This is a genomic window from Zoogloea ramigera (assembly GCF_006539865.1).
Taxonomy (GTDB): Bacteria; Pseudomonadota; Gammaproteobacteria; order Burkholderiales; family Rhodocyclaceae; genus Zoogloea; species Zoogloea ramigera.
Genome location: NZ_BJNV01000002.1, coordinates 113,236 through 160,468 on the forward strand (window position 1 = coordinate 113,236; position 47,233 = coordinate 160,468).

At 67.8% G+C, this 47,233-nt stretch carries 37 protein-coding genes (1 of these 37 cut by a window edge); 20 read left to right on the forward strand and 17 right to left on the reverse strand.

The window, feature by feature from the left end:
* The 8 genes from ZRA01_RS00640 to htpG form a co-directional block, all read left to right on the forward strand.
* On the forward strand, window positions 1–480 hold the 3' portion of the coding sequence (locus ZRA01_RS00640; RefSeq protein ID WP_170182861.1) for a glycosyltransferase. It extends 936 nt beyond the left edge of the window; 480 of the gene's 1,416 nt are visible here — the last part of the coding sequence; the start codon falls outside the window, past its left edge; its stop codon occupies window positions 478–480.
* The gene (locus tag ZRA01_RS00645) at window positions 477–1,325 is read left to right on the forward strand and encodes an AAC(3) family N-acetyltransferase (RefSeq protein ID WP_141348810.1); all 849 of its coding nucleotides are present in this window, start codon (window positions 477–479) and stop codon (window positions 1,323–1,325) included. The genes ZRA01_RS00640 and ZRA01_RS00645 overlap by 4 nt, the downstream gene beginning before the upstream one ends.
* A gap of 37 nt (window positions 1,326–1,362) precedes the next feature.
* On the forward strand, window positions 1,363–2,520 hold the full coding sequence (locus ZRA01_RS00650) for an ulvan lysase-like protein (RefSeq protein WP_141348811.1): 1,158 nt from the start codon (window positions 1,363–1,365) through the stop codon (window positions 2,518–2,520).
* Complete coding sequence (locus ZRA01_RS00655) at window positions 2,517–3,497, forward strand: glycosyltransferase family 2 protein (protein ID WP_141348812.1); 981 nt, start codon at window positions 2,517–2,519, stop codon at window positions 3,495–3,497. The genes ZRA01_RS00650 and ZRA01_RS00655 overlap by 4 nt, the downstream gene beginning before the upstream one ends.
* A 64-nt stretch (window positions 3,498–3,561) precedes the next feature.
* A complete protein-coding gene (locus tag ZRA01_RS00660; RefSeq protein WP_141348813.1) occupies window positions 3,562–4,647 on the forward strand; it encodes a glycosyltransferase family protein in 1,086 nt (361 codons plus the stop codon).
* 88 nt (window positions 4,648–4,735) lie between these two features.
* Entirely contained in the window at window positions 4,736–6,160 is a 1,425-nt protein-coding gene (locus ZRA01_RS00665) for an oligosaccharide flippase family protein (RefSeq protein WP_141348814.1), read from the forward strand.
* Window positions 6,161–6,229: 69 nt separating this feature from the next.
* The gene (gene greB / locus ZRA01_RS00670) at window positions 6,230–6,781 is read left to right on the forward strand and encodes a transcription elongation factor GreB (RefSeq protein ID WP_141348815.1); all 552 of its coding nucleotides are present in this window, start codon (window positions 6,230–6,232) and stop codon (window positions 6,779–6,781) included.
* 81 nt (window positions 6,782–6,862) lie between these two features.
* Window positions 6,863–8,782 (forward strand): molecular chaperone HtpG, encoded by a 1,920-nt coding sequence (gene htpG / locus ZRA01_RS00675; RefSeq protein WP_141348816.1) that lies wholly within the window; start codon window positions 6,863–6,865, stop codon window positions 8,780–8,782.
* Window positions 8,783–8,860: 78 nt separating this feature from the next.
* Here htpG and ZRA01_RS00680 read toward each other — a convergent pair whose 3' ends face one another.
* Window positions 8,861–9,415 (reverse strand): hypothetical protein, encoded by a 555-nt coding sequence (locus tag ZRA01_RS00680; RefSeq protein ID WP_141348817.1) that lies wholly within the window; start codon window positions 9,413–9,415, stop codon window positions 8,861–8,863.
* A gap of 166 nt (window positions 9,416–9,581) precedes the next feature.
* On the opposite strand from ZRA01_RS00680, the gene ZRA01_RS00685 reads away from it, so the two are divergent.
* Complete coding sequence (locus ZRA01_RS00685; protein ID WP_141348818.1) at window positions 9,582–10,352, forward strand: oxygen-binding di-iron domain-containing protein; 771 nt, start codon at window positions 9,582–9,584, stop codon at window positions 10,350–10,352.
* A 100-nt stretch (window positions 10,353–10,452) separates the two neighbouring features.
* On the opposite strand, the gene ZRA01_RS00690 is transcribed toward ZRA01_RS00685, so the two are convergent.
* The 3 genes from ZRA01_RS00690 to ZRA01_RS00700 are packed head-to-tail and all read right to left on the reverse strand — an operon-like array spanning window position 10,453 to window position 13,434.
* A complete protein-coding gene (locus tag ZRA01_RS00690) occupies window positions 10,453–11,631 on the reverse strand; it encodes a vWA domain-containing protein (protein WP_141348819.1) in 1,179 nt (392 codons plus the stop codon).
* Between the two features lie 9 nt (window positions 11,632–11,640).
* Window positions 11,641–12,483, reverse strand: a complete 843-nt coding sequence (locus ZRA01_RS00695) for an AAA family ATPase (protein WP_141348820.1) — start codon at window positions 12,481–12,483, stop codon at window positions 11,641–11,643.
* A 30-nt stretch (window positions 12,484–12,513) separates the two neighbouring features.
* Window positions 12,514–13,434, reverse strand: a complete 921-nt coding sequence (locus tag ZRA01_RS00700; protein WP_141348821.1) for a histone deacetylase family protein — start codon at window positions 13,432–13,434, stop codon at window positions 12,514–12,516.
* An 87-nt stretch (window positions 13,435–13,521) separates the two neighbouring features.
* Here ZRA01_RS00700 and ZRA01_RS00705 point away from each other — a divergent pair, with 87 nt between their 5' ends.
* The 3 genes from ZRA01_RS00705 to ZRA01_RS00720 all read left to right on the forward strand — a co-directional run bounded on the left by ZRA01_RS00705 (window position 13,522) and on the right by ZRA01_RS00720 (window position 18,860).
* Window positions 13,522–14,691 (forward strand): M20 aminoacylase family protein, encoded by a 1,170-nt coding sequence (locus tag ZRA01_RS00705; protein ID WP_141348822.1) that lies wholly within the window; start codon window positions 13,522–13,524, stop codon window positions 14,689–14,691.
* 265 nt (window positions 14,692–14,956) lie between these two features.
* Entirely contained in the window at window positions 14,957–17,434 is a 2,478-nt protein-coding gene (locus ZRA01_RS00715) for an ABC transporter permease (protein ID WP_141348824.1), read from the forward strand.
* A gap of 40 nt (window positions 17,435–17,474) precedes the next feature.
* Window positions 17,475–18,860, forward strand: a complete 1,386-nt coding sequence (locus ZRA01_RS00720; RefSeq protein ID WP_170182862.1) for a DNA recombination protein RmuC — start codon at window positions 17,475–17,477, stop codon at window positions 18,858–18,860.
* A gap of 882 nt (window positions 18,861–19,742) precedes the next feature.
* Here the strand turns inward: ZRA01_RS00720 and ZRA01_RS21215 are convergent.
* The 7 genes from ZRA01_RS21215 to ZRA01_RS00750 form a co-directional block, all read right to left on the reverse strand.
* Window positions 19,743–19,874 (reverse strand): hypothetical protein, encoded by a 132-nt coding sequence (locus tag ZRA01_RS21215; protein ID WP_281279815.1) that lies wholly within the window; start codon window positions 19,872–19,874, stop codon window positions 19,743–19,745.
* Between the two features lie 185 nt (window positions 19,875–20,059).
* Complete coding sequence (locus ZRA01_RS00725; protein WP_141348825.1) at window positions 20,060–21,511, reverse strand: ArnT family glycosyltransferase; 1,452 nt, start codon at window positions 21,509–21,511, stop codon at window positions 20,060–20,062.
* Entirely contained in the window at window positions 21,508–23,070 is a 1,563-nt protein-coding gene (locus tag ZRA01_RS00730; RefSeq protein WP_141348826.1) for an ArnT family glycosyltransferase, read from the reverse strand. Before ZRA01_RS00730 ends, ZRA01_RS00725 begins: the two co-directional genes overlap by 4 nt.
* Window positions 23,071–23,075: 5 nt before the next feature.
* On the reverse strand, window positions 23,076–24,131 hold the full coding sequence (locus ZRA01_RS00735; protein WP_141348827.1) for a glycosyltransferase family 2 protein: 1,056 nt from the start codon (window positions 24,129–24,131) through the stop codon (window positions 23,076–23,078).
* A 5-nt stretch (window positions 24,132–24,136) separates the two neighbouring features.
* Window positions 24,137–25,105, reverse strand: coding sequence for a lysylphosphatidylglycerol synthase transmembrane domain-containing protein (locus ZRA01_RS00740; RefSeq protein ID WP_246093238.1), 969 nt, complete (start codon window positions 25,103–25,105; stop codon window positions 24,137–24,139).
* On the reverse strand, window positions 25,102–25,941 hold the full coding sequence (locus ZRA01_RS00745; RefSeq protein ID WP_141348828.1) for a phosphatase PAP2 family protein: 840 nt from the start codon (window positions 25,939–25,941) through the stop codon (window positions 25,102–25,104). Before ZRA01_RS00745 ends, ZRA01_RS00740 begins: the two co-directional genes overlap by 4 nt.
* A 99-nt stretch (window positions 25,942–26,040) precedes the next feature.
* Window positions 26,041–27,450, reverse strand: a complete 1,410-nt coding sequence (locus tag ZRA01_RS00750) for a sensor domain-containing diguanylate cyclase (RefSeq protein ID WP_141348829.1) — start codon at window positions 27,448–27,450, stop codon at window positions 26,041–26,043.
* Between the two features lie 261 nt (window positions 27,451–27,711).
* On the opposite strand from ZRA01_RS00750, the gene purL reads away from it, so the two are divergent.
* Window positions 27,712–31,641, forward strand: a complete 3,930-nt coding sequence (gene purL, locus ZRA01_RS00755; RefSeq protein WP_141348830.1) for a phosphoribosylformylglycinamidine synthase — start codon at window positions 27,712–27,714, stop codon at window positions 31,639–31,641.
* Between the two features lie 96 nt (window positions 31,642–31,737).
* On the opposite strand, the gene ZRA01_RS00760 is transcribed toward purL, so the two are convergent.
* Window positions 31,738–33,381, reverse strand: coding sequence for an electron transfer flavoprotein-ubiquinone oxidoreductase (locus ZRA01_RS00760; protein ID WP_141348831.1), 1,644 nt, complete (start codon window positions 33,379–33,381; stop codon window positions 31,738–31,740).
* A gap of 201 nt (window positions 33,382–33,582) precedes the next feature.
* On the opposite strand from ZRA01_RS00760, the gene ZRA01_RS00765 reads away from it, so the two are divergent.
* From ZRA01_RS00765 to ftsB, 7 genes are all read left to right on the forward strand, one after another.
* A complete protein-coding gene (locus ZRA01_RS00765; RefSeq protein WP_141348832.1) occupies window positions 33,583–34,011 on the forward strand; it encodes an acyl-CoA thioesterase in 429 nt (142 codons plus the stop codon).
* Between the two features lie 60 nt (window positions 34,012–34,071).
* Window positions 34,072–36,051, forward strand: a complete 1,980-nt coding sequence (locus ZRA01_RS00770) for an acetoacetate--CoA ligase (RefSeq protein ID WP_141348833.1) — start codon at window positions 34,072–34,074, stop codon at window positions 36,049–36,051.
* 18 nt (window positions 36,052–36,069) lie between these two features.
* A complete protein-coding gene (locus ZRA01_RS00775) occupies window positions 36,070–36,618 on the forward strand; it encodes a hydrolase (protein WP_141348834.1) in 549 nt (182 codons plus the stop codon).
* A gap of 142 nt (window positions 36,619–36,760) precedes the next feature.
* Window positions 36,761–38,395 carry a CTP synthase gene (pyrG, locus tag ZRA01_RS00780; protein WP_141348835.1) on the forward strand — a complete coding sequence of 545 codons (1,635 nt, stop codon included), beginning with the start codon at window positions 36,761–36,763 and terminating at the stop codon, window positions 38,393–38,395.
* Between the two features lie 11 nt (window positions 38,396–38,406).
* Window positions 38,407–39,246 (forward strand): 3-deoxy-8-phosphooctulonate synthase, encoded by an 840-nt coding sequence (gene kdsA, locus ZRA01_RS00785; RefSeq protein WP_141348836.1) that lies wholly within the window; start codon window positions 38,407–38,409, stop codon window positions 39,244–39,246.
* A 77-nt stretch (window positions 39,247–39,323) separates the two neighbouring features.
* Entirely contained in the window at window positions 39,324–40,613 is a 1,290-nt protein-coding gene (gene eno, locus ZRA01_RS00790) for a phosphopyruvate hydratase (protein WP_141348837.1), read from the forward strand.
* 61 nt (window positions 40,614–40,674) lie between these two features.
* Window positions 40,675–40,950, forward strand: coding sequence for a cell division protein FtsB (gene ftsB, locus ZRA01_RS00795; protein WP_141348838.1), 276 nt, complete (start codon window positions 40,675–40,677; stop codon window positions 40,948–40,950).
* 196 nt (window positions 40,951–41,146) lie between these two features.
* Here the strand turns inward: ftsB and ZRA01_RS00800 are convergent, their stop codons facing one another.
* The 5 genes from ZRA01_RS00800 to ZRA01_RS00820 form a co-directional block, all read right to left on the reverse strand.
* On the reverse strand, window positions 41,147–42,787 hold the full coding sequence (locus ZRA01_RS00800) for an ArnT family glycosyltransferase (RefSeq protein WP_141348839.1): 1,641 nt from the start codon (window positions 42,785–42,787) through the stop codon (window positions 41,147–41,149).
* Between the two features lie 113 nt (window positions 42,788–42,900).
* Window positions 42,901–43,119: a 50S ribosomal protein L31 gene (rpmE, locus tag ZRA01_RS00805; RefSeq protein ID WP_141348840.1), complete on the reverse strand. Its 219-nt coding sequence runs from the start codon at window positions 43,117–43,119 to the stop codon at window positions 42,901–42,903.
* A gap of 115 nt (window positions 43,120–43,234) precedes the next feature.
* Window positions 43,235–44,497: a prephenate-dependent tRNA uridine(34) hydroxylase TrhP gene (gene trhP, locus ZRA01_RS00810; RefSeq protein WP_141348841.1), complete on the reverse strand. Its 1,263-nt coding sequence runs from the start codon at window positions 44,495–44,497 to the stop codon at window positions 43,235–43,237.
* Between the two features lie 50 nt (window positions 44,498–44,547).
* On the reverse strand, window positions 44,548–45,558 hold the full coding sequence (locus ZRA01_RS00815; RefSeq protein WP_141348842.1) for a DnaJ C-terminal domain-containing protein: 1,011 nt from the start codon (window positions 45,556–45,558) through the stop codon (window positions 44,548–44,550).
* Between the two features lie 9 nt (window positions 45,559–45,567).
* On the reverse strand, window positions 45,568–47,233 hold a 1,666-nt coding region (locus ZRA01_RS00820), incomplete at its 5' end, for a WD40 repeat domain-containing protein (RefSeq protein WP_141348843.1).

Sequence of the window (47,233 nt, forward strand, 5' to 3'; positions counted from 1 at the left end):
GTGCGCATCTTCGGTGGTGTCGAGCCGGCGATCCGCAAGCGTTACGACCAGATCATCGCCGAGTACGGCATCGCCCACCTCTACGATTTCGCCGGTGAGGTGTCCTACGCCGAAGCGATGGACGCCCAGGTCAATTGCGACTACCTGCTGCTCATCGTCGACACCGGCGAGACCTCCGACGGCGTGATCCCCGGCAAGCTCTTCGAATATGTCTCGGTGCGGCGCCCGATCTTCGCCCTGTGCGACCCGGGTGCCACCCAGCAGATCATCGAGCGGGCGCGCCTCGGCCGCGCGGTGCCGGCCGAATCGGCCGAGGCCTGCGAGGCGATGCTCCGCGAGTGGCTGGTCAGGCCGGTGCCCGAGAAGGTCGATTCCGACGACGCCTACCTCGCCCAGTTCGACCGCAAGGCGATCACCGCGCGGCTCGCCAAGCTGCTCGATGAGGTCGTCGGCGGCCGTAACGGAGCGCCCGTGCGATGAAACTCTCGACCCTCAAGGACTGGGCCAAGGCCCAGGCGGCGCGCACCATCTGGGCCTACGGGCCCGACGAGCTGGTCACCCGCCTGCGCAAGATCGGCGTCACACCCGGCTCGACGCTGATGTTTCATTCGTCCTGGCGGCCGCATAACGGTTTTCAGGGCAAGCCCGCCGATGTGGTGCGCGCCCTCAAGGCCGCGGTGGGGGAGGGTGGCCTGCTGGTGATGCCCTCCATGCCTTATCACAACATGAGTTCGGCCCAGTGGCTCGCCAAGGGCAAGCCGATGAACGTGCTGCGCAGCCCGTCGATGATGGGACTGGTGTCCGAGGTCTTCCGGCGCAGCGAGGGCGTCCAGCGCAGCCTCAGCCTCAGCCACCCCCTGCTGGCCTGGGGGCGTGATGCGGCGGCCTTCGTCGAGGGCCACGAGCGCGCGGAGCGCTCCTTCGGTGATGCCTCGCCGTTTGCCCGCCTGCTGGCCCGGGACGCGCTGATCCTCGGCTTCGATGCGCCGTTCGCCACCTTCACCTACACCCATTTCGTCGAGGATCAGCTGGCGGACACCTTGCCCTTCCCCCTCTACGAGCCGCAGCCGGTGGCTGGTGTGGTGATCGATCGCAACGGGCAGCCCTTAGACTGCGCCGTCCGCGTGCTGGCCGCCGAGGCCAACCGCCTGCGCCGTGAGGCCCGGCTCGTCGAGCACCTGGAGAAGCGCGGCGTGCTGCACGCCGAGCGCATCGGCCGTACCGTCCTCACCTGGATCCGCGCAGCCGACCACAGCAGCGAGTCGGCCCGCTTCGTGGCCAGCGGCAAGCATTTCTTCGACACCCCGCAGGCAGCCGTCGCCTGAAGATCAAGAACACCCTGAATCAATCCTGGAAATCATCATGAGCATCAGTGAAACCCTTCGCCAGAAGCGTCTCATCCTTAAGGACACCCTCGGGCTCGGCCTGACCGCCCCGGCCGACAACCGCATTCACCTGGACGCAGCCATCGCCTGGCTCAAGCGTGCCCAGGACGTTACCGGCAACGGCGGCGTGGCCCAGACCTGGCTGGTGCGTTCCCGCCGCTGGGCGCCCTCCTACCCGGAGACCACCGGCTACATCATCCCGACCCTCTACCGCTATGCGGCCATCACCGGTGACCAGGACTGCCGCGCCCGCGCCCGTCGCATGGCCGACTGGGAGATCGACATCCAGCTGCCCGGCGGTGGCGTGCTGGCCGGTGCCCTCGGCGACTCCGACAAGCCGACGGTGTTCAACACCGGGCAGGTGATCTTCGGCTGGGTCCGCGCCTTCGAGGAAGAGCAGGACGAGCGCTACCGCGACGCCGCCGTGCGTGCCTCGACCTGGCTGTGCGACATCATGGACGACGACGGCTGCTGGCGTAAGTTCGGCTCCCCGATGACCGGCAAGGACATCAACACCTACAACACCCGCTCGGCCTGGAGCCTGGCCCGCACCCACCAGATCACCGGCGACAAGCGCTTCCTCGACGCCGCCGTGCGCAACTGCGAATGGGCCCTCACCCAGGCGCGGGCCAACGGCTGGCTCGACACCAACTGCCTGCAGGACAGCTCCCAGCCCTTCACCCACACCATCGCCTATGCCATGCGCGGCCTCCTCGAGATCGGCGATTACGCCGGCCGCGAAGACTTCGTGCTGGCCGCCCGCAAGATCGGCGACGCGATGGTCGCGGCCCTGCCGGCCGATGGCTTCCTGCCGGGCCGCTTCGACGCCGACTGGAAACCCACCGTCAAGTGGTCCTGCCTCACCGGTGATTGCCAGCTTGGCATCAACTGGGGCCGCCTGTTCCAGATCACCGGCGATGCGCGCTATCGCGACGCCACCGCCCGGATCCTCGGTTTCGTCAAGAAAACCCAGCTGCTTGCGGACAAGGAGGAGGCCAGGATCGGCGGCATCAAGGGCTCCCACCCGATCAACGGCGGCTACCATCCGTGGCAGTACCCCAACTGGGCGACCAAGTTCTATGCCGACGCGCTGATGATGGACAGCGCCAACCGCCAGGGGGCGCTCTACAAATGACCGCGAGTACGCTCCCGGACCAGGGGCCGCTCGTCAGCGTGATCGTTGCCTGCTACAACAGCGCCCGCTTTCTGAGGCCAGCGATCGAGTCGGTGCTCCAGCAGACTTACCGCAACCTCGAACTGATCCTGGTGGACGATTGCTCCACCGACGATACGGTCGCGATCATCGAGGGCTACGCCAGGGACGACGCTCGCGTCCGGCTGATCCGCCGGGAAACCCGGGGCGGCCGGCCGGCGGTTACCAAGAACACCGGCCTTGAGCACGTGCGGGGCCGCTATCTGTGCTTCCTCGATCACGACGACTACTACCACCTGGACAAGCTCGCGACCCAGGTGAAGCTGCTCGAGGCCAATCCGGACTGCGTCGCCGCCTTCCATGAGGTGCAGTTGGTCGATGAGGGCGGCGCGCCCCTCAACTGCTACCTCGAGCGCTTCGTCAGCGAGGCGGCGGCGCATCAAACGCTGCTCGAGCCCGACGTCTATCGCTGCGACGAGAACTTCTTTGCCTTTCAGGTGGTGCATTACGCCGCGATCCACACGATCTCGGTGATGATCGCCGTCGACCGCGTGCCTCGGGACTGCCTGTATTTCGACACCCGTTACCAGGTCTGCGACGACAACGACCTGTGGGTGCGCCTCGGGCTGGAGGGCCGGATGATCTATGTCGACCGCATCCTGTCCTTTTATCGTCAGCACGGCACCAACATCACCCGCAACCAGGTCAAGGTGCAGGAAGACATGCTGATCTACATGACCCAGGCCTTCGAGCGGGTTCAGCCGCGCATGGGGCAGGCGGATCAGGACGCCCTCAAGGCGCGGATCGCCCACTATTACTCCGACCTCGGCTGGCTCTATCGCCGTCGCCGCGAGAGGGCGAAGTCGGTTGGCGCTTACCTGAAGGCCTGGCAATGGTCCTCCGCCGGAGCGCACCTCGTGCACGCGGCGAAGGCCTGCTTCGCTCCGCGGGCGTCATGACAACAGAGGCGGCCACCGACCGCGCCAACGACGGCCGCCCGGACTTTCGCGAAGCACGACCAGCATGAATAACGATCAAGCGAGACCGCTCAGCATCAGCTCCTTCCCGAACCCGTTCGATGGCAACCCCTACCTGGGCCTGCTGTACTCCCACCTGGAGGCGGCGGGGGTGCGCTACGTCCGCTCCGGTCACTTCGGGCAGGAGTGGCTGAGGGAGCAGCGCGGGAAAATCGATTTCCTGCATTTCCATTGGGTCGGCGGGCTCTACGAAAAGCCTGACGGCACGGTCTCCCTTGCGCGGCTGGCGGTTTTCGTGCTGAAGATCTGGTTGGCCCGCGCCCTCGGCTATCAGGTCATCTGGACGGCTCACAACCTTTACCCCCACAACCGGAAGCGCGACTGGAAGGCCCGGCTGGCCCGGCTGCTGTTCGTCAACTCGGTGAACATCGTGTTCGTGAACTTCCCGCGGGCGGTGGACGACATGCGGCGGGTGTTCCATCGCCAGAATGGCGTGTTCGTCGTGCCCCACGGCAACTACCGGCCGGTCTATCCGCAGATCCCCACCGCGGCGGCAGCCCGGGCTGCGCTGGGCCTGCCGCCCGATGCCTTCATCTACCTGCTGTTCGGCGGTATCTCGCCCTACAAGGGCGCCCACGACGCGATCGAGGCGGTCAGGAAGGTCGAGGGGCGGGACGCGCTGCTGGTGGTGCTCGGGCAATGCCCGTCGCAGGAATACGCCGAGCGCCTGCGATCCCTCGCCGGGGACGACCCGCGGGTGCAGCTGCGGATCGGCGCGCTGGACATCCCCGACGACGAGGTGCTGCTCTGGATGGCGGCAAGCAACGCCATCGTCACGCCTTACTCCGACATCTACACCTCGGGCACGCTGCACCTGACGGCCACCTTCGGGAAGCCCATGATCGTGCCGCGGCTCGGGGTGTTCCAGGACATGGCCGACCAGCCTTTCGTGTTCTCCTACGACCCGGCCGACGGTGCACGCCAGCTGCCGCAGCGCATGCGTGACGCCGCCGACGCCGACCCGGCGCGGGCCGCCGCCGCCGCCGCCCGCTTCGCCGACGCCCACGAGTGGTCCGATATCGCGCGCGAGGCGGCCGAGGTCCTGGCCCGCGGCCGCCGCGCGGCGCGATGAGCGCTCTGCGTCGGGCGTCCGCGTCCGCCATGCCCACCGTTGCCCGAGCGGGTGACGGTGGCGTCCGCCCAGCTCCAGGTGACCCATCGTGAGTGTAAGAAAATCCCTGTTCCTGTCCTTCGCCCAGCGCAACGGCACGCTGCTGATCCAGTTCATGTCCTCGCTGCTCATCGCGCGCCTGCTGACGCCCCATGAGATCGGGATCTTCTCGATCGGCAGCGTGATCGTCGCCTTCTCGCACGTGGTGCGCGACTTCGGCGTGGCCAACTACATCGTCCAGGAAAAAGACCTCACCCGCGATCGGCTGCGCAGCGCCCAGGCCATCGTCTGGATCGCCAGCCTGTCGATCGCCACCGTGCTGGCCGTGTTCGCCGACTGGGCCGGGCGGTTCTACGCCGAGCCCGGCGTGACCCTCACGATGCAGGTGCTGGCACTCAACTTCGTCATCATCCCCTTCGGCTCCGTGACAATGGCGCTGCTCGTGCGCAACATGGATTTTGCGAAGACGCTCCAGATCAACCTGGCGTGCTGCGTGGTCCAGAACGCCACGGCCATCGGGCTGGCGTGGGCCGGCTTCGGCTTCATCAGCCTGGCCTGGGGCGCGGTGGCCAGCACGCTGCTGTCGTCGGTCGTGCTGCTGTGGTTCCGTTTCCCCGGGCAGTCGTGGTTGCCGGGGCTGCGGGAATGGCGGCATGTCTTTTCGGCCGGCTTCAAGCTGAGCAGCAGCACTTTCCTGTACGACATTGGCCAGGGTGGGCCGGAGCTGATCTGCGGCCGCACCCTCGGGTTCGAGGCGGTGGCCTTCTTCAGCCGCGGCTTCGGCGCCGCCTCGATGCTGCTGCGGGCACTGGTGGATGGCATCGTGCCGGTCGCCAACGCCTACTACGCCAAGAAGGCGCGGGAGGATGCCTCGATCCGCGAGCCCTACCTGACGGCCATCTCCTACCTGGCGGTGGTGGCGCTGCCGGCCTTTGCGATGCTGGTGCTGCTGGCCAAGCCGCTGATCCTCGTGCTTTACGGTGTCCAGTGGGAGTCCGCGGCGCCGCCCATGCAGATCATGGCAGTCGGTTTCGGCTGCATCGCGCTGGCCAACATCTCCGGCGCGGTGCTGGTCGGGTCCGGGCAGATCGGCACCAACCTACGCATGAACGCCATCTTTCAACCGCTCAAGGTGGCCATGGTGTTTGCGGTCTCCTCGTGGGGCCTGTCGTGGGTCGCCTGGGCGGTGGCGCTGGCTGACGTGGGCCTCGCCACCTACAGCATCGCCAAGGCTAACGAAGTGGCCGGTGCGTCGTGGGGCGATCTCACCCTGGGGCTGCTGCCGGCCGTGTATGTCGCGGCAGGGACGGTGCTGGTCTCGTTCGGAGTGCTGAGCCTCATCGGGAGCGTGCAGCCGTCCGTCAATCTGCTGGTGGGCGGAGCGACCGCGATGGTGACCTGGGGCGCGCTGCTGTTCGCCCTCCGCCACCCGCTGGCGGGTGAGCTGCGCGCCCTCCGTCGATCGCGGGCCTGAGGCCTCGCTTGTCAAGGCGGCGGGGGGCTTCTAAGATGGCAACCCGCCCATGCCCCGGAGTTTTCGAAGGTGAACAAGGCTTTCGTCAAGGAAAGCGACCAGGACGACGACGACGCCCCACCCGGCGCGCCGAGCCTGCCGCCCGGCACACGTAACTACATGACCCGCCGGGGCTTCGAGATCCTCAAGGCCGAGCTCGACCAGCTGGTCCGCGACGAGCGCCCGCGCCTCGTCGAGACCATCCGCTGGGCCGCCTCCAACGGCGACCGTTCCGAGAACGGCGACTACATCTACGGCAAGAAGCGCCTGCGCGAGATCGACCGGCGCATCCGCTTCCTGATCAAGCGCCTCGAGACTGCCATCGTGGTGACGCCCTCCGAGCAGGAGAACACCGAGCAGGTGTTCTTTGGCGCGACCGTCACCGTCTGCGACGGCGACGGCGAGAACGAGCAGACCTACCAGATCGTCGGTGTCGACGAGGCCAATGCCTCCGAGGGGCGTATCAGCTGGATTGCGCCGCTGTCGCGGGCGCTGCTCAAGGCCCGCGAGGGCGACGTGATCCGCTTTGCCAGCCCGGCCGGGCTGCGCGAGATCGAAGTGGTGGAAATCCGCTACGAGTGAGTTGCGTGATGGCGGGCTCTTGAAACGGGGCGGGGCGTACCCATATGGGTGACTGTCTTTCGTTTCCTTGGAGTCCGTTTCATGACCGTCGAGCAAGCCGCCGCGCAAACCCTGAACTTCCAGGCCGAAGTGAAGCAACTGCTTCACCTGATGATCCATTCGCTGTACTCCAACCGCGAGATCTTCCTGCGCGAACTGGTTTCCAACGCCTCTGATGCCTGCGACAAGCTGCGCTTCGAGGCCCTCGAGAGCGGCGGCCTGTTCGAGGACGACGCCGAGCTCAAGATCCGCGTCGCCTACGACAAGGCCGCCCGCAGCCTGACCATCTCCGACAACGGCATCGGCATGAGCCGCGCCGAGGTCGTCACCAACCTGGGTACGATCGCCAAGTCGGGCACCAAGGAGTTCTTCGGCAAGCTCACCGGCGACCAGAAGAAGGACGCACACCTGATCGGCCAGTTCGGCGTGGGTTTCTACTCGGCCTTCATCGTCGCCGACAAGGTGACGGTGCGCACCCGCCGCGCCGGCCTGGCCGCCGCCGAGGGCGTGCAGTGGGAATGCTCGATGACCGGCGACACTGCCGGCGAGTACACCGTCGAGCCGATCGACAAGGCCGCCCGCGGCACCGAGATCACCCTGCACCTGCGTGACGACCAGGACGACCTGCTGTCGTCGTGGAAGCTGCGCTCGATCATCCAGAAATACTCCGACCACATCCTGCAGCCCATCGTGATGAAGAAGGAGCAGTGGGACGAGGACAAGAAGGAGCAGGTCGTCACCGACGAGGACGAGACCGTCAACAAGGCCAACGCCCTGTGGGCCCGGGCCAAGGCCGACATCACCGACGAGGAATACACCGAGTTCTACAAGCACGTCGGCCACGACTACGAAGAGCCGCTGGCCTGGACGCACTCCAAGGTGGAAGGCCGCCACGAATACACCCAGCTGCTCTACGTGCCCGGCCACGCGCCCTTCGACATGTGGGACCGCACTGCCCGCCACGGCGTCAAGCTGTACGTGCGCCGCGTCTTCATCATGGACGACGCCGAGAAGCTGATGCCGCTCTACCTGCGCTTCGTGCGCGGCATCGTCGATTCCAACGACCTGCCCCTCAACGTGTCCCGCGAGATCCTGCAGGAATCGAAAGACATCGACACCCTGCGCGCCGGCTGCACCAAGAAGGTCCTGGGCCTGCTCGAAGACCTCGCCGAGAACCAGAAGGACAAATACACCACCTTCTGGAAGGAGTTCGGCAAGGTGCTGAAGGAAGGCGTCGGCGAGGACCACACCAACAAGGAGAAGATCGCCGGCCTGCTGCGCTTCGCCTCCACGCTGGCCGACACCACCGACGAGACCGTGTCGCTGGCCGACTACATCGCCCGCATGAAGGAAGGCCAGGACAAGATCTACTACGTCACCGCCGACAGCTTCAACGCCGCCAAGAACAGCCCGCACCTGGAGATCTTCCGCAAGAAGGGCATCGAGGTGCTGCTGCTGTCCGACCGGGTGGATGAATGGGTGGTCGGCAACCTCACCGAGTTCGACGGCAAGCAGCTGGCCTCGGTGGCCAAGGGCGGCCTCGACCTGGGCTCGCTGGAAGACGAATCCGACAAGGCCGCCGTCGAGAAGGAGACCGGCGAGCTCAAGGATCTGCTCGACAAGATGAAGAGCAGCCTGGGCGACAAGGTGAAGGAAGTCCGCGTCACCCACCGCCTGACCGATTCGCCGGCCTGCCTGGTGGCCGACGAGCACGACATGGGGATGAACCTGGCGCGCCTGATGAAGGCCGCTGGCCAGAACATGCCGATCTCCAAGCCGATCCTCGAGATCAACCCCACCCACCCGGTGGTGCTGCGCCTTAAATACGAGGACAAGCAGTTCGAGGACTGGGCTGCGGTGCTGTTCGACCAGGCTCTGCTGGCCGAAGGCGGCACGCTGGATGATCCGGCGAGCTTCGTGAAGCGCATCAACCAGCTGATGCTGGCGATGAACACCAACTGAGCCGGCCTTCCGGGGGTGCAAAACCCCCGCTAGCAGACCGGACGGGGGCGGGCCGCAGGGCGCGCCCCCGTTGTGCGTTTACTGCTGGTAGATCTGGTAGTCGTTGAGCTTCTTGGGTGGGCGCAGCACACCGGTGGCCGGGTCGTACATCGACGGCGCCTTGCGCGGCATCATCGCGCTGGTGGCGGAGCGGTTGATGTAGCCGTCCCTGGCCGCCTTGAGGGTGTTGGTGCTGCGGTTGTAGGCCGTCGCCGGCTTGGCCGCCTTGCTGCCGGGGCGCATCGTGGGTCGGGGAGCATTGCAGTCGGCGTAGATGTTGCCGTTGCGGTTCGCGAGCCCGGCGGGGTCGTTGAATACATGAACCTTGCCGGCCGCGTCCTGGCGGGTGACCCGGCCCGCGCCGGCCTTTGCACGCGGGCCGCAGTTGCCTGCGCCCGGGCGCTGCAGGTCTTGGGGCCGCTTGCCGGCCTGGCTGGGCGCATACGCACCGCCGAAAGGTACGGCCTGGCGGCTGGTGGCCTGGCGCGCTGCGCCGGCACCCGCCGTCTTCCCCCGGTCGAGGGCCAGGGCTTCAGTGGTAGGGAGGACGGCAAGGCTGCCCAGAAGGGCCAGGATAAGGAGTGATCTGCTCAAGGACGCGCCTCTTTTTGTGCAAAGCAAAACGGCAAAAATACCCGAAAAGCAAAAAGGTGACGAGGAATTAGTTTGACCGGGGTCAATCTCGTCGGTGGTTACCTGGATTGGGCACTGGGAGTCGGCTAAAGTTGCGAACCATTACAACTCATAAATCCCCGCCCCCATGGCTGTCGAACTCTTCAACAACGGAACCCACGCCTGCCTGGCCTTCTACGATCTGGTGGACGAGGAGGCTGATCATGCAGTCCAGTGCAACCAGTTTCTGATCGTCGACGGGCAGCACGGGGCCCTGATCGATCCGGGCGGCAACATGACCTACTCCGGCTTGCTGATGGCGATGCAGCGCTTCTTCCCGTCGCGTGACCTGGACTATATCTTTGCCACCCACGCCGACCCGGACATCATCGCATCCCTCAACAAATGGATGGTGGCGACTCATTGCAAGGTGATGATCTCGCGGCTGTGGACGCGCTTCATTCCCCATTTCACCACCGGCAAGGACTACACCCACCGCATCGCCGGGATCCCCGACGAGGGCATGAACATCCCCCTGGGCCAGAGCAAGATCAAGGCGTTGCCGGCGCACTTCATGCACTCGGAGGGCAACTTCCAGTTCTACGACCCGGTCTCGAAGATCCTCTTTTCGGGCGACATGGGGGCCTCGCTGGTCGACCATAGCCAGGCCGCGCAGCCGGTGCGCGACTTCGACGACCACGTGCTGACGATGATCGGCTTTCACCGCCGCTACATGATCTCCAACAAGATCTGCCGCTTCTGGGTGAACATGGTGCGCCAGCTGGATGTCGAGATGATCGTGCCTCAGCACGGCTGCCGCTTCGAGGGCAAGGTGATGGTCAATCGCTTCCTCGACTGGATCGAGACCCTCCAGTGCGGCGTCGACCTGATGACCCAGAGCAACTACCGGGCGCCTTGAGCGCCCCCAGGGCCGGGCTCCGTGGGGGTCAAGGAAACTCGGGGCGGCCCCGCGTTTCCTTTAGAGCCCGGCGCGCGCCTTTGCCTGAAGGCGTGCCGTTTTACTGCTTGCGCGACAGGTGGGTGATGGCCCGGGTGAGTCCGTCTAGGCTGAGCGGAAACATCCGCTCGCCCAATATCTTGCGTATCAGCCCGATCGACTGGCGGTAGTCCCAGCTGCGCTCGGGCTCGGGGTTGAGCCAGGCCAGCGACGGGTAGGCGTCGCCGAGGCGGCGCAGCCACACCGCGCCGGCCTCGTTGTTGCTGTATTCGATGGACCCGTTCGGCTGCAGGATCTCGTAGGGGCTCATCGTGGCGTCGCCCACGAAGATCAGCTTGTAGTCGGGCCCGTACTTGTGGATCACGTCGAGGGTGGGGGTGCGCTCGGAGTGCCGGCGGTGGCTGTCCCGCCACACATGGTCGTAGACGCAGTTGTGGAAGTAGAAGTACTCGAGGTGCTTGAACTCGGCCCGGCAGGCCGAGAAGAGCTCTTCGCAGACCTTGATGTGGTCGTCCATCGAGCCGCCCACGTCGAAGAAGATCAGCACCTTTACCGCGTTGTGGCGCTCGGGGCGCATCATCAAGTCGAGCCAGCCGGCGTTGCGGGCGGTCGCGGCGATGGTGCCATCCAGATCGAGCTCGTCCGGCGCCCCCTGCCGCGCAAAGCGGCGCAGCCGGCGCAGGGCAACCTTGATGTTGCGGGTGCCGAGCTCGACGGAGTCGTCCAGGTTGCGGTATTCCCGCTGGTCCCACACCTTGACGGCCGTGCGGTTGCCCGCCGATTCGCCGCCCACGCGGATGCCCTCCGGGTGGTAGCCGTTGTTGCCGAAGGGCGAGCTGCCGCCGGTGCCAACCCACTTGCTGCCGCCCTCGTGGCGGCCTTTTTGTTCGGCGAGGCGCTTCTTGAACTCTTCCATCAGCGTGTCCCAGCCGAGCTTCTCGAGCCTGGCCCGCTCCTCGGGGCTGAGGTGCTTTTGCATCATTGCCTTTAGCCACTCGGCGGGAAGGTCCACATCGAGGCCGGGGATCTGCTCGACGCCCTTGAAGTACTCGCCGAAGGCCTGGTCGAAGCGGTCGAAGAGGGACTCGTCCTTGACCAGCGTGCTGCGGCTGAGGAAGTAGAAGTCTTCCATGCTGTGCCCGCCGAGGCCGGCCTGCAGGGCCTCGAGCAGGGTCAGGAACTCTTTGGTGGACACCGGCAGCTTGCGGGCCTTGAGGTGCAGGAAGAAGTCGATGAGCATGGCCGCGCGTCAGCGGTTGCGCTGGGCCATGAAAACCAGCCGCTCGAAGAGGTGCATGTCCTGCTCGTTCTTGAGCAGCGCGCCGTGCAGCGGCGGGATGCTGGCCTTCTGGTCGGGCGAGCGCAGCGCCTCGACCGGGATCTCCTCGGCCACCAGCAGCTTGAGCCAGTCGATGAGCTCGGAGGTGGATGGCTTCTTCTTGAGGCCGGGGACTTCCCGCAGCCCGAAGAAGACCTCCAGCGCCTCCTTGAGCAGCGCCTGCTTGATGCCCGGGAAGTGCACATCGACGATGCGCTGCATGGTGTCCCGATCGGGGAACTTGATGTAGTGGAAGAAGCAGCGCCGCAGAAAGGCGTCGGGCAGCTCTTTTTCGTTGTTGGAGGTGATGAAGACGATCGGCCGGTGGCGAGCCTTGATGGTCTCCCGCGTCTCGTAAACATGGAACTCCATGCGGTCGAGCTCGCGCAGCAGGTCGTTGGGGAACTCGATGTCGGCCTTGTCGATTTCGTCGATCAGCACCACCGTCGGCTGCTCGGCCTCGAAGGCCTGCCACAGGGTGCCCTTGACGATGTAGTTGCCGATGTCCTTGACCTTGTCGTCGCCGAGCTGGGAGTCGCGCAGGCGCGACACCGCGTCGTATTCATAAAGCCCCTGCTGGGCCTTGGTGGTGGACTTGATGTGCCACTGCATCAGCGGCATACCGAGGGCCGCGGCGACTTCCTCGGCGAGCATGGTCTTGCCGGTGCCCGGCTCGCCCTTGATGAGCAGCGGCCGTTGCAGGCGGATGGCGGCATTCACCGCCAGCATCAGGTCGGGGGTGGCGACGTAGTTGTCGGAGCCTTCGAAACGCATGGGTAATGTCCTTGGCGGGGTCTGGGTCGATTATAGCGAGGCTGCCGCCGGCTGGCGGAACAGGCGTGCGGCGGTGGAGATGGTGGCGGCGTGGATGTCCACCGTGTCGTCGATGTCGCGGGCGTAGCCGCCGGCCATGGCGATGGCCACCGGCAGGCCGCGGCGGCGGCATTCGGAAAGCACCAGCTCGTCGCGGGCGGCGAGGCCGGCCTTGCTGAGCTTGAGGCGGCCCAGCCGGTCGCCCGCGAAGGGGTCGGCGCCGGCCAGGTAGATCACCAGCTGCGGCGCGGCGCGGGCGAAGACGGTGGGGAGCGCGGCGTCGAGGGCATCGAGGTAACCCGTGTCGCCGGTGTCGTCGGGCAGCTCCACGTCGAGGTCGCTGGTTTCCTTCTCAAAGGGGAAGTTGCGGGCGCCGTGGAGGCTGAAGGTGAAGCACTCGGGCTGGCGGGCGAGGATGGCCGCGGTGCCGTTGCCCTGGTGCACGTCGCAGTCGATGATCGCGATGCGTGCCACGCGGCCCTCGGCGCGCATCGCCAGCGCGGCGATGGCGGCGTCGTTGAACACGCAAAAGCCTTCGCCCCGGTCGCGGAACGCATGGTGGGTGCCGCCGGCCAGGTTGGCGGCGCAGCCATCAGCCAGCGCCGCCCGGCAGGCGGCCAGGGTGGCGCCGGCGGAGCGGCGCGAGCGCTCCACCATTGCCTCCGACCACGGAAAGCCGATCCGGCGCACCTCGGCGGGCGCCAGGCTGCCGCGGATCACCCGCTGCAGGTAGCCAGCGTCGTGGGCGCGGAGGATCTCGGTGTCGCTGGCGGCATCCGGCACATGGAAGTCGCCCGGCGTGAAAACGCCGCCCGCCAACAGGCGTTCCCGCAGGCGGGCGTATTTTTCCATCGGGAAGCGGTGTCCGGTGGGCAGGGGCAGCACGAAGTGGTCGGCGTAGAAGAGCTTCATGGCGGAGTCGTTGCGGGTGGGGCGGCAGGCGCAGGCGCTGCTATCATTAATTCATTCGGGCCCATGGGCCGTTTCTCGGGACGCATCATGCACCTTCTGGATTCTCTCCGGGCCGATCACGCGGAGATCACCGCCATCCGCCGTGACATCCACGCCCACCCTGAACTCGCCTTCGAGGAGCACCGCACCGCCGCGCTGGTGGCCGAGCGCCTCGAAGCCCTCGGTATCGAAACCCATCGCGGCGTCGGCCAGACCGGCGTCGTCGGGGTGCTGCGGGCCGGCAGCAGCAAGCGGGCGATCGGCCTGCGCGCCGACATGGACGCGCTGCCGATCCAGGAAAAGAACGACTTCGCCCATCACTCCCGCCACGCCGGGCGCATGCACGCCTGCGGCCACGACGGGCACACCGCGATGCTGCTCGGCGCCGCGGCGCAGCTGGCCGCAAAGCCCGACTTCGACGGCACCGTTTATTTTTTGTTCCAGCCCGCCGAGGAAGGCGAGGGCGGCGCACCGGCGATGATCGCCGACGGGCTGTTCGAGCGCTTCCCGATGGATGCGGTGTTCGGCCTGCACAACTGGCCGGGCCTGCCCCTTGGGCAGATCGCCGTGCACCACGGCTCGGTGATGGCCTGCGCCGACCGCTTCGACATCGAAGTCCGCGGCCACGGCGCCCACGCCGCCATGCCCCACCAGGGCGTCGACCCGGTGCTGGCCGGCGCGGCGCTGGTGCAGGCCCTGCAGTCGGTGGTCAGCCGCAACGCCGACCCCCAGGACGCCGCGGTGCTGTCGGTCACCCAGTTCCATGCCGGCGACGCCTACAACGTGATCCCCGACGTGGCCCGCATCGGCGGCACCGTGCGGGCCTTCCGGCCGGAGCTGCGGGCCCAGGTCGAGGACGCCATGCAGCGCGTCTGTGCCGGCATCGGCGCGGCCTTCGGTGCCAACGTCAACTTCGAATACCGCCGCGGTTATCCGCCCACCATCAACAGCCACGCCGAGGCCGACTTCTGCGCCCAGGCGGCGGCCGAGGTGTGCGGCAAGGCCCACGTGCTGATCGACCCCAAGCCCAGCATGGGCGCCGAGGATTTTTCGTATTTCCTGCAGGAGAAACCCGGCTGCTACATCTGGCTGGGCAACGGCCCGGGGGAGGGCGGCTGCACGTTGCACAACCCCCACTACGACTTCAACGACGAAGCCATCCCCTACGGCGTCGCCTACTGGGTGCGCCTGGCGCAGCGCTGGCTGGCTTGTGGGTAGTGGGTAGTGGGTAGTGGGTAGTGGGTAGTGGGTAGTGGGTAGTGGGTAGCGGGTAGTGGGTAGTGGGTAGCGGGGGGCACGAGGCTGCTCGGCCTCCCGTGCCCCGCCTGCCCTTGAAATCCCAGCGCTGCCTCATCGCCAGCGCAACCCGGCCGACACCACGCCCCCATCACCTCCCCAAGCCCCGCCGCCAGCGCACACCGGCCATAACCGCGCCCCCACTCCCCACCCCCCACTTCCCATTTCCCATTTCCCACTCCCCAAAATGCTCCTCTCCCTGCGCATGCTCCGCCGTGACCTCAAGGCCGGTGAGCTCGGTCTGCTGCTGGTGGCGCTGATCATCGCGGTGACCAGCCTCACCAGCGTCGGCTTCTTCACCGACCGGGTGGCCCGGGCGCTCAAGCTGGAGGCCAACCAGCTCCTCGGCGGCGACATCGTGCTGGTGGCCGACCACGCCCTCAAGCCCGAGTGGCGCGCCGAGGCCACCCGGCGCGGCCTGCGGAGCGTGGAGAGCGCCAGCTTCACCAGCATGGCGACCGTAGGCGAGGGGGCACAACTGGCCGGCGTCAAGGTGGTCGAAGACGGCCACCCGCTGCGGGGTTCGATCCGCATCGCGCCGGGGCTCAACCAGCCGGACGCGCCGGCGCCGGGCATCCCGGCCCGCGGCGAGCTGTGGCTGGACGAGCGGCTGGCCAGCGCGCTGGGGGCGAAGGTGGGCGACACGGTGGGGCTCGGCGCCTCGCGCCTGCGCATGGCGGCGGTGCTCAGCTTCGAGTCGGACCGGGGTGCCAACTTCTTCAGTTTGCTGCCGCGGCTCATCATCAACGCCGCCGACCTGCCGGCCACCCAGCTGATCCAGCCCGGCAGCCGGGCCTTCTACCGCCTCCACGTGGCCGGCGATCCGGCCGAGGTGGCGCGCTTCGAAACCTGGGCCAAGGGCCGCCTGCAGCGCGGCGAGAGCCTCGAGACCGTCGACAACGCCCGCCCCGAGGTGCGTACCGTGCTCGACCGGGCCGAACGCTTCCTGCGTTTCGCGGCGATGCTGGCGGTGGTGCTGGCGGCGGTGGCGGTGGGGCTGGCGACCCGGCGCTTCGTCGAGCGTCACCTCGACGGCTGCGCGGTGATGCGCTGCCTGGGGGCACGCCAGGTGCAGCTGATGGGGCTCTTCATCGGAGAGTTCGTGCTGCTGGGCCTGGCGGCCGGCGTGGTCGGCTGCGCCCTCGGCTTCGGGGTGCAGTTCGTGCTGGCCGGGCTGCTCGGCGGGCTGGTCGGGGTGCCGCTGCCGGCGCCGGGCGGCTGGCCGGTGGCCCACGGGATGGCGGTGGCGTTGTTGCTCTTGCTGGGTTTTGCGCTGCCGCCGCTGATCCGCCTGGGGCGGGTGTCCACGCTGCGCGTGCTGCGCCGCGAGTGGAACGGCGTGGCGGCGCGGGAAGGCCTGGCCTGGGCGCTCGGGGCGCTGGTGCTGGCCGGCCTGCTGGTGGCGATCGCCCGCGACTGGCTGCTCGGGGCCTGGGTGGTGGGCGGCTTTGCGCTGGCCTTTGCCGTGTATGGGCTGGTGGCGTGGCTGGTGCTGGGCCTGCTGGGCCACCTGCGGGCGGTGGCCGGCAGCGGCTGGCGTTACGGCCTGGCTGCGCTGCGGCGGCGGCCGGTGGCGAGCCTGGTGCAGGTGCTGGCGCTGGGGATGGGCCTCACGGCGCTCCTGCTGCTCACGCTGGTGCGTAGCGACCTCCTCGACAACTGGCGCCAGTCGACGCCGGCCGATGCACCGAACCGCTTTGTCATCAACATCCAGCCCGACCAGCTGGAACCCCTGCGGCGCTTCTTTGCCGACGACGGGCGCCCGGCGCCGCTCTTGCAGCCGATGATCCGCGGCCGGCTGGTGCAGGTGAACAACCGCCCGGTGGGCCCCGACGACTTCGCCGACGACCGCGCCCGGCGCCTGGTGGACCGCGACTTCAACCTCTCCTTCGACACTCGCCTGCCGGACGGCAACAGCGTGGTGGCGGGGCGCTGGCACGGGGCCGATACCGCGCCCCAGTTTTCCGTCGAGCAGGGCCTCGCCCAGACCCTGGGGCTGGCGCTGGGCGACGTGCTCACCTTCGAGATCGCCGGCGTGCGCAGCGAGGCGCGCATCACCAGCCTGCGCAAGCTGGATTGGGACTCGATGCGGGTCAACTTCTTCGTGATCGCAGCCCCCGGCATGCTCGACAGCCAGCCGGCCAGCTACATCACCAGCTTCTACCTGCCCGCGGCGCAGATGGAGTTTGCCAACCGGCTGGTGGCAGCCTTCCCCAACCTTACGGTGATCGACGTAGCGGCGGTGATCGGGCAGATCCAGGGTATGGTCGGGCAGCTGATCGGCGCGGTGCAGTTTGTCTTCGGCTTTGCGGTGGTGGCCGGGGTGGTGGTGCTCCTCGGGGCACTCCAGGCGACCCACGACGAGCGCGAGAAGGAGCTCGCCATCCTGCGCACCCTGGGCGCCCGCAACCGCCAGTTGCGGGGGGCGCTGCTGGCCGAGTTTGCGGCCCTCGGGCTGGTGGCCGGGGCGCTGGCCGGGGTCGGGGCCACCGGCATCGGCTGGGCGCTGGGGCACTTCGTGTTCAAGCTGCCCTACGCGCCCAGCCTGCTGCCGGTGCTGGCAGGCTCTGTTGCCGGTTGCCTGGTGGTGATGCTGGCTGGCTGGCTGGGCACCCGCCACCTGCTGTCGCGGCCGCCCCTCGAGAGCCTGCGCGCGCTCACCTGAGGGCGCGGCGCGCGGCCGGGCCGCCGGTATACTCGGGCCCATGAACCCCGAATCCGCTTCCAGCCTGTTGCCCTGGCTCATCGCCGCCCTTGCCGTCACCCTCGTCGCCGTGGGCTGGCTGGTGCTTCAACTGGGCCGCCTCGGCCAGCGCATGGACGCGCAGTTTGCCCAGCAGCAGCTGGGCTTGCTGCGGGACATCCAGAGCGCCACCACCGCCGCCAGCGACCGCGTCATCGACCTCGTGGCCGGCGAGGTGGACAACCTGCGCGACCGCCTCGACGCCGAGCAGGCCGCCTCCCGCCAGGCCCTGCAGCAGCTGCATCTGGCCCTCGTCGGCCAGCTCGGCGCCAACAAGGAGGAGACCACGCTGCGCCTCGCCGACCTCGCCAACGCCTTCGCGTCCGGCCAGGAGAAGCTGCGCAGCGTGATGCTCGCCGAGACCCTCAAGACCCTCTCGGAGCACGCCCGCGCCGACCGGGAGCTCTTGCAGAGCGGCCTCAAGAGCGCCTCCGAGCAGCTCTCTGGCAGCTTCGAGGCCCTCAACCGCACCGTGGGCGAGCGCCTGGAGGCGATCAGCGGCCACGTTAATCAGCGCCTGGATGAAGGCTTCCGCAAGACCAACGAGACCTTCACCAGCGTGATGACCCGCCTCGCCACCATCGACGAGGCCCAGAAGAAGATCGGCGACCTCACCACCAACGTGGTCAGCCTGCAGGAGCTCCTGGGCGACAAGCGCGCCCGCGGCGCCTTCGGCGAGGTGCAGCTGGAGGCCCTGGTGCGCAACGCGCTGCCGCCCGAGGCCTTTGATTTCCAATACACCCTGCCCAACGGCACCCGCGCCGATTGCGTGCTGCGCCTGCCCGAGCCCACCGGCATGGTCATCGTCGACTCCAAGTTCCCCCTCGAGAACTACCACCGCATGTTTGCCGCCGACACTGGCGAGCTGGAGCGCCGCGCCGCCCAGGGCGCCTTCCGCGGCGACGTGAAGAAGCACGTCGATGCGATCGCCGGCAAGTACATCCTGCCCGACGTGACCTCCGACGGCGCGGTGATGTTCATCCCCGCCGAGGCGGTGTTCGCCGAGATCCACGCCTACCACCCGGAGGTGGTGGCCTACGCCATGAGCCGCCGGGTGTGGATCGTTTCGCCGACCACCCTGATGGCCGTGCTCAACACCGCCCGGGCGGTGCTGAAGGACGTCGAGACGCGCAAGCAGATCCACGTCATCAAGGACGCCCTGGGCAAGCTGGCCAAGGATTTCAACCGTTTCGACGAGCGCATGCAGAAGCTCGCCACCCACATCCGCCAGGCGGGGGAAGACGTGGCCGAGGTGCAGACCTCGTCGCGCAAGATCACCGCGCACTTTCAGAAGATCGAGGCGGCGCAGCTGGATGAGTTGCCGGTGGGGTTGCCGGGGGAGGGCTGACGATATTTTTCCGCGATGGCGGCTGTTCGTTGATGGAGACCAGTGGCTTTCCGTTGATTGACGTTCCGTCGGCCGGGATGATTGCGGTTCGCTGATGGGGAGCAACGGCTTTCCGTTGTTTGGCGTCACATTGGCCGGGTCCCGATCCACGGCCGGGTTTGCACACCCGGCCGGCTGCGGCGGCGCGAAGCGGTGCTTCGCGAAACCCCGCCTACGCCCCGGCGGGCGGGTTACTTCTTTGCGTCGCCAAAGAAGTAACCAAGAAAGGCGACCCCGCTTCACCGGTCCTTTGCTCAAGCCGTGCTTGATCAAAGGACTCCCCTGCGCTGCTCGCATCGGGCGGCCGGCGCAGAACTCGCCCGCTTTGCGGGCTCAGACAGCTGCGCCGGAAGGCCCCGCCCAATGCTCCGCTGCTCGGCGGCTCAGAAGGGGCTTTTCGGAATCACCGCGCGTTTCAGCACGGGCGTGTGTGATCGGCGGAAAGGCGAGAGGTCGAATACCGCGGCGTAGGTCGGGTTAGCCCGCAGGGCGTAACCCGACATCCCAAGGTCGGGTACGGCAACAGCCGCATCCATCTCCCACGGACCCGAACCAACTCGTCGATGACCCCCGCCGCTCCAGCAAAGGCTCGGTGTCTGCAGAAAGCCCCTTCCGAACCGCTGAGCAGCGGAGCAACAGGCGGGGAAGTCCGGCGCAGCTGTCTGAGTGGGCGCAGCCCGCGAGTTCTGCGCCGGCCGCCTGTTGTGAGCAGCGCAAGGCAGTCGGCTTATCAAGCGTAGCTTGAGCAGACGGCCGGTTCGGCGGAGTCGCCTTTCTTGCCTACTTCTTTGGCGACGCAAAGAAGTAGGGCGCCCGCCGGGGCGCGACCCGGCCAATGTGACGTCAAATAACGGAAAGCGGCTGGTCTCCATCAGCGACCAGACATCCCTTGATCCCCCCAACACCACGATTGCTGCTTTTTTGTGCATCGTTGGTGGTGTAAGGTAGCAACGCTGCTGCTTTTTTGTGCAGCATCGCAGCTCTGGACTGCGATGTTGGTGGTCCGAGGCACCACTGTTGCTGCTTTTTTGTGCAACGTTGGTGGTGTGAGGTAGCAACGTTGCTGCTTTTTCGTGCAACGTCGGAGGGTGCAGGTAGCTCCATTGCTCGCCGCCGGACCAATGCTGCTACCCGGAAGCGCAAATCAGCTTCCCCCGGCTTCAATACCCCTTGAACCCCTTCAGCAGAAACACATGCACCTCCCGCCGGAAATCCCGATGGATGGGCACGACCACCTTGCCCAGCGCTTCGCTGCTCTCGAAGCGGGCGGCGATGTCGGGGATGGCGGGCTTGCGGCTCACGTAGATCACGTCGCGGCCTTGCTTGTCGGCGAGGCTGGTGGTGAGCTCGTAGTGGTCGCGGGGCAGGCTGTCGGGGTTCCAGGCGGCGTACTGGGTGGGTTTGAGGCGGTACAGCAGCTGGGCGATGAGCTCGCGGTCTTCGGCTACCAGGATGGCCTCGGGGTGGGCGGCGGTGTAGTGGCCGACGCCGTCGGCGAGGTTAAGCCAGCCGCGGGCGCGCTTGTAGGGGTCGTTTTTGGCGGTGAGCTCGGTGCCGGTGGCGCGGGCGATGTCGGGCCAGTGGTAGGCGCCGAGGGCCGCGACCAGATTGACGGCCACGCCGGCCACCACCCAGCCCCGCTGGCGGGCCAGGAACACCGCCGGCACCAGCAGGCAGGCGGCCACGAAGATCGGCGCCGCCCAGTTGCCGTTGGCCCGCCCGGTGAGGGCCTGGGCGCTCACCAGCAGCAGCAGCGGCAGGATGAAGACGAGCAATGTGCGGTGGGCCGGGTTGCGCCACAGCCCGAAGCTGCGGGCCAGGGCCCAGGCCAGCAGGGCGCCGGCCAGGGGGCCGAAGGACAGCCACTGGGCGCCGATGAACTCGCCCAGCTGCCCAGGGTGCCAGCCGCGCTCGCCGTGGCCGACGCGGGTGATCTCGGCGGTGTGGCGGAAGGTGGGGAAGTCGTGGGCCCAGTTCCAGTAGAGGTTGGGGCTGAGTATGGCCAGCGCCAGCAGCACCGCCACCCAGGGCTGAGGGCGGGCCAGCCAGCGGCGGTGGCGGGCGTCGAGCACGACCAGCAAGAGCGCCGAGGGCAGAAAGGCCGCCATGGTGTACTTTGAAAGCAGCCCGATGCCGATCACAGCGCCGCAGGCCAGCCAGTCGGCCCAACCGTCGCGCTCGAGGGCCCGCAGCAGGAAGAGCAGGGCCAGCGACCAGCACAAGAGCAGCGGCGCGTCGGTGGATACGAACAGCCCGAGGGCTGCCACCAGCGGCATCGACATGAAGCCCAGCCCGGCCCAGAAGCCGACCCGCGCCGAGTACAGGCGCTTGCCCAGCGCGAAGAGCACCGCGGTGGTGGCCGGGTAGAGCAGCAGGGACGGCAGCTTGATGGCGATCAGGCCGTTGCCGAGCAGCGCGGTGCTGGCGGCAATCAGCGCGGCGATCACCGGCGGCTTGGAGAAGTAACCCCAGTCGAGGGCCTGGGACCAGGTCCAGTACTGGACCTCGTCCACATACAGGTCGATGCCCAGGTGCTGGATCACCCACAGCCGGTAGGCGGTGAGCGCGGCCGTGATGAGGGCCAGCGCCGGGGCGAGGCTGCGCTCGTTCACGGTTTGATTCTCACCAGCACCACGCCGCCCTGGCGGAAGACGGTGTCGACGCTGGCGTCGGTGGGCAGGCGGTCGGCGCGGGTGAGGGCCAGCTGGCCGGGCTGCGGGTCGCCCTTCTGGGTGACGGCCTGGCGGTAGACGCTGAAGCTCGGCGCGGTGGTGAAGCGCCAGAACACCACGCTTTCGCCCAGCTCGCGGGCTTTCAGGCCGGCGGCCTTGATGGGGCCCTGGGCCAGCTCGCCGGCGTAGGGCACGACCACCGCGGCCAGCAGGCCGGCCTGCAGCGCCGCCGTCAGCGTGAGCTTGACGAGGGGCGGGACGCGGGGAAACAGCACGACGAGGCCCCACACCACCAGGCCGCCCACCGTGAGCGCGATGTAGCGGGCATCGGCCACCTCGAGGGCGCGGCCCAGCTGGGCCCGGTAGAAGCCGTCGCCCAGGGTGCTGCGGGCGAGCGCATCGAAGATGTTGGGGAGCAGCGGGAACAGCACGAACAGCAGCATCGGCGCCAGCAGATGGGGCCAGGCCCGGCGCACCCACTGGGCCTGCAGCCCGGCCAGCACGAACAGCGGGGTGCAGCCATACAGCACGTAGTGGGGCAGCTTGGTGCCGGACAGCGAGAAGAAGACCAGCACGAAGGCGAACCACAGCCACAGGAAGCGCTGCAGCGGGTCTTTAAAAGCCTCGCGCAGCCGGCCCAGGGCCATGAAGAACAGCCCGCTCCACGGCAGCAGCAGCAGCGGCACCGCCAGCACGTAATAGAAGGCGCTGCCGCCGTGGCCCTCGAGCGAGCCGGAGAAGCGCTGCACGTTGTGGCGCAGGATGAAGCCGTCGATGAAGTCCTGCCCGTGGCGTGCGTAGGCGTGGAGGTACCAGGGGGCGACGATGGCGACGAGCAGCAGCCAGCCCAGCGGGTTGAACACCATCCGCGCCCAGCGCAGCCATTCGCCGCGGCTGGCGCAGTAGAGCAGGCTCACCGCGGCCGGCACGATCAAGGCCACCGGGCCCTTGGTGAGGGCGCCCAGGCCCATCCACAAAAAGGCCCGCAGCAGCGGGGCGCGGGCGCCGCTCTCGAGGTGGCGCCAGACGTCGAACAGGGTGAGGGCCAGCAGGCAGTTGAGCAGCGCGTCGGCGGTGGCCGCACGGCCGATGGCGAAGGGGCCGAGGGCGGTACTGGCAACGGCCAGGGCGACGAGGGCGGCGTCACGGCCGAAGCGCTCGCGGGCGAAGTGCCAGGTGGCGTAGCTCCACACCACGGCGGCCAGCGCCGAGGGCAGCCGGAAGGCCCACTCACTGGCCCCGAAGACCAGGTAGCCCAGTGCCTGCAGCCAGTAGATGAAGATCGGCTTGTCGAAGCGCGGGGCGCCGTTGAGGTAGGTGAACAGGAAGTCGCCCCGTTCGAACATCTCCCGGGTGGCTTCGGAGAAGGCGCCTTCGTCCACGTCGAACAGCGGCGCGCCGCCCAGGCAGAGCAGGAACGAGAACAGCGGCAGGGCGAAGACGAGGCGGCCGAGTAAGGTGCCGGCGAGCCGGCCGCCGGCAGACGGGGTTTCGTTCATGGGGCTCAGGCGGCCTTGCCGTGCCAGCCTTCGGCGTCGGCGAGGGGCGCCCTTTCACGGGCCACGTAGGCCTGGCTCTGGCCCGACTCGAAGTAGACGCGGGTGAGCAGCTCGGCCAGCACGCCGGTGGTGACCATCTGGATGCCGGCGATCACGAAGAAGAAGCCGCCGAAGAACATCGGCCGGGTGCCGATGGAGGCGCCGGTGAAGAGCTTGAGGCCGGTGAGGTAGGCCAGGATCAGGAGGCCCAGGGAGCCGAGCCCAAGGCCGATGCCGCCGAAGAAGTGCCCCGGGCGGGTGCGGAAGCGCATGAAGAAGTACACGAACACCAGGTCGAGGATGACCCGGAAGGTGCGCGAGATGCCGTACTTGGATTCGCCGAACATGCGCGCGTGGTGGGTGACGACCTCTTGCGCGATCTTGCGCGGCGTCGTGACCGTGGCCAGCCAGGCGGGGATGAAACGGTGCATCTCGCCATACAGGCGCACGTTTTTGATGGCGGTGGCGCGGAAGGCCTTGAGGGAGCAGCCGTAGTCCTGCAGATGCACGCCGGTGATGCGGGCGATGAGGCGGTTGGCGATCTTGGAGGGGATCTTGCGCAGGATCATCCCGTCCTTGCGGTTCTTGCGCCAGCCGGCGACGAGGTCGAGGTCTTCGCGGAGCAGTCGGCCGACCATGCGCGGGATGTCGATGGGGTCGTTCTGAAGGTCGCCGTCCATGGTGACGATCACGTCGCCGCGGGCCGCGTCGAGACCGGCCTGCATCGCGGCGGTCTGCTTGAAGTTGCGCATCAGCGCCACCACGCGCACATGGGGGCCGTAGCGCAGGGCGGCCTTCTCGAGGTTGGGCACGGTGTTGTCGGCGCTGCCGTCGTCGACGATCACCACCTCCCACGGATACGGGTAGGGGTTGAGGGCGAGGTGGATGCGCTCGAGAAGCGGGTCCACGTTGTCTTCCTCGTTGTAGAGCGGGACGACCACCGACAGGCGGTGGGGGGGCAGGTCAGCCGGAATGTCCGGCGTGGCCGGCGGAAGGGGGGAGAGCTGGGTCGATTCGGTCATGATGGCTATTCGGCTGAAGAACGGGCGCGCGCCTCCGGGGCGGCAGACGGAGCGGATTGTAAGCCGGACTGGGGCGCGGCGGTCGGTTTGGGTGGCTCGCCGGCCGGGAAAAGCCAGGCGATGGCGCCGGAGCTGACGGCGCAGGCGATCACGAAAAGGTGCAGCGCCAGGGCCACCTGCAGGCCGCTGGCGAGGGGCACCCCGCTGGGGAGCAGCGCGGCGGCGGCGCCGGCTTCGTAGGTGCCGAAACCGGCCACGCCCTGGATCGGCAGGATGGCGGCGAGCTCGGCCCCCAGCGCGCCGGCGGCGCCGATGTCGAGGCCGGCGGGAATCAGCGCGGCCAGCAACCAGGCCTGGGCGGCGAGCTTGACCGTCCAGTTGGCAATCGTCCACAGCCAGCCGAAGCGGGCGTGGCGGGTGCTTTCGGCAAACGCGTCGCGCACCTTGGCGAGCTTGGCGGTGACGCCGCTGGCCTCGCCCCAGGCGTGGGGCGCCCGTGCCCAGCGGGGCAGCCACCAGGCCAGCACCAGCACACCGGCCACCGCCGCGGCCTTCAGCGCCGGGTGGATGCCCGGCCACACGATGGCCGCCAGCGCCATCACCACGAAGGCGTCCTGCAGGCGGAACCAGAACAGCGAGGCGATGGCCCGCGGTAGCGCGACGCCGAAGCTCTGGCGCAGCAGCAGCGGGAAGGCCGCCTCGCCGCCCCGGAAGGGCACCACGTTGATCATCGCGTTATGCACCAGCACGATGCGCAGGCAGGTGCCGAAGCGCCCGCCCGCGTGGGCGCGGAACTCGTCGAAGACGCGCAGGGCGCGCAGCAGGTAAGACAGCATGAAGCCCGCGACGGCGAGGCCGAGGGTGAGGCCGTCGAGGCGCATGAACACCTCGCCGATGCCGCGCCAGCGCCCGTCGGCGAGCAGCCAGGCGAGGAGGCCGGCGGACACCGCGACGGCGAGGATGCGTTTGATCATTGCTGGAAATCCTCCCGGCCCTGCATGAGGGCCGCGGCGGCACCGCCGATGCCCCAGGCGGCGAGGCCGATGCGAAACAGGCGGACGTCCGGCTGGCCGGCGTCCACAAATAAAAGTGCGAGGCTGGTGGCCAGCGCCACGGTGGCCATCGCGCGGACGCCGCCCGGGCCTTCCCAGAACCGCAGCCGCGCCGACAGCCAGACCCCCCAGGCCCCGCACAGCCAGCCGCCGGTGGCGCCGGTGAGCACGTCGAGCGGCCAGTGGGCGCCCACCGCGATGCGCGAGAATGCGACCAGGCCGGCCACGCCGAGCACCAGCAGCCCGGCGCGATGGCGCCGCCCGGCCTGCGGCCAGGCCAGCACGATGGCCGCCGCGGCGACAAAGGCGGTGGTCGAGTGACCGGACGGGAAGGCATGAACATAGAGCTTCTGGCCGATCAGGTTGAAGCTGTCGGCGGCGAGCACGCCAGCCGGGCGCAGCACGTCGAAATAGCGCTTGCTGCCTTCGCTGAACAGCACCGCCAGCGGCGCCGCGAGGAAGGCCGAGGCGAGCCAGCGGGGCTGGGTCTTGAGGGTCGGGGCGAGCAGCGCGATGGCGCCCAGCACCGAGCCGCAGACGGTGAGCATGGCCCACAGCGCTGCCGGCAGGCCGCTGGCGGCGGCGTTGAGGCCCTGGAACAGCGCGGTGTTGCGCCCGCTCGCCCACACGGCGGCGGCCAGACAGCTCAGCACCAGCGCCGGCACCTGGGCCCAGGCGCGGGGCAGGCTCAAACCGTCGCCGGCGGGGGGCAGGCTGTCAGGGTCTTCGTGCAGAGTTTGAGCGGGTTGGATGGGCAAGGGCGCGCGGGTGCAGGAAAGCGCCGCATTTTACCCGATCGCGCCGGATCGTCGGCGCGGGCGCCGGCCGACGGCTGCGTGCTGCGCGCCGGCGGGGCGTCAGGCGGCCCGGCCGGGGCTGACCGCGGAGAGCTGGACGCGCCGCTTGCCGGCCTGCTTGGCCCGGTACATCGCTTCGTCGGCGGCCTTCAGCAGGCTGTCCTGATCTTCGCCGTCGGCGGGGGCGACCACCAGGCCGATGCTGCCGCTGAGGCTCACGAGGTGGCCCATTACCTCGAAGGGTTCGTCGAACACGCCGAGCAGGCGCTCGCCCAGGAAGGACAGGCTGTCGCGGTTGCCGACGTCGGGGAAGAGGCCGATGAACTCGTCGCCGCCGACGCGGGCGATCACGTCGGAGATGCGCAGGGCGGCGCTCAGCCGCTGGGCGATCTGGACGAGCAGGGCGTCGCCCACCGCGTGGCCGTAGGTGTCATTGACGGGCTTGAAGCCGTCGAGGTCGAGGGCAGCGACGCCGAGGATCACGCCGTCCTTGCGGCAGCGGGCGAGCTCTTCCTTGAAGCGGCCCTCGAGGTAGCCGCGGTTGGGCAGGCCGGTGAGCGGGTCGTGGTTGGCCAGGTGCTGCAGGCATTCGGCGGTGAGGTGGCGGGCGGTGACGTCGAGAAGGGTGAAGATGCGCAGCGGGCCGCGTTCGCCCTCGATGGTGCCGGGGATGCGCTCGATGGCCAGCGGCATGCCGTCGGGCCGCTCGCCGACCCACACGCCCTCTTTCTCGGTGAGGATGTCCTCGATGCGCTTGCCGCGGAGCTCCCGCCGCGGGCGCCCGAGCATGCGGCAGGCGGCGCGGTTGGCGTCGGCGATCTTGTCGGTGCTGCCGATGATGCAGACCCCGGCGCCGATCTGGTTCATCATCGAGCGCATCAGCCGGCCCGAGCGCTCCAGGCGCCGCGACTGGCGCAGCAGCAGCAGCCCGGCGGCGATGAAGCCGCCGGCGGTGGTGACAAGGGCGATGCCCACCAGCACGGCGGCAGTGTGGTCGGCTTCGTCGCGCCGGCTGGCGAGGACGGTGCCGAGCTGGGCGAGGGCGGGCACCAGGCCGCGGATCTCGTCCTGGACGAGGGGCGAGCCGGGCACGACGTTGTGCAGGCGTCTGGCGCTGCCCAGCCTGGCGACGGCATCGGTGAGGACGTGGCGGGCGTCGGGGGGCTTGATGGCGCCGAGCTGCACGAGGCTGTTGTCGAGCGTATGCACCGGGCCGCCATGGTTGAGGCCGACGAGGATGGACTCGAGCCAGGCCAGCTGGGGATCAGCCTCGGCAGCGATGCTGGTCGAGGCCAGGCGCCATGCGACGCCGGAGGCCTGGTGAGTGAGGGCGAGCTGGGCGGCCAGCCGGTCCTCGTCGGCGCCGTGGTCGTAGGCGGTGGCGAGGATTGCCGCCTCGATGGCACAAAAGACCAGGGTGATGGCCCAGAAGATGCGCGAAGAGAGGAAGGCGGCTCGATCGGGCAGCATCGCTTGAAAGGCGCTCGAAGGTTATAGAATGTGAATTATTGCATACCCTTGTCCTAAGGCGGTCAGATTTCGTGCCCCGAATCGGGTAGTGAGTCCAGTTTGCGGCAACGCGGGTGAAAGGGCCTGCCCCTTCGGTCGATGCAATCGGTGGACGGTCGTGGGGGAGGGCTCGGGTATAATCGCGAGTCTTTCGACGTGTCCGGTCGGTCGGGATTTCCGCGCCTGCGCCGGGCCGCTTTCAACTTCGCGCCCATCCTTGCCATGTCCGAAATCCTCAAGCTGCGCGGTGCGCCCGCCTTTTCCAGCTCCCGTCTTGCCCGGCTGACCGACCCGGTCAGGGCCGTCCTGCCACGCCTCAAGGGCCTGGCCGCCGAGCACTGGTATTTCGTCGAGGTCAATGCACCGCTCGCCGCCGATGAGCTGGCGCGGCTGGTGGACCTCCTCGGCGCCCACCCGGAGGGCGAGGCCCCCGTGGGCAGCCTGCTGATGGTCACGCCGCGTCTCGGCACGATCTCGCCGTGGTCGTCGAAGGCCACCGACATCGCCCACCAGTGCGGCTTCGCCAAGATCGTGCGCATCGAGCGCGGGCTGGCCTTCAGCCTCGAGCTGCGCGGCGGCCTCGACGCGCGTGATCGCGACGCCGTGCTGCCGCTCCTCCACGACCGCATGACCGAGTCGGTGCTCGACAACGCCGACGCCGCCCACGCGCTGTTCCACCACTACAGCCCGCAGCCGCTCACCACGGTGGCGATCATCGAGCAGGGCCGCGATGCGCTGGTGGTGGCCAACACCGAGCTGGGCCTGGCCCTGTCGGAGGACGAGATCGATTACCTGGTGGACAACTTCACGCGCATGGGCCGCAACCCCACCGACGTGGAGCTGATGATGTTCGCCCAGGCGAACTCCGAGCACTGCCGCCACAAGATCTTCAACGCCGACTGGATCATCGACGGCCGGCCGATGGACAAGACCTTGTTCGGGATGATCCGCGAGACCCACAAGGCCCACCCGGAGGGCACCGTGGTGGCCTACTCCGACAACGCCTCGGTGATCGAGGGTGCGGCGGTGGACAAGCTCTACCCGGATGCCGACGGCGCGTGGCGCTTCCGCAACGAGCTCACCCACATCCTGGCCAAGGTCGAGACCCACAACCACCCCACCGCGATCTCCCCCTTCCCGGGCGCCTCCACCGGCTCCGGCGGCGAGATCCGCGACGAGGGCGCCACCGGCCGCGGCTCCAAGCCCAAGGCGGGCCTGGCCGGCTTCTCGGTGTCCAACCTCGAGATCCCGGGCTTCGAGCAGCCCTGGGAGAAGCACTACGGCAAGCCCGAGCGCATCGCCTCGGCCCTCGACATCATGATCGAAGGCCCCCTCGGCGCCGCTGCGTTCAACAACGAATTCGGCCGCCCCAACCTGGCCGGCTACTTCCGCAGCTTCGAGCAGAGCGTGCAGGACGAAGTGCGCGGCTACCACAAGCCGATCATGATCGCCGGCGGCCTGGGCAGCATCCAGGCCGAGCAGTCCTTCAAGACCAAGTTCGGCCCCGGCACGCTGATGATCCAGTTGGGCGGCCCCGGCATGCTGATCGGCCTGGGCGGCGGCGCGGCCTCGTCGATGGCGACGGGCACCAACACCGCCGACCTCGACTTCGCGTCGGTGCAGCGCGGCAACCCCGAGATCGAACGCCGCTGCCAGGAGGTCATCGACGCCTGCTGGCAGAAGGGCGCCGACAACCCGATCCTGGCGATCCACGACGTGGGCGCCGGCGGCCTCTCCAACGCCTTCCCCGAGCTGGCTGATTCCGCCGAACTGGGCGCCCACTTCGAGCTGCGCGAGGTGCACATCGAGGAGCCGGGCATGAGCCCGCGGGAGATCTGGTCCAACGAATCCCAGGAGCGCTACGTCCTGGCCATCGCCCCCAAGGATCTCGACGTTTTCCGCGCCCTCTGCGAGCGCGAGCGCTGCCCCTTCGCGGTGGTCGGCACAGCCTCGGCCGACGGCCGGCTGGTGGTGTCTGATAGCCACTTCGACAACAAGGCCGTCGACATGGAGATGCAGGTACTCCTCGGCAAGCCGCCGAAGATGACCCGCAATGTGTCGAGCCGCCAGGTCTTCGTGCCGCCCTTCGACGTCACCGACATCGAGCTCGCCGACGCCTGCAAGCGCGTGCTGGCCATGCCCGCGGTGGCCAGCAAGAACTTCCTCATCACCATCGGCGACCGCTCGGTGGGTGGCATGACCGCCCGCGACCAGATGGTCGGCCCGTGGCAGGTGCCGGTGGCCGACGTGGCCGTCACCACCATGAGCTTCCACGGCTACCTCGGCGAGGCCTTCGCGATGGGCGAGCGCACGCCGCTCGCCACCCTCGACGCGCCGGCTTCCGGCCGCATGGCCATCGGCGAGGCGATCACCAACATCGCCGCCGCCGACATCCGCAGCCTGGGCGACGTCAAGCTGTCCGCCAACTGGATGGCCGCCGCCGGCCACCGGGGCGAGGACGTCAAGCTCTACAAGACCGTCGAGGCGGTGTCCCAGTTCTGCCAGCAGGCCGGCATCTCCATCCCGGTGGGCAAGGATTCCCTTTCGATGCGCACCGCGTGGACCGATGAAGGCGAGAGCAAGCAGGTGGTGTCGCCGCTGTCGCTGATCGTCACCGCCTTTGCGCCGGTGCAGGACGTGCGCCGCACCCTCACGCCGCAACTGCAGCTCATCGACGGCGTCGAGACCGAGCTGCTCCTGATCGACCTGGGCAACAACGCCAACCGCCTCGGCGGCTCGGTGCTGGCCCAGGCCTACAACTCGGTGGCCGAGCACGCGCCGGACGTGGATGCCGAATCCCTCGCCGCGTTCTTCCGGTTGATCCAGCAGTGGCGCAGCGAGGGCCTGATCCTCGCCTACCACGACCGCGCCGACGGTGGCCTGTTCGCCACCCTGTGCGAGATGGCTTTCGCGTCCAAGTGCGGCCTGTCGGTGATGCTCGACACCGTTGCCTACGATCAATACATGAACGACGTGGACGGCCTCGACAAGCGGCCGGATTCGTTGAAGGGCCGTTTCAACGACATGCTCTTCAAGGCGCTGTTCTCCGAAGAGCTCGGTGCTGTGATCCAGATCCGCCGCGCCGACCGCAGCCGCTTCACCGAGCAGTTGCGCGCCGCGCGCCTCAGCTACCACTTCGTCGGCGAGCCCAACGACCGCGACGAGCTCCGCTTCTGGCGCAACGCCAAGCTGGTGTTCAGTGCCCCGCGGGCCGAGCTGCTGCAAACGTGGTCCGAGACCAGCTACCAGATCGCCCGCCTGCGCGATGACGCCGAGTGCGCCAGGGAAGAGTTCGAGGCTCTCGCCGACGTGGCCAACCCGGGCCTGTCGGTGGCGCTCAGCTTCGATGCTTCTGAGGACATCGCGGCGCCCTTCATCGCCACCGGCGCGCGGCCGAAGATCGCGATCCTGCGCGAGCAGGGCGTGAACTCCCAGGCCGAAATGGCCGCCGCTTTCGAGCGCGCCGGCTTCGCGCCCTTCGATGTGCATATGTCCGACCTGCAGGCCGGCCGCGTGCATCTGGCCGACTTCAAGGGCCTGGCGGCCTGCGGTGGCTTCTCGTACGGCGACGTGCTGGGCGCGGGGCAGGGCTGGGCCAAGTCCATCCTGTTCAACCCCATGCTGCGGGAGCAGTTCGAAGCCTTCTTCCATCGCGCCGACACCTTCGCGCTCGGTGTTTGCAACGGCTGCCAGATGATGTCCAACCTGGCCGAGATCATCCCCGGCGCCGATTGCTGGCCGCGCTTCCAGCGCAACCGCAGCGAGCAGTTCGAGGCTCGCTTCGTGATGGTCGAGGTGCAGGACAGCCCGTCGATCCTGCTTGCCGGCATGGCCGGCAGCCGGATGCCGATCGTGGTGTCCCACGGCGAGGGCCGCGCGGTGTTCCAGGGCATCGACGCCCAGGACAACGCCAGGGTTGCGCTGCGCTACATTGACAACACCGGCGCCGTGGCCGCCCGCTACCCGTTCAACCCCAACGGTTCGCCCGATGGCATCACCGGCCTCACCACGCCGGATGGCCGTTTCACGATCATGATGCCGCACCCGGAGCGCACCGCCCGCACGGTGCAGATGAGCTGGTATCCCGACACCCTGGGTGAGGATTCGCCCTGGATGCGGATGTTCCGCAATGCGCGCAAGTGGGTGGGCTGATCCGCTGCGTCTGAGTAAAAAAGGCCGCCCTTCGGGGCGGCCTTTTTGCTTTCTGCGCCGCCGGGGCGGTGAATGCCGCTCTGGCGGGGCGGGCGCTTACATGCCCTGGTAGATCGGCCCTTCGCCGCCCTGGGGAGTGACCCAGTTGATGTTCTGGGTTGGGTCCTTGATGTCGCAGGTCTTGCAGTGCACGCAGTTCTGGGCGTTGATCTGCAGGCGCGGGTTGTCGCCCTCGGCGCTGCGCACGATCTCATACACGCCGGCCGGGCAGTAGCGCTGCTCTGGGGCGTCGTACTTGGCCAGATTGATGCTGATGGGCACCGAGGCGTCCTTCAGCTGCAGGTGGCAGGGCTCGTCTTCCTCGTGGTTGGTGTTGGAGAGGAACACCGAGGACAGCCGGTCGAAGGTGAGCTTGCCGTCGGGCTTGGGGTAGCTGATCGGGCTGCACTCGGCGGCCGGGCGGAGCGTGGTGTGGTCGGCGCTGTTGTGCAGGGTCCAGGGCACGTTGCCGCCGAAGAGCTTTTGTTCGGCACCGAACAGGAAGGAACCCAGCCACAGGCCCTTTTTCATGTAGGGCTTGAAGTTGCGGGTCTTGTGCAGCTCGGCGTGGAGCCAGCTGGCCTTGAAGGCTTTGGGGTAGCTTGAGAGCTCGTCCTGGCTGCGCTCGGCCACGAGCGCCTCGAAGGCGGCTTCGGCGGCCAGCATGCCGGACTTCATCGCGGCGTGGGTGCCCTTGATGCGCGCGGCGTTGAGGAAGCCGGCGTCGTCGCCGATCAGCGCGCCGCCCGGGAAGACCAGCTTGGGCTGGCTCTGCAGGCCGCCGGCGGCGATCGCCCGGGCGCCGTAGGCGAGGCGCTTGCCGCCGTCCAGGAACTTGCGGATCTCCGGGTGGGTTTTATAGCGCTGGAACTCTTCGAAGGGCGACAGGAAGGGGTTGGTGTAGTTGAGGCCGACCACAAAGCCCACCGCCACCAGATTGTCTTCGAGGTGATAGCAGAAGCCGCCGCCGTAGGTGGCTGCGTCCATCGGCCAGCCGGCAGTGTGCACCACGAGGCCCTGTACGTGCTGGCCGGCGGGGATCTCCCACAGCTCCTTGATGCCGATACCGTAGGTTTGCGGGTCTACACCGTCGCGCAGCTTGAAGCGGGCCTCGAGCTCCTTGCCCAGGTGGCCGCGGCAGCCCTCGGCAAACAGCGTGTACTTGGCGCGGAGCTCCATGCCGGGCTGGAAGTTGGGGCCTTCGCTGCCGTCCTTGAGCAGGCCCATGTCGCCGGTGATCACGCCGGCCACGGCGCCCTTGTCGTCAAAGAGGATCTGCGCGCCCGAGAAGCCCGGGTAGACTTCGATGCCCATCGCTTCGGCCTGCTCGCCCAGCCATTTGGCCAGGTTGCCCAGGCGGACGATGTAATTGCCGTCGTTGTGGAAGGCGTCGGGGAGCAGGCCGTTGGGAACCTGCCGGCCGCCGGTTTCGGACAGGAAGATCACCCGGTCTTCGGTGACCGGGGTGTTGAGCGGGGCGCCCAGCGCCTTCCAGTCGGGGAAGAGTTCGTTGAGGGCGCGCGGGTCGACCACCGCGCCGGAGAGAATGTGGGCCCCGATCTCGGCCGCTTTTTCGATGAGGCAGATGGAGAAATCCTGCCCTTTTTCGGCTGCCAGTTGCTTGAGCCTGATCGCTGCAGCAAGGCCCGCGGGGCCGCCGCCAACGATCAGGACGTCGAATTCCATGGACTCCCGTTCCATCTGTGTCTCCTCGAGTATGGCGTATTGGTTTTCTTGGCTGGAGCCGAAGGGTAACCCCGGCTCGGTAAGAGGGCAATCGGCAGCCAGGTGCTGGCCCCCATACGGTGGCGTATGTTACCTTGCTCCCGTTGTGCGGTACAGATATCCGGCCGCACAATTTTGCCCGCTTTCAAAACAGAAATTCCCCGAGGAGACAACACGATGGCCGAACATTCAACGGCACCGGAGGCTGGCCGCCACCTGCTGATCACGTCCCGCATGCCCGTCCGCTGGGGCGACATGGATGCCTATGGGCACGTTAATAACACGGTTTATTTCCGCTACATGGAGCAGGTGCGCGTGGAGTGGCTCGAGCAGATGGGCTCGGTGGTGCGGCCGGACAACGCGGTCGCGCCGGTGATCATCAATGCCGGGTGCACCTTTTTGATGCCCGTGAATTATCCGGCCACGCTCATCGTGCGCATGTACGGTGGCGAGCCCGGCCGCAGCAGTGTGATGACCTGGTACGAGCTCCTCGTCGACGGTGACGAGCGCCTCTACGCAGAGGGCAGCGCCAAGGTGGTGTGGATGAATCCGCAGACGGGCAAGTCGGTGCCGCTCCCCGATGCGGTGCGTGCCGCGGTAAGCTAGTCAGCCGTTGTCGAAGCGATGTCGCCGGCCTGGGCTGGCACCGGAATCAGGAGATGCGTGATGAGTTACCCCGTTGCCGAGCGCCCGTTGTGGGTGCCAGCCGGCGATCGTATTGCAGCAGCCAACATTACTGACTTCGCCCGCGGGGCGGAACGGCGTTGGGGGCGGGCGCTGCCCGATTACCCGGCCCTGCATGGGTGGTCGGTCGAGCAGCCGGCCGAGTTCTGGACGTCCATCTGGGACCTCGGCGAGGTGCGCGGCCAGATGGGCCCGGTGGTGCTCGAGAATGGCGAGCTGATGCCGGGCGCCCGCTGGTTTCCCGAGGCCCGCCTGAATTTCGCCGAAAACCTGCTGCGCAGCCGCGACGACAGTGACGCCCTGGTGTTCTGGGGCGAGGATCGGGTCAAGAACCGCCTGAGCCACGGCGACCTGTATCGCCAGGTGGCCCACTTTGCCGCCGCGCTGCTGGAGATGGGGGTTGAGCCCGGCGACCGGGTTGCCGCCTGGATGCCCAACCTGCCCGAGACCATCGTGGTGATGCTGGCGGCGACCAGCGTTGGGGCGATCTTCTCGTCGGCGTCGCCGGATTTCGGCGTGCAGGGCGTGCTCGACCGCTTCGGACAGATCGAGCCCAAGGCGCTGGTGGCGGTCGATGGTTATTACTATAACGACAAGATCGTCGATTGCATGGAGCGCCTGGCCGCCATCACCGACGGCCTGCCCTCGGTGAAGCGTGTGGTGGTGGTGCCCTACGTGCATGCCCATCACGACATCTCCCACGTGCACCACGCGCGCATGTTGGCGGATTTCGTCAAGCCCTTCCTGGGCGAGACCGAGATCCCGTTTGCCCGGCTGCCCTTCGATCATCCGCTCTACATCATGTACTCGTCGGGCACCACCGGGGTGCCCAAGTGCATCGTCCATGGTGCGGGCGGCGTGCTGCTGCAGCACATCAAGGAGCACCGCCTGCATGGCGACGTGAAGCCCGGCGACAAGCTCTTCTACTTCACCACCTGCGGCTGGATGATGTGGAACTGGCTGGTGTCGGGCCTGGCGTCCGGGGCGACGCTGCTGCTCTACGACGGCTCGCCGATGATCGGCGACGGCGCAATCCTCTTCGACTACGCCCAGGCCGAGGGCATGACCCACTTCGGCACCTCGGCCAAGTTCATCGACGGGATCGCCAAGGTCGGCCTGCGGCCGCGGGCGACCCACGATCTCTCCGCGCTGCGGGCGATGTTCTCCACCGGCAGCCCGTTGGTGCCGGAGGGCTTCGAGTATGTGTATCGCGAGATCAAGGCTGACCTGTGCCTGTCGTCGATCTCGGGTGGCACCGACATCGTCTCGTGCTTTGTGCTGGGCAACCCGACCCTGCCCGTGTGGCCCGGCGAGATCCAGTGCAAGGGCCTCGGCATGGCGGTGGATGTGTTCGACGAGGCTGGCCACCCGGTGCGCGGCGAGAAGGGCGAGCTGGTGTGCACGCGCCCCTTCCCGGTGATGCCAGTCGGGTTCTGGAACGATCCGGACGGCGCCAAATACCGGGCGGCGTATTTCGGCCGTTTCGACAACATCTGGTGCCACGGTGACTACTCGGAGATTACTCCCCACGACGGCGTCGTCATCTATGGCCGCTCCGACGCGACCCTCAACCCGGGCGGCGTGCGCATCGGCACCGCCGAGATCTACCGCCAGGTCGAGCGGCTCGACGAGGTGGTGGAGTCCCTGGTGATCGGCCAGCAGTGGCCGCCGGGGGCGGCGGCCGACGTGCGTGTGGTGCTGTTCGTCAAGCTGCGCGAGGGGCTCAGCCTGGATGACGCCCTGATCGCCCGCATCCGCGACACCATCCGTGCCAGCACCACGCCACGCCACGTGCCGGCGCGGGTGGTGCAGGTGGCGGACATCCCGCGCACCAAGAGCGGCAAGATCGTCGAACTGGCGGTGCGCGCGGTGGTGCATGGCGAGCCGGTCAAGAACGTCGAGGCGCTGGCCAACCCGGCTGCCCTCGAACATTTCCGGGCGCGGCCCGAGCTGCAGTCCTGAACAAGAGGTATCGAACCCATGCTGATGAATCGTGAAACGTCCAGCCTGCTGGTCGTCGATGTGCAGGAGCGCCTGCTGCCGTCCATCGCCGACGGCGAGGCCGTGCTCGCCAATTGTGACTGGCTGGTGGGCGTGGCCCGGCGGATGGGGGTGCCGGTGGTGGTGTCCGAGCAGTATCCCGAAGGGCTCGGTCCGACCGCCGCCTCGCTGAGGGCCACTGCCGGCGATGCGCCGCTGGTCACCAAGACCCACTTTTCGTGCGTCGCCGACGGCTGTCTTGTCGGCACCGCCGTCGAGCAGCGCCGCCAGGTGGTCGTGGTGGGCACCGAGGCCCACGTCTGCGTGATGCAGACGGTGCTGGAGCTGCGCTGGCAGGGCAAGGAGGTTTTTGTGGTGGCCGACGCCGTCGGCTCCCGCAAGCCGGCCGACAAGGAGGCGGCGCTGGCGCGCATGCGCAGCCACGGCGTCGAGATCGTGACCCGCGAGATGGTGGCCTTCGAGTGGCTGCACGACAGCGCGGGCCCGCTGTTCCGCGAGATCAACCGGGACTTCATCCGCGACAATTAGCCGCTTTTCTGTTACCGAAGTCGGTTTTCGGTGGGGGTGGGCCCGGTAGCGGGCCCCGGAGCGGGCAGCTTTGCTGCGCTCGACCGTTGAAGAGAGGGGGGTGGATCGGCTATCATTCCCCTTTCCAGAAGTCCCCCGTGTCATGACCAAATACGTCTTCGTTACCGGTGGTGTCGTGTCCTCCCTGGGCAAGGGCATCGCCGCAGCCTCCCTCGGGGCGATTCTCGAATCCCGCGGAATCAAGGTTACCCACCTCAAGCTCGATCCCTACATCAACGTCGACCCCGGCACGATGAGCCCCTTCCAGCATGGGGAAGTCTTCGTGACCGAAGACGGCGCCGAGACCGACCTCGACCTCGGCCACTACGAGCGCTTCACCAGCGCCAAGATGAGCAAGCGCAACAACTTCACCACCGGCCAGATCTACGAGGCGGTGATCAAGAAAGAGCGGCGCGGCGAATATCTTGGCAAGACCGTCCAGGTCATCCCCCACATCACCGACGAGATCAAGACCTACGTCAAGCGTGGCGCCGAAGGTGCCGACGTGGCGATCATCGAAGTCGGCGGCACCGTGGGCGACATCGAGTCGCTGCCCTTCCTTGAGGCCATCCGCCAGATGGGCATCGAAGAAGGCCGCCAGGGCACCTGCTTCATCCACCTCACGCTGCTGCCCTACATCCCGACCGCCGGCGAGCTGAAGACCAAGCCCACCCAGCATTCGGTGAAAGAGCTGCGCGAGATCGGCATCCAGCCCGACATCCTGCTGTGCCGCGCCGACCGCTCCGTGCCCGCCGACGAGCGCCGCAAGATCGCGCTGTTCTGCAACGTGATGCCCGAAGCCGTCATCGAGTGCCTCGACGCCGACTCCATCTACCGTATCCCCGGCATGCTCCACGACCAGATGCTCGACGAGATCGTCTGCCACAAGCTGGGCATCCTGGCGCGGGCGGCCGACCTGTCGATCTGGGAGCGCCTCATCGACGCGCTGCAGAACCCGCAAAACACGCTCAACGTCGCCTTCGTCGGCAAGTACGTCGATCTCACCGAGTCCTACAAGTCGCTGATCGAAGCCCTCAACCACGCCGGGATGCACACCCGCAGCAAGGTCAACATCCACTACCTGGATTCCGAGGACATCGAGAAGAACGGCTGCGGCGCCCTCAAGGCGATGGACGCCATCCTCGTCCCCGGCGGCTTTGGCCGGCGCGGCACCGAGGGCAAGATCGCCGCGATCCGCTATGCCCGTGAAAACAAGGTGCCCTACCTCGGCATCTGCCTCGGGATGCAGCTGGCGGTCGTCGAGTTCGCCCGCGACGTGGCAGGCATGAACGGCGCCCACAGCACCGAGTTCGACCGCCACACCGACTACCCGGTCATCGGCCTGATCACCGAATGGCACGACGCCTCCGGCAAGGTCGAGAAGCGCGGCGAAGACTCCGACCTCGGCGGCACCATGCGCCTGGGTGGCCAGGTCTGCAAGCTCACCGAAGGCTCACTGGCCCGCGAGGTCTACGGCAACGCCGAGATCACCGAGCGCCACCGCCATCGCTACGAGGTCAACAACACCCTGCTGTCCCAACTCGAAGCCCAGGGCCTGCGGGTCTCCGGGCGCGCGCCGGGCACCGACCTGTGCGAAATGATCGAGCTGCCGCAGGACGTGCACCCGTGGTTCGTCGGCTGCCAGTTTCACCCGGAGTTCACCTCCAATCCGCGCAACGGCCATCCGCTGTTCACCGCCTTCGTCAAGGCTGCTCTCGCCCACCAGCAGGGCAACTGAAAGGAATCCCCATGAAACTCTGCGGTTTCGATGTTGGTCTGGACAAACCCTTCTTCCTGATTGCCGGGCCCTGCGTCATCGAGTCCCGGGAAATGGCCCTCGAAACCGCGGCGGCGCTCAAGGACATCTGCGCCGAGCTGGCGATTCCGTTCGTCTACAAGTCGAGCTACGACAAGGCCAACCGGAGCTCCGGCCAGTCCTTCCGCGGCATGGGCATGGAGAAGGGCCTCGAGATCCTCGCCGAGGTGCGTGAGCGCGTCGGCGTGCCGGTCCTCACCGACGTCCACACCGAGGCCGAGGTGCCCCACGTGGCGGCGGTTGTCGACGTGCTGCAGACGCCGGCCTTCCTGTGCCGGCAGACCGATTTCATCCACGCCGTCGCCTCCTGCGGCAAGCCCGTCAACATCAAGAAGGGCCAGTTCCTCGCCCCGGGCGACATGAAGAACGTCGTCGACAAGGCCCGTGAGGTAAACGGCGGCGCCGACAACATCATGGTCTGCGAGCGCGGCGCCTCCTTTGGCTACAACAACCTGGTTTCCGACATGCGCTCCCTGGCGATCATGCGTGAAACCGGCTGTCCGGTGGTCTTCGACGCCACCCACTCGGTGCAGCTGCCCGGCGGGCAGGGCACGACCTCGGGCGGCCAGCGCGAGTTCGTGCCGGTGCTGGCCCGGGCCGCCGTGGCGGTCGGCATCTCCGGCCTGTTCATGGAGACCCACCCCGATCCGGCCAAGGCCTTTTCCGACGGCCCCAACGCGTGGCCGCTGCCGCGCCTCAAGTCCCTGCTCGCCACCCTCAAGGCCATCGATGCCCTGGTGAAGGCCGAGGGCTTCGAAGAGCGCCGCGGCTGAGGCGGGCGTCAGTCAGATATTGAAGTTCGAGGCGGCGGGATCGTCGCCGGTTTAAATTCAGACGAGAGAGGAAGTTCATGAGCGCCATTGTTGATGTCATTGCCCGCGAGATTCTCGATTCCCGCGGCAACCCCACCGTTGAAGCCGATGTGCTGCTGGAGTCTGGCGTGATGGGCCGCGCCGCGGTGCCGTCCGGCGCCTCCACCGGCTCCCGCGAGGCCATCGAGCTGCGCGACGGCGATGCTGCCCGCTACCTGGGCAAGGGCGTCCTGCAGGCCGTCGAGAACGTCAACACCGAGATCTCCGAGGCGCTCATCGGCCTCGACGCCGAAGACCAGGCCTTCATCGACCGTACCCTGATCGAACTCGACGGCACCGACAACAAGTCCCGCCTCGGCGCCAACGCCATGCTGGCCGTCTCGATGGCCGTCGCCAAGGCTGCCGCCGAAGAGGCCGGCCTGCCCCTGTACCGCTACTTCGGCGGTTCCGGCCGCATGGCGATGCCGGTGCCGATGATGAACGTCATCAACGGCGGCGCCCACGCCAACAACTCCCTGGACATCCAGGAATGCATGATCATGCCGATCGGCGCCAAGAGCTTCCGCGAAGCCCTGCGTTGCGGTGCCGAGATCTTCCATCACCTCAAGAAGCTCACCGACAAGAAGGGTTATCCCACCACCGTCGGCGACGAAGGCGGCTTCGCCCCGAACGTGTCGGGCACCGACGAAGCCCTCAACCTGATCCTCGAAGCCATCACCAACGCCGGCTACGAAGCCGGCCGCGACGTGGTGCTGGCCCTCGACTGCGCCGCCTCCGAGTTCTACAAGAACGGCATGTACGAGCTGGAAGGTGAAGGCCTGTCCCTTACCGCCGCCGGCTTTGTGGACTACCTGGCCACGCTGGTCGACAAGTTCCCGATCATCTCCATCGAAGACGGCATGGCCGAAGGCGACTGGGAAGGCTGGAAGCTGCTCACCGATCGCCTCGGCAAGCGCGTGCAGATCGTCGGCGACGACCTCTTCGTCACCAACACCAAGATCCTGAAGGAAGGCATCGAGAAGGGCATCGCCAACTCCATCCTCATCAAGATCAACCAGATCGGCACCCTCACCGAAACCTTCGAGGCCGTCGAGTTGGCCAAGCGCTTCGGCTACACCGCGGTGATCTCCCACCGTTCGGGTGAAACCGAAGACTCCACCATCGCCGACATCTCCGTGGGCCTCAACGCCATGCAGATCAAGACGGGTTCGCTGTCCCGTTCCGACCGCATCTCCAAGTACAACCAGCTGCTGCGTATCGAGGAAGACCTTGGCGATACCGCCGTCTACCCGGGCCTGTCGGCTTTCTACAACCTGCGCAAGATCTGATCGCAGGCAGGGGCGGCCGGCCCTTGCCGGCTGCCCCATCACGTCTTTCTTCTCCCGACCCATGCGCTGGCCCAGTATCGTCCTTGCCCTTCTCGTCGTCGCCCTGCAGTACCCCTTGTGGATCGGCAAGGGTGGCTGGTTGCGCGTGTGGGAAGTCGAGACGCAGCTCACGGCTTCCAAAGAGGCCAACCGTCGTCTCGAGCAGCGTAACAGCAGCCTCGAGGCAGAAGTCCGCGACCTGAAGACCGGCTACGAAGCCGTCGAGGAGCGGGCCCGCTTCGAACTGGGCCTCACCAAGTCCGACGAAGTGTTCGTCCAGACACCCCAGGCCCGATAAGCCAGGGCAGGCGGAGCGTCCTGCTGCCGCCGGATCATTATTTGCCGAGACGTCGCCGCCCCTGCCTCCAGCGCAGTCCGGGCGGTTTTTTATGTGCGCACATGTCTGAATGGCCTGGCACGACGGCTTCTATGGCCTCTACGGGGCTGCGTCACGCCAGCTCGGGCCGCTGCGTCATCGGCCAGCCTGGCGTGACTCAGCCGCGTCGGTAAAGCCTGAACACCTCGGCCTTGCGGCCTCCGCCGAGACGGCGTTCCCAGATCAGGGTGCCATCTTCCTTGAGTTTTTTGGAATTGGCGCCGACCGCATAGTTCAGGTGCAGCGGGCAGCCCTTTGCCGCCTCCGTCTTGTCGCTGATGGTCTGGATATCTGCGAAGTAGTCGAGGGCGGCGCGCTGGGTGTCCGCCAGGCCCTGCCGGCTGATGCAGCCCGCTGGCTGCGCGGAAAGCACCTTGCGGAGCTCGCCGGCCACCGGCTGATAGTTCTTGGTGTGAGCAAACCAGGGCTGCCACAGGGCGACTGCGAGGCACCACAGCAGCGTCATGCCGAGGGCCCAGTTGGTGGCGCCGCGCCATGGGGTGCGCTGGGTCAGTTGCGGCAGCACCAGCAGCGCGATGCTGATGAGCGCACCGATGGAGGCCGTCAGGCCGATGCTGCTGCTTGCGAAGTTGGGCGCGGTCTTGGCGAGCTGGCGCGCCAGCCCGGGCGGCCAGCCGAAGCTGAGCGCGCTCCAGCCGAGCCAGACGAGGATCGCGAAGAAGGTGAAGGCCACCACGCTGAACCAGTCGAAAGCGTTTGCCGCACCTCTTCGCAGGCTGGAGGCGCCCAGCGTGGCGAGGAGGCAGAACGCGGGGAGCACGGGCAGGGCGCTGGCGGGCCTGAGCGGGCCGGTCGTCGTCACCAGCAGGATCGCCAGCACGCAGGCTGCGATCGGCAAGGCCAGCGGTGGGGTGGTCAGCACATGGCGGCTGCGCCAGATGGCCCAACCGGCGATGGGCCACAGAGGCCAGGCAAACCAGCCGAGGAGCTGCAGCAGGCGGCTGAAATTGCCCAGGTGGTCGGCGTGGGGCAGGACGGAGGCGAGCTCGCTTGCCCACCAGCGCGAGGCTTCACCGGGTTGCAGCGCGGCGATGGCGGCAAACCACGCGGCGGGGATCAGGATTGCCACAGCGGCACCGGCAGCGATGCCGCCGATGGCCGTGCGTGACCGGCAGGCGCTGCACAGCAGGGGGGCGACGAGCATCACGGGCAGGGTGAGCGCGAGGGCCGGCAGGCCGCCCGCGAGAAACGCGAAGCCTGCGCCCAGGCCGGCCTCGAGGCCACCCGCCAGCGGCCGGCCGGCCAGCTGGCCGAGGCCGGCGTAGCACAAGGCCATGCCGGCCAGTTGAGCCAGCACGGGTTGGGTTTCGTGGGCATGGACGACCAGCCCGAGGGAGCTCACGCCCAGCAGGATCGACGGGGCGAAGGCCGTGGGGCCGTAAAGCCGCCGGGCGGCGACGCCGATCCAGTAAAGAAAGGCTGCGGTGAACAGGCTGCTGGCGAGACGCGCCGCATCGTGGATGGGCAGCAGCCAGCCGAGCGCCTTGGCGAGGAGGGCCCCGACCCAGTAGTAGAGCGGCGGAAAGTCGCGGAAGGTCTCACCTGCGAGCTCGGGGATGAGCCAGTTGCCGTGGGTGAGGATCGAGTGGATGGGCCCGAGGTAGGTGAGGTCGTCGCCCCGCCAGGGCAGATGGCCCGTGGTGCCGACGACGAGGTAGATGGCGAGTAGCAGGCCGAGTTGCCAGGCCTTGAGCGGTGCCGGCAGGTTGAAGCTGAAGCGGGAAGCGGCGTTCGGCATGGGCGTCGGTGGTGCGGTCGGGGTGCGATCGAGTGGTATGGCCTGGGCTGGCGCAAAATAAAAAAGGCAGCCGAGGCTGCCTTTTTTGACGACTCCGGCAACTGTGTTGCGGATCAGCCCAGACGCTGAACGGAACCGTACTTCTGGCGGAAGCGCTCGACGCGGCCGGCGGTGTCGACGATCTTCTGCTTGCCGGTGTAGAACGGGTGGCAGGCGGAGCACACTTCCACGTGGTATTGCTGCTTGCCCATGGTGGAGCGGGTCACGAAGGTGTGACCGCAGGAGCAGGTGACCTGGACTTCCTTGTAATTCGGATGGGTATCGGCTTTCATCGCTTTATCCTTTGGGGTACGTACATGTGGGTGGTGAATTTGGCCACCCGGAAACGCAGCATTCTGAACTGTTTCAGCGCCTTACGCAAGGTTGTTGGCGTGTTTTAAACCAGATTCAGATAAAACGCGCCACAAAAGCGCCGACGCTTTCGGGCGGAAGGGGTAGCCAGACCCGGTGATCGCTGCCGGGCACGCGGGTAATCTCGTCGCCGCCGGGGGTGAGGAGGCGCTCCACCTGAAGTTCGCTGTTGCCCGCCGGGTGGATCAGCTCGAGGCGGTCGCCCACCGAGAAGGCGTTCTTGGTGGCGACCTCGGCGAGGCCGCGGGCGGTATCGTAGGCGACCACGTCGCCCACATACAGGCTGCGGCCCGATTCGGAGTGGCCGCGCAGGTAGTTCTGGGTTTCGTGGGGCGTGTGGCGCTGGTAGAAGCCGTCGGTGTAGCCGCGATTGGCGAGGCCTTCGAGCTGGCCGAGCAGCGCCGGGTCGAGGCCGCGCCCGGCCACCGCGTCGTCGATGGCCTGGCGGTAGGCCTGGCAGGTACGGGCCACGTAATACGGGCTCTTGGTACGGCCTTCGATCTTGAACGAGTCGATGCCGATCTCGGTGAGCCGCTGCACGTGCTCGATGGCGCGCAGGTCTTTGGAGTTGAGGATGTAGGTGCCGTGCTCGTCTTCCTCGATGGGCATGTATTCGCCGGGGCGCTTGTGGGGCTCTTCGAGCAGATGCACGTCGCCGCTGCCGCAGGTCTTGGCTTCGTGGGTCTTGAAGTCCCAGCGGCACGAGTTGGTGCAGCTGCCCTGGTTGGGGTCGCGGTGGTTGAAGTAGCCCGACAGCAGGCAGCGCCCCGAGTAGGCGATGCACAGGGCGCCGTGGATGAAGACTTCGAGCTCGGTGTCGGGGCAGTCCTGGCGGATGCTGGCGATCTCGTCGAGGGACAGCTCGCGGGACAGGATCACCCGCGAGATACCGGCCAGCTTCCAGAAGCGCACGGCGGCGGCATTCACGGTGTTGGCCTGTACCGACAGGTGGATGGGCATCTCGGGGAAGTTCTCGCGGACCATCATGATGAGGCCCGGGTCGGACATGATGAGGGCGTCGGGCTTGAGGGCGATGACCGGGGCGATGTCCTTGATGAAGGTCTTGATCTTGGCGCCGTGGGGATAGATGTTGGCGACCACGTAGAAGTGCTTGCCCAGGGCGTGGGCGCGGGAAATGCCGTCGGCCAGCACGGGCAGATCGCCGAAATCGTTGTTGCGCACGCGCAGCGAGTAGCGCGGCTGGCCGGCGTAGATGGCGCTGGCGCCGAAGGCGAAGGCAGTGTCGAGCATGGCCAGGGAGCCGGCCGGGGCGAGGAGTTCGGGTGTCTTGCGGGGCATGTATCGGTTCTGGGTTGGGGGTGCGCCAGATGGCGCGGGCCGCGCAGGGGTCAGCGGTGGGCGTCGAGCACGACGTTCCAGGCCGCGAGGGCGGGGCACTGGCTATCCAGCTGGTGCTGCAGGAACTGCTCGGCCATTTCGAGCATGGCCTTTTGTTCCTTGCCGAGGAACGCGGGGTGCTGGGGCGCGAGGTGCACCACCAGGTCGCCGGCCTTGCGGCGGCCCCGGGCGGGGAAGCCGGCGCCAGGCACCCGGATCTCGGCGCTGGCGGCGGACTCCGGCAAGAGGATCTCGTGCAGTCCGTCGAGGGTCGGGACTTCGAGGGGGCCGCCCGCCAGCAGGCGGAAGATGCTCACCGGCACCGCCACATGCAGGTCGTGGTGCTGCAGCCGGAAGAGGGGGTGAGGGCGGGTGCGCAGGGTGAGGTAGAGGTCGCCCGGGTCGCCGCCGTCGGGCGCCGGGCCGCCCTGGCCGGCGATGCGGAGCTCTTCACCGGGCAACATGGCGGGTGGCACCGTGACGGCGAGCTGGCGGTTGGCCGGTTGCCAGCCGCGCCCCTCGCAGGACGGGCAGCGGTTGTCGGTGGTGAAGCCCTTGCCGCCACAGTCGCCGCAGGTTTCGAGCTGGCCGTTTCTGCGCAGGCGGCCGCTGCCGTGGCAGCTGCCGCACATGTTGGTGCGGCCGTAGCTGCGCTGGCCACTGCCGTCGCAATCGTCGCAGGGCTCGCGCCCGTCGATGGTGACGGTGACGGTGGTGCCGCGGGCGGCCTCGGTGAGGTCGACGGTGATGTCCTGGCGGTGGTCGGCGCCGCGGGGGCGCGGTGCCTGCTGCTTTCTGGAGGGCGGCGCTTCGGCGGGGGTGTCGTCGGCGGCGGCGTCTTCGAAGGGCTGGGTGAGGCGCTCGAAGGCCTCCCGGACGAGCCGGAACTGGTCGTGGGCGCGGGGGTCGGGGTTGCGGTCCGGGTGCCAGCGCATGGCCAGGCGCTTGTAGGCGCGCTTGATCTCGGCGGCGCTGGCATCGGGCGTGACGCCCAGGACTTGATGGAAATCGACGGCAGACATCCGCGTATTTTAATCGCCGCCGGCGCCGGGCGGGCGACGAAGTGATGAAGGGGGCGCTTCCGGCCCATCGGCGGAGGCGTCCATGCGCAGTTCGGGCAGGTCGCAGGCCGCCCAGCGGGGGGCGTCGTCGCGGGGCTGGCCGCTGACGGGGTCGCAATCGGCCAGGTCCACGTAGCGGATCGCCTCGGTGGCGCTGCCTTCGCCCAGCCAGCGGCCGCTCGCCACGTCGAGGCTCAGCCAGCCGTCATCGCTCTGATAGCTGCGGCGGAGTTCGGTGCCGGTGTGGGCGTCCCACAGGCGGGCGGAGTCGTCGTCGGCGGCGGTGAGGATGAACCGCCCGTCGGGGGAGAAGGCGCAGGCGGTGAGCGGGCTGGTGTGCCCGTCGAAGCGAAGAAGCTCGCTGCCGGAGCGGGTGTCCCACAGGCGTACCGAGCTGTCCCAAGCGGCGGTGAGGACATGTTGCCCGTCGGGGGAGAAGGCGCAGGCGGTGAGCGGGTGGGTGTGTTCGTCGAAGCGGCGGAGTTCGGCGGCGGAGTGGACGTCCCACAGGCGGGCCGAGTTGTCATAGGCGGAGGTGAGGACGAGCTGCCCGTCGGGGGAAAAGGCGCAGGCGGTGAGCGCGCCGGTGTGCCCGTCGAAGCGACGGAGCTCGGCGCCTGAGCGGACGTCCCACAGGCGGGCGGAGTTGTCATCGGCGGCGGTGAGGACGAGCTGTCCGTCGGGGGAAAAAGCGCAGGCGGTCAGCCAGCCAGTGTGTCCGTCGAAGCGGCGGAGCTCGATGCCGGAGCGGGCGTCCCACAGGCGGGTGGAGTTGTCCCAGGCGGCGGTAAGGACGAGCTGTCCGTCGGGGGAGAAGGCGCAGGCGGTGAGTGCGCTGGTGTGTCCGTCGAAGCGGCGGAGCTCGGTCCCGGAGCGGGCGTCCCACAGGCGGGCGGAGTGATCCCAGGCTGCGGTGAGGACGAACTGCCCGTCGGGGGAGAAGGCGCAGGCGGTGAGAGGGGCGGTGTGTCCATCGAAGCGTCGGAGCTCGGCGCCTGAGCGGGCGTCCCACAGGCGGGCGGAGCAGTTCCAGGCGGCGGTGAGGGTGAACTGTCCGTCGGGGGAGAAGGCGCAGGCAGTGACCGAGTCGGTCAGCCCATTGAAGCGGCGGAGTTCGGTGCCGGAGCGGGCGTCCCAGAGGCGGGCGGAGCCGTAGTTGGCGGCGGTGAGGACGAGCTGCCCGTCGGGAGAGAAGGCGCAGGCGGAGAGTCCGCTTGTGTGTCCATCGAAGCGGCGGAGTTCGGTGCCGGAGCGGGCGTCCCAGAGTTGGGCGGAGCTGTCGTCGGCGGCGGTGAGGATGAACTGCCCATCAGGGGAGAAGGCGCAGGCGGTGAGTCCGCTTGTGTGTCCGTCGAAGCGTCGGAGTTCGGCGCCGGAGCGGGCGTCCCAGAGGCGAGCGGAGTTGTCCCAGGCAGCGGTCAGGACGAACTGTCCGTCGGGAGAGAAGGCGCACGCGGAAAGCCGGTTGGTATGTCCGTCGAAGCGTCGGAGTTCGGTGCCTGAGCGGGCATCCCAGAGGCGGGCGGAGTTGTCGTGGGCTGCGGTGAGGACGAGCTGCCCGTTGGGTGAGAAGGCGCAGGCGGTGAGCCGGCCGGTGTGTCCGTCGAAGCGACGGAGTTCAGTGCCCGAGCGCGCG

What these genes read in the sequence shown, in the direction of transcription:
- ZRA01_RS00815 (WP_141348842.1), bottom strand. Translation starts at nt 45,558, where the DNA reads ATGTCTGCCGTCGATTTCCATCAAGTCCTGGGCGTCACGCCCGATGCC.
- ftsB (WP_141348838.1), top strand. Translation starts at nt 40,675, where the DNA reads ATGCGCTGGCCCAGTATCGTCCTTGCCCTTCTCGTCGTCGCCCTGCAG.
- ZRA01_RS00715 (WP_141348824.1), top strand. Translation starts at nt 14,957, where the DNA reads ATGCTCCTCTCCCTGCGCATGCTCCGCCGTGACCTCAAGGCCGGTGAG.
- ZRA01_RS00655 (WP_141348812.1), top strand. Translation starts at nt 2,517, where the DNA reads ATGACCGCGAGTACGCTCCCGGACCAGGGGCCGCTCGTCAGCGTGATC.
- ZRA01_RS00770 (WP_141348833.1), top strand. Translation starts at nt 34,072, where the DNA reads ATGAGTTACCCCGTTGCCGAGCGCCCGTTGTGGGTGCCAGCCGGCGAT.
- ZRA01_RS00650 (WP_141348811.1), top strand. Translation starts at nt 1,363, where the DNA reads ATGAGCATCAGTGAAACCCTTCGCCAGAAGCGTCTCATCCTTAAGGAC.
- eno (WP_141348837.1), top strand. Translation starts at nt 39,324, where the DNA reads ATGAGCGCCATTGTTGATGTCATTGCCCGCGAGATTCTCGATTCCCGC.
- ZRA01_RS21215 (WP_281279815.1), bottom strand. Translation starts at nt 19,874, where the DNA reads ATGCTGCACAAAAAAGCAGCAGCGTTGCTACCTTACACCACCAACGAT.
- ZRA01_RS00765 (WP_141348832.1), top strand. Translation starts at nt 33,583, where the DNA reads ATGGCCGAACATTCAACGGCACCGGAGGCTGGCCGCCACCTGCTGATC.
- ZRA01_RS00685 (WP_141348818.1), top strand. Translation starts at nt 9,582, where the DNA reads ATGGCTGTCGAACTCTTCAACAACGGAACCCACGCCTGCCTGGCCTTC.
- ZRA01_RS00800 (WP_141348839.1), bottom strand. Translation starts at nt 42,787, where the DNA reads ATGCCGAACGCCGCTTCCCGCTTCAGCTTCAACCTGCCGGCACCGCTC.
- ZRA01_RS00760 (WP_141348831.1), bottom strand. Translation starts at nt 33,381, where the DNA reads ATGGAACGGGAGTCCATGGAATTCGACGTCCTGATCGTTGGCGGCGGC.
- rpmE (WP_141348840.1), bottom strand. Translation starts at nt 43,119, where the DNA reads ATGAAAGCCGATACCCATCCGAATTACAAGGAAGTCCAGGTCACCTGC.
- kdsA (WP_141348836.1), top strand. Translation starts at nt 38,407, where the DNA reads ATGAAACTCTGCGGTTTCGATGTTGGTCTGGACAAACCCTTCTTCCTG.
- ZRA01_RS00700 (WP_141348821.1), bottom strand. Translation starts at nt 13,434, where the DNA reads ATGAAGCTCTTCTACGCCGACCACTTCGTGCTGCCCCTGCCCACCGGA.
- ZRA01_RS00705 (WP_141348822.1), top strand. Translation starts at nt 13,522, where the DNA reads ATGCACCTTCTGGATTCTCTCCGGGCCGATCACGCGGAGATCACCGCC.
- htpG (WP_141348816.1), top strand. Translation starts at nt 6,863, where the DNA reads ATGACCGTCGAGCAAGCCGCCGCGCAAACCCTGAACTTCCAGGCCGAA.
- ZRA01_RS00645 (WP_141348810.1), top strand. Translation starts at nt 477, where the DNA reads ATGAAACTCTCGACCCTCAAGGACTGGGCCAAGGCCCAGGCGGCGCGC.
- ZRA01_RS00690 (WP_141348819.1), bottom strand. Translation starts at nt 11,631, where the DNA reads ATGCTCATCGACTTCTTCCTGCACCTCAAGGCCCGCAAGCTGCCGGTG.
- ZRA01_RS00740 (WP_246093238.1), bottom strand. Translation starts at nt 25,105, where the DNA reads ATGATCAAACGCATCCTCGCCGTCGCGGTGTCCGCCGGCCTCCTCGCC.
- ZRA01_RS00720 (WP_170182862.1), top strand. Translation starts at nt 17,475, where the DNA reads ATGAACCCCGAATCCGCTTCCAGCCTGTTGCCCTGGCTCATCGCCGCC.
- trhP (WP_141348841.1), bottom strand. Translation starts at nt 44,497, where the DNA reads ATGCCCCGCAAGACACCCGAACTCCTCGCCCCGGCCGGCTCCCTGGCC.
- purL (WP_141348830.1), top strand. Translation starts at nt 27,712, where the DNA reads ATGTCCGAAATCCTCAAGCTGCGCGGTGCGCCCGCCTTTTCCAGCTCC.
- ZRA01_RS00735 (WP_141348827.1), bottom strand. Translation starts at nt 24,131, where the DNA reads ATGACCGAATCGACCCAGCTCTCCCCCCTTCCGCCGGCCACGCCGGAC.
- ZRA01_RS00660 (WP_141348813.1), top strand. Translation starts at nt 3,562, where the DNA reads ATGAATAACGATCAAGCGAGACCGCTCAGCATCAGCTCCTTCCCGAAC.
- ZRA01_RS00775 (WP_141348834.1), top strand. Translation starts at nt 36,070, where the DNA reads ATGCTGATGAATCGTGAAACGTCCAGCCTGCTGGTCGTCGATGTGCAG.
- ZRA01_RS00730 (WP_141348826.1), bottom strand. Translation starts at nt 23,070, where the DNA reads ATGAACGAAACCCCGTCTGCCGGCGGCCGGCTCGCCGGCACCTTACTC.
- pyrG (WP_141348835.1), top strand. Translation starts at nt 36,761, where the DNA reads ATGACCAAATACGTCTTCGTTACCGGTGGTGTCGTGTCCTCCCTGGGC.
- ZRA01_RS00750 (WP_141348829.1), bottom strand. Translation starts at nt 27,450, where the DNA reads ATGCTGCCCGATCGAGCCGCCTTCCTCTCTTCGCGCATCTTCTGGGCC.
- ZRA01_RS00695 (WP_141348820.1), bottom strand. Translation starts at nt 12,483, where the DNA reads ATGCGTTTCGAAGGCTCCGACAACTACGTCGCCACCCCCGACCTGATG.